The sequence below is a fragment of the Brevundimonas mediterranea genome (assembly GCF_011064825.1).
Lineage (GTDB): Bacteria > Pseudomonadota > Alphaproteobacteria > Caulobacterales > Caulobacteraceae > Brevundimonas > Brevundimonas mediterranea_A.
Genome location: NZ_CP048751.1, coordinates 2,122,929 through 2,177,896 on the forward strand (window position 1 = coordinate 2,122,929; position 54,968 = coordinate 2,177,896).

55 protein-coding genes, 1 tRNA gene and 1 pseudogene (2 of these 57 cut by a window edge) are annotated in these 54,968 nt (G+C 67.4%); 33 read left to right on the forward strand and 24 right to left on the reverse strand.

Annotated elements, in window-relative coordinates; translation table 11 throughout:
• The 6 genes from GYM46_RS10435 to mscL all read left to right on the forward strand — a co-directional run.
• Positions 1–223: the 3' portion of a type II toxin-antitoxin system RelE/ParE family toxin gene (locus GYM46_RS10435; RefSeq protein WP_008258638.1), read on the forward strand. The gene continues 92 nt to the left of window position 1, outside the view; the window shows 223 of its 315 coding nt (coding positions 93–315); the start codon falls outside the window, past its left edge; the stop codon is at positions 221–223.
• Complete coding sequence (locus tag GYM46_RS10440) at positions 216–524, forward strand: addiction module antidote protein (protein ID WP_008262856.1); 309 nt, start codon at positions 216–218, stop codon at positions 522–524. Before GYM46_RS10435 ends, GYM46_RS10440 begins: the two co-directional genes overlap by 8 nt.
• Positions 524–1,168 (forward strand): (d)CMP kinase, encoded by a 645-nt coding sequence (gene cmk / locus GYM46_RS10445; protein WP_008262509.1) that lies wholly within the window; start codon positions 524–526, stop codon positions 1,166–1,168. The genes GYM46_RS10440 and cmk overlap by 1 nt, the downstream gene beginning before the upstream one ends.
• Before the next feature lie 194 nt (positions 1,169–1,362).
• Positions 1,363–3,066, forward strand: coding sequence for a 30S ribosomal protein S1 (gene rpsA, locus GYM46_RS10450; protein WP_008262491.1), 1,704 nt, complete (start codon positions 1,363–1,365; stop codon positions 3,064–3,066).
• Positions 3,067–3,311: 245 nt separating this feature from the next.
• Positions 3,312–3,602 carry an integration host factor subunit beta gene (locus GYM46_RS10455; protein ID WP_035307045.1) on the forward strand — a complete coding sequence of 97 codons (291 nt, stop codon included), beginning with the start codon at positions 3,312–3,314 and terminating at the stop codon, positions 3,600–3,602.
• Between the two features lie 34 nt (positions 3,603–3,636).
• Positions 3,637–4,053 carry a large-conductance mechanosensitive channel protein MscL gene (gene mscL, locus GYM46_RS10460; RefSeq protein WP_008263083.1) on the forward strand — a complete coding sequence of 139 codons (417 nt, stop codon included), beginning with the start codon at positions 3,637–3,639 and terminating at the stop codon, positions 4,051–4,053.
• A 29-nt stretch (positions 4,054–4,082) separates the two neighbouring features.
• Here the strand turns inward: mscL and GYM46_RS10465 are convergent, their stop codons facing one another.
• A complete protein-coding gene (locus tag GYM46_RS10465; protein WP_008262218.1) occupies positions 4,083–5,231 on the reverse strand; it encodes a GNAT family N-acetyltransferase in 1,149 nt (382 codons plus the stop codon).
• Positions 5,232–5,492: 261 nt separating this feature from the next.
• On the opposite strand from GYM46_RS10465, the gene GYM46_RS10470 reads away from it, so the two are divergent.
• Entirely contained in the window at positions 5,493–7,424 is a 1,932-nt protein-coding gene (locus tag GYM46_RS10470; RefSeq protein ID WP_008263862.1) for a peptide MFS transporter, read from the forward strand.
• A 73-nt stretch (positions 7,425–7,497) separates the two neighbouring features.
• Here GYM46_RS10470 and GYM46_RS17030 read toward each other — a convergent pair whose 3' ends face one another.
• A complete protein-coding gene (locus GYM46_RS17030) occupies positions 7,498–8,376 on the reverse strand; it encodes a TonB-dependent receptor (protein ID WP_432207131.1) in 879 nt (292 codons plus the stop codon).
• Positions 8,377–8,379: 3 nt separating this feature from the next.
• Positions 8,380–9,570, reverse strand: a complete 1,191-nt coding sequence (locus GYM46_RS17035) for a TonB-dependent receptor plug domain protein (protein ID WP_008262124.1) — start codon at positions 9,568–9,570, stop codon at positions 8,380–8,382.
• A gap of 163 nt (positions 9,571–9,733) precedes the next feature.
• On the opposite strand from GYM46_RS17035, the gene GYM46_RS10480 reads away from it, so the two are divergent.
• Positions 9,734–10,660, forward strand: a complete 927-nt coding sequence (locus GYM46_RS10480; protein WP_154725806.1) for a TraB/GumN family protein — start codon at positions 9,734–9,736, stop codon at positions 10,658–10,660.
• A 4-nt stretch (positions 10,661–10,664) separates the two neighbouring features.
• Here the strand turns inward: GYM46_RS10480 and GYM46_RS10485 are convergent, their stop codons facing one another.
• From GYM46_RS10485 to ppk2, 3 genes are all read right to left on the reverse strand, one after another.
• A complete protein-coding gene (locus tag GYM46_RS10485) occupies positions 10,665–10,970 on the reverse strand; it encodes a hypothetical protein (protein WP_008260749.1) in 306 nt (101 codons plus the stop codon).
• 60 nt (positions 10,971–11,030) lie between these two features.
• The gene (gene tldD / locus GYM46_RS10490; protein WP_008258704.1) at positions 11,031–12,461 is read right to left on the reverse strand and encodes a metalloprotease TldD; all 1,431 of its coding nucleotides are present in this window, start codon (positions 12,459–12,461) and stop codon (positions 11,031–11,033) included.
• A 350-nt stretch (positions 12,462–12,811) separates the two neighbouring features.
• On the reverse strand, positions 12,812–13,561 hold the full coding sequence (gene ppk2, locus GYM46_RS10495; protein ID WP_008260949.1) for a polyphosphate kinase 2: 750 nt from the start codon (positions 13,559–13,561) through the stop codon (positions 12,812–12,814).
• Between the two features lie 125 nt (positions 13,562–13,686).
• On the opposite strand from ppk2, the gene GYM46_RS10500 reads away from it, so the two are divergent.
• From GYM46_RS10500 to GYM46_RS10515, 4 genes are all read left to right on the forward strand, one after another.
• Entirely contained in the window at positions 13,687–14,817 is a 1,131-nt protein-coding gene (locus GYM46_RS10500) for a serine hydrolase domain-containing protein (protein WP_154725807.1), read from the forward strand.
• 65 nt (positions 14,818–14,882) lie between these two features.
• Positions 14,883–15,467 carry a chemotaxis protein CheD gene (locus tag GYM46_RS10505; protein WP_197019726.1) on the forward strand — a complete coding sequence of 195 codons (585 nt, stop codon included), beginning with the start codon at positions 14,883–14,885 and terminating at the stop codon, positions 15,465–15,467.
• Positions 15,468–15,549: 82 nt separating this feature from the next.
• Positions 15,550–16,311, forward strand: a complete 762-nt coding sequence (locus GYM46_RS10510) for an extensin family protein (RefSeq protein ID WP_008264227.1) — start codon at positions 15,550–15,552, stop codon at positions 16,309–16,311.
• Between the two features lie 197 nt (positions 16,312–16,508).
• Entirely contained in the window at positions 16,509–16,712 is a 204-nt protein-coding gene (locus GYM46_RS10515) for a cold-shock protein (protein ID WP_008264090.1), read from the forward strand.
• A 183-nt stretch (positions 16,713–16,895) separates the two neighbouring features.
• Here GYM46_RS10515 and GYM46_RS10520 read toward each other — a convergent pair whose 3' ends face one another.
• Positions 16,896–17,807 carry a DMT family transporter gene (locus GYM46_RS10520; RefSeq protein WP_008261394.1) on the reverse strand — a complete coding sequence of 304 codons (912 nt, stop codon included), beginning with the start codon at positions 17,805–17,807 and terminating at the stop codon, positions 16,896–16,898.
• Positions 17,808–17,847: 40 nt separating this feature from the next.
• On the reverse strand, positions 17,848–20,019 hold the full coding sequence (locus tag GYM46_RS10525; RefSeq protein WP_008258816.1) for a histidine kinase dimerization/phosphoacceptor domain -containing protein: 2,172 nt from the start codon (positions 20,017–20,019) through the stop codon (positions 17,848–17,850).
• Positions 20,020–20,264: 245 nt separating this feature from the next.
• Between GYM46_RS10525 and GYM46_RS10530 the strand changes: the two genes are divergently transcribed.
• Entirely contained in the window at positions 20,265–21,041 is a 777-nt protein-coding gene (locus GYM46_RS10530; protein ID WP_040349780.1) for a transglutaminase-like domain-containing protein, read from the forward strand.
• Between the two features lie 30 nt (positions 21,042–21,071).
• Here the strand turns inward: GYM46_RS10530 and GYM46_RS10535 are convergent, their stop codons facing one another.
• Positions 21,072–22,799: a M1 family metallopeptidase gene (locus GYM46_RS10535; protein ID WP_008262135.1), complete on the reverse strand. Its 1,728-nt coding sequence runs from the start codon at positions 22,797–22,799 to the stop codon at positions 21,072–21,074.
• A 111-nt stretch (positions 22,800–22,910) separates the two neighbouring features.
• A complete protein-coding gene (gene rpmB, locus GYM46_RS10540; RefSeq protein ID WP_035306987.1) occupies positions 22,911–23,210 on the reverse strand; it encodes a 50S ribosomal protein L28 in 300 nt (99 codons plus the stop codon).
• A 216-nt stretch (positions 23,211–23,426) separates the two neighbouring features.
• Here rpmB and GYM46_RS10545 point away from each other — a divergent pair, with 216 nt between their 5' ends.
• Positions 23,427–23,951, forward strand: coding sequence for a DUF3617 domain-containing protein (locus tag GYM46_RS10545; protein ID WP_230307586.1), 525 nt, complete (start codon positions 23,427–23,429; stop codon positions 23,949–23,951).
• 3 nt (positions 23,952–23,954) lie between these two features.
• Here GYM46_RS10545 and GYM46_RS10550 read toward each other — a convergent pair whose 3' ends face one another.
• The 3 genes from GYM46_RS10550 to fdxA all read right to left on the reverse strand — a co-directional run bounded on the left by GYM46_RS10550 (position 23,955) and on the right by fdxA (position 25,672).
• Entirely contained in the window at positions 23,955–24,344 is a 390-nt protein-coding gene (locus GYM46_RS10550) for a hypothetical protein (protein WP_040350188.1), read from the reverse strand.
• A gap of 130 nt (positions 24,345–24,474) precedes the next feature.
• Complete coding sequence (locus GYM46_RS10555; RefSeq protein ID WP_008260268.1) at positions 24,475–25,005, reverse strand: CarD family transcriptional regulator; 531 nt, start codon at positions 25,003–25,005, stop codon at positions 24,475–24,477.
• Positions 25,006–25,330: 325 nt separating this feature from the next.
• Positions 25,331–25,672 carry a ferredoxin FdxA gene (fdxA, locus tag GYM46_RS10560; protein ID WP_008262350.1) on the reverse strand — a complete coding sequence of 114 codons (342 nt, stop codon included), beginning with the start codon at positions 25,670–25,672 and terminating at the stop codon, positions 25,331–25,333.
• Positions 25,673–25,860: 188 nt separating this feature from the next.
• Here fdxA and GYM46_RS10565 point away from each other — a divergent pair, with 188 nt between their 5' ends.
• Positions 25,861–26,487: a YceI family protein gene (locus GYM46_RS10565; protein ID WP_008259782.1), complete on the forward strand. Its 627-nt coding sequence runs from the start codon at positions 25,861–25,863 to the stop codon at positions 26,485–26,487.
• 27 nt (positions 26,488–26,514) lie between these two features.
• Here the strand turns inward: GYM46_RS10565 and GYM46_RS10570 are convergent, their stop codons facing one another.
• Complete coding sequence (locus tag GYM46_RS10570; RefSeq protein ID WP_008260578.1) at positions 26,515–26,802, reverse strand: RNA-binding S4 domain-containing protein; 288 nt, start codon at positions 26,800–26,802, stop codon at positions 26,515–26,517.
• Between the two features lie 210 nt (positions 26,803–27,012).
• Here GYM46_RS10570 and GYM46_RS10575 point away from each other — a divergent pair, with 210 nt between their 5' ends.
• Both GYM46_RS10575 and GYM46_RS10580 read left to right on the forward strand, forming a co-directional pair.
• A complete protein-coding gene (locus GYM46_RS10575) occupies positions 27,013–27,315 on the forward strand; it encodes a PadR family transcriptional regulator (RefSeq protein WP_154725811.1) in 303 nt (100 codons plus the stop codon).
• Positions 27,312–27,923, forward strand: coding sequence for a hypothetical protein (locus tag GYM46_RS10580; protein WP_040349778.1), 612 nt, complete (start codon positions 27,312–27,314; stop codon positions 27,921–27,923). Before GYM46_RS10575 ends, GYM46_RS10580 begins: the two co-directional genes overlap by 4 nt.
• A gap of 42 nt (positions 27,924–27,965) precedes the next feature.
• On the opposite strand, the gene GYM46_RS10585 is transcribed toward GYM46_RS10580, so the two are convergent.
• The 3 genes from GYM46_RS10585 to GYM46_RS10595 are packed head-to-tail and all read right to left on the reverse strand — an operon-like array spanning position 27,966 to position 32,471.
• A complete protein-coding gene (locus tag GYM46_RS10585) occupies positions 27,966–30,482 on the reverse strand; it encodes a helicase-related protein (RefSeq protein WP_008260677.1) in 2,517 nt (838 codons plus the stop codon).
• A gap of 46 nt (positions 30,483–30,528) precedes the next feature.
• Positions 30,529–31,140: a response regulator FixJ gene (gene fixJ / locus GYM46_RS10590; protein ID WP_040349777.1), complete on the reverse strand. Its 612-nt coding sequence runs from the start codon at positions 31,138–31,140 to the stop codon at positions 30,529–30,531.
• Complete coding sequence (locus tag GYM46_RS10595; protein ID WP_008259907.1) at positions 31,137–32,471, reverse strand: two-component system sensor histidine kinase NtrB; 1,335 nt, start codon at positions 32,469–32,471, stop codon at positions 31,137–31,139. Before GYM46_RS10595 ends, fixJ begins: the two co-directional genes overlap by 4 nt.
• A 580-nt stretch (positions 32,472–33,051) precedes the next feature.
• Here GYM46_RS10595 and GYM46_RS10600 point away from each other — a divergent pair.
• The 13 genes from GYM46_RS10600 (at position 33,052) to GYM46_RS10660 (ending at position 43,034) form a co-directional block, all read left to right on the forward strand.
• The gene (locus tag GYM46_RS10600; protein ID WP_008259224.1) at positions 33,052–34,992 is read left to right on the forward strand and encodes a methyl-accepting chemotaxis protein; all 1,941 of its coding nucleotides are present in this window, start codon (positions 33,052–33,054) and stop codon (positions 34,990–34,992) included.
• 73 nt (positions 34,993–35,065) lie between these two features.
• On the forward strand, positions 35,066–35,368 hold the full coding sequence (locus tag GYM46_RS10605; protein ID WP_008261250.1) for an STAS domain-containing protein: 303 nt from the start codon (positions 35,066–35,068) through the stop codon (positions 35,366–35,368).
• Complete coding sequence (locus GYM46_RS10610) at positions 35,365–35,730, forward strand: response regulator (protein ID WP_008263015.1); 366 nt, start codon at positions 35,365–35,367, stop codon at positions 35,728–35,730. Before GYM46_RS10605 ends, GYM46_RS10610 begins: the two co-directional genes overlap by 4 nt.
• Before the next feature lie 27 nt (positions 35,731–35,757).
• Complete coding sequence (locus GYM46_RS10615) at positions 35,758–38,028, forward strand: chemotaxis protein CheA (protein WP_008264086.1); 2,271 nt, start codon at positions 35,758–35,760, stop codon at positions 38,026–38,028.
• Between the two features lie 3 nt (positions 38,029–38,031).
• Complete coding sequence (locus GYM46_RS10620; RefSeq protein ID WP_008262141.1) at positions 38,032–38,487, forward strand: chemotaxis protein CheW; 456 nt, start codon at positions 38,032–38,034, stop codon at positions 38,485–38,487.
• Positions 38,484–39,344 (forward strand): CheR family methyltransferase, encoded by an 861-nt coding sequence (locus tag GYM46_RS10625; protein WP_008261553.1) that lies wholly within the window; start codon positions 38,484–38,486, stop codon positions 39,342–39,344. Before GYM46_RS10620 ends, GYM46_RS10625 begins: the two co-directional genes overlap by 4 nt.
• The gene (locus GYM46_RS10630; RefSeq protein ID WP_035310620.1) at positions 39,344–40,384 is read left to right on the forward strand and encodes a protein-glutamate methylesterase/protein-glutamine glutaminase; all 1,041 of its coding nucleotides are present in this window, start codon (positions 39,344–39,346) and stop codon (positions 40,382–40,384) included. The genes GYM46_RS10625 and GYM46_RS10630 overlap by 1 nt, the downstream gene beginning before the upstream one ends.
• Positions 40,385–40,401: 17 nt before the next feature.
• Positions 40,402–40,791: a response regulator gene (locus tag GYM46_RS10635; protein WP_008262387.1), complete on the forward strand. Its 390-nt coding sequence runs from the start codon at positions 40,402–40,404 to the stop codon at positions 40,789–40,791.
• The gene (locus GYM46_RS10640; RefSeq protein ID WP_008263088.1) at positions 40,788–41,333 is read left to right on the forward strand and encodes a chemotaxis protein CheD; all 546 of its coding nucleotides are present in this window, start codon (positions 40,788–40,790) and stop codon (positions 41,331–41,333) included. The genes GYM46_RS10635 and GYM46_RS10640 overlap by 4 nt, the downstream gene beginning before the upstream one ends.
• Positions 41,333–41,674, forward strand: coding sequence for a hypothetical protein (locus GYM46_RS10645; protein WP_008258631.1), 342 nt, complete (start codon positions 41,333–41,335; stop codon positions 41,672–41,674). Before GYM46_RS10640 ends, GYM46_RS10645 begins: the two co-directional genes overlap by 1 nt.
• Positions 41,675–41,678: 4 nt before the next feature.
• Positions 41,679–42,272 (forward strand): response regulator, encoded by a 594-nt coding sequence (locus GYM46_RS10650; RefSeq protein ID WP_008260486.1) that lies wholly within the window; start codon positions 41,679–41,681, stop codon positions 42,270–42,272.
• Positions 42,269–42,739, forward strand: a complete 471-nt coding sequence (locus GYM46_RS10655) for a hypothetical protein (RefSeq protein WP_008262327.1) — start codon at positions 42,269–42,271, stop codon at positions 42,737–42,739. Before GYM46_RS10650 ends, GYM46_RS10655 begins: the two co-directional genes overlap by 4 nt.
• Positions 42,740–42,957: 218 nt before the next feature.
• Positions 42,958–43,034 (forward strand) — tRNA-Arg (locus GYM46_RS10660).
• Positions 43,035–43,276: 242 nt separating this feature from the next.
• On the opposite strand, the gene GYM46_RS10665 is transcribed toward GYM46_RS10660, so the two are convergent.
• Both GYM46_RS10665 and GYM46_RS10670 read right to left on the reverse strand, forming a co-directional pair.
• On the reverse strand, positions 43,277–44,707 hold the full coding sequence (locus tag GYM46_RS10665; RefSeq protein WP_008260823.1) for an exonuclease domain-containing protein: 1,431 nt from the start codon (positions 44,705–44,707) through the stop codon (positions 43,277–43,279).
• A gap of 9 nt (positions 44,708–44,716) precedes the next feature.
• A complete protein-coding gene (locus GYM46_RS10670; protein WP_244304277.1) occupies positions 44,717–45,082 on the reverse strand; it encodes an ImmA/IrrE family metallo-endopeptidase in 366 nt (121 codons plus the stop codon).
• Here GYM46_RS10670 and GYM46_RS16840 point away from each other — a divergent pair.
• Positions 44,975–45,364: a hypothetical protein gene (locus GYM46_RS16840; RefSeq protein ID WP_244304282.1), complete on the forward strand. Its 390-nt coding sequence runs from the start codon at positions 44,975–44,977 to the stop codon at positions 45,362–45,364. The two genes, GYM46_RS10670 and GYM46_RS16840, sit on opposite strands and share 108 nt — an antisense overlap.
• A 105-nt stretch (positions 45,365–45,469) precedes the next feature.
• Here the strand turns inward: GYM46_RS16840 and istB are convergent.
• The 3 genes and pseudogenes from istB to GYM46_RS10685 form a co-directional block, all read right to left on the reverse strand.
• A pseudogene (gene istB, locus GYM46_RS10675) lies at positions 45,470–46,197 on the reverse strand (IS21-like element helper ATPase IstB).
• Positions 46,184–47,695, reverse strand: a complete 1,512-nt coding sequence (gene istA / locus GYM46_RS10680) for an IS21 family transposase (RefSeq protein WP_164952576.1) — start codon at positions 47,693–47,695, stop codon at positions 46,184–46,186. The pseudogene istB and the gene istA overlap by 14 nt, the downstream one beginning before the upstream one ends.
• Before the next feature lie 241 nt (positions 47,696–47,936).
• Positions 47,937–48,212: a metal-sensitive transcriptional regulator gene (locus GYM46_RS10685; RefSeq protein WP_008260442.1), complete on the reverse strand. Its 276-nt coding sequence runs from the start codon at positions 48,210–48,212 to the stop codon at positions 47,937–47,939.
• Between the two features lie 98 nt (positions 48,213–48,310).
• Here GYM46_RS10685 and GYM46_RS10690 point away from each other — a divergent pair, with 98 nt between their 5' ends.
• Positions 48,311–50,665, forward strand: a complete 2,355-nt coding sequence (locus GYM46_RS10690) for a heavy metal translocating P-type ATPase (protein WP_040349770.1) — start codon at positions 48,311–48,313, stop codon at positions 50,663–50,665.
• A 183-nt stretch (positions 50,666–50,848) separates the two neighbouring features.
• Positions 50,849–53,161 (forward strand): PAS domain-containing sensor histidine kinase, encoded by a 2,313-nt coding sequence (locus GYM46_RS10695; RefSeq protein WP_244304244.1) that lies wholly within the window; start codon positions 50,849–50,851, stop codon positions 53,159–53,161.
• Between the two features lie 36 nt (positions 53,162–53,197).
• Here GYM46_RS10695 and GYM46_RS10700 read toward each other — a convergent pair whose 3' ends face one another.
• Positions 53,198–53,887, reverse strand: coding sequence for a response regulator (locus GYM46_RS10700; protein WP_008261655.1), 690 nt, complete (start codon positions 53,885–53,887; stop codon positions 53,198–53,200).
• Positions 53,887–54,968, reverse strand: the 3' portion of a protein-coding gene (locus tag GYM46_RS10705) for a sensor histidine kinase (RefSeq protein WP_008261210.1). The gene runs 1,618 nt beyond the window's last position; 1,082 of the gene's 2,700 nt are visible here — the last part of the coding sequence; its start codon lies off the right edge, out of view; it ends in the stop codon at positions 53,887–53,889. The genes GYM46_RS10700 and GYM46_RS10705 overlap by 1 nt, the downstream gene beginning before the upstream one ends.

Below are 54,968 nucleotides of genomic sequence, written 5' to 3' on the forward strand. Positions count from 1 at the left end.
CACGACCCGGCTCGAACGACTGTCCGGCGGTCACTGGGGCGATGTGAAGCCGGTGGGCGAGGGCGTCAGCGAACTGAGGATCGCCTACGGACCCGGTTATCGTCTGTATGCGACGAAGAAGAACGACGCCTGGGTCATTCTGCTGGCTGGAGGCGACAAGTCGAGCCAGGACCGCGACATTGTCGAGGCGAAACGGCTGGCTGAGGAGTATCGAAATGACTGAGCCCCTGATCGAATTCGATCCCGCCCGTTACCTGAACACGCCCGAGGCGGTGGAAGAGTATCTGGTCTCCTCGTTCGAAGACGCTGCCGAGCTCGGCGATCCGCGCATCATCACCAACGCCCTCGGCGTCGTCGCCCGGGCCAAGGGCATGACCCAGATGGCGCGGGACGCGGACCTGTCGCGCACGGCCCTCTATCGGGCGCTCAGCGAAGAGGGGCGGCCCGAGCTTTCGACCATTTTCAAGGTGATGCAGGCCCTGGGCCTTCGCCTCGCCCCCGTTCGCGTGGACTCCGCCGCCTGATGTCGCTGATCATCGCCGTCGACGGCCCCGCCGCCTCGGGCAAGGGCACCATCGCCGCGCGGCTGGCGCGGACCTATGGCCTGCCGCATCTGGACACCGGCCTGCTGTACCGCGCCGTGGGCGTCAAACTGCTGGAGGCCGGCGGTTCGCTGGACGACGAGGCGGCGGCGACCGAGGCGGCGCGTGGCCTCGACGCGGCTCAGGTGTCCGACGACCCCCGCCTGACCACCGGCGAGGCGGGCGAGGCGGCCAGCCGTGTCGCCGGCCATCCCGGCGTGCGCGCCGCCCTGCTGGACCTGCAACAGGCCTTCGCGGCCCAGGCCGGCGGCGCCGTGCTGGACGGGCGCGACATCGGCACGGTGATCGCGCCTGACGCACCCGCCAAACTGTTCGTCACCGCCGCGCCTGAGACCCGGGCCGACCGCCGCTGGAAACAGTTGACGGCGCGGGGTTTCGACATCGGCTTCGACGACATGCTGGCCGACATTCAGCGCCGGGACGAGCGCGACGCCGGTCGCGGCGCGGCGCCGATGGTCCAGGCCGAAGACGCGGTCTTGCTGGATACCACCGACATGGGTATAGAGGCGGCCTTCGATGCGGCCCGCCGTATCGTCGAGGCGGCGCGCGTGAAACACGGTCTCTGACCGGTTTCGCAAATCCAACGCGTCCATCCTCGGCTTCCGCGGGCGTTTTGATCGTTCTGAACGGCCTCGCATCCTGACGACCTGCCTATCTTTTCCTCTCGCCTCGGCGCAGCGCTTTGCTGTGTGAGGGGCGTCCACCTCGCGCGGGGCCGTTCGGTCGCGCGCCACAGCCCTACCGGAAACACCAGAGCTTCATGTCTGATACTCTCAATCCCACGCGCGACGACTTCTCGGCGCTGCTCGACGAACAGCTTCAGGGTCGCGACTTCGGCGAAGGCCAGGTCGTTCACGGCCGCGTCGTCGGCATCGAAAAAGACATCGTCATCATCGACGTCGGCCTGAAGACCGAAGGCCGCATCTCGATGCGCGAATTCGGCCAGGGCGAAGACGCCAAGCTGCCGAAGGTCGGCGACAACGTCGAGGTTTACCTGGAGCGCGTCGAGAACGCCCTGGGCGAAGCCGTCATCAGCCGTGACAAGGCCCGCCGCGAGGAAGCCTGGACCCGTCTGGAAGTCGTGTTCGCCGAAGGCCAGCCGGTCAACGGCGCTATCGTCGGTCGCGTCAAGGGCGGCTTCACCGTCGACCTGGGCGGCGCCTCGGCCTTCCTGCCCGGCTCGCAGGTGGACATCCGTCCGGTGCGCGACGTCGGCCCGCTGATGGGCAAGGAACAACCGTTCCAGATCCTGAAGATGGACCGTCCGCGCGGCAACATCGTCGTCTCGCGTCGCGCCATCCTGGAAGAAGCCCGCGCCGAACAGCGCACCGAGCTGGTCGGCCAGCTGCAAGAGGGCGAAGTCCGCGAAGGCGTGGTCAAGAACATCACCGACTACGGCGCGTTCGTGGACCTGGGCGGCATCGACGGCCTGCTGCACGTCACCGACATGTCGTGGAAGCGCGTCTCGCACCCGTCGCAGGTTCTCGCCGTCGGCGACACCGTCAAGGTCCAGATCGTCAAGATCAACCCGGACACCCAACGTATCTCGCTGGGCATGAAGCAACTGCAGTCGGACCCCTGGGACGGCGTGGAAGCCAAGTATCCGGTCGGCGCCAAGTACACGGGCCGCATCACCAACATCACCGACTACGGCGCCTTCGTGGAGCTGGAAGCCGGGGTCGAGGGCCTGGTGCACGTCTCGGAAATGTCCTGGACCAAGAAGAACGTCCATCCGGGCAAGATCGTCTCCACCTCTCAGGAAGTGGACGTGGTCGTCCTGGACGTCGACGCCTCCAAGCGCCGCATCTCGCTGGGCCTGAAACAGGCTCAGGACAATCCGTGGGACGCCTTCGTCGCCAACAACCCGATCGGCTCGACCGTCGAGGGCGAAGTCAAGAACGCCACCGAGTTCGGCCTGTTCATCGGCCTGGACAACGACATCGACGGCATGGTCCACCTGTCCGACCTCGACTGGTCGGTCTCGGGTGAAGAAGCCATCCAGCGCTACCGCAAGGGCGAGATGGTCAAGGCCAAGGTCCTGGACGTCGACGTCGAGAAGGAACGCGTCTCGCTGGGCATCAAGCAGCTGGGCGGCGATCCGATCGGCGAGGGCGACACCTATCGCCGCGGCCAGCAGATCACCGTCACCGTCTCGTCGATCGAGTCGGGCGGCATCGAGGTCAAGTTCGGTGAAGACGACGCGCCGGTCACGGCCTTCGTCCGCAAGTCGGACCTGTCGCGCGACCGTAACGAGCAACGTCCGGAACGCTTCGCCGTCGGCGACCGCGTCGACGCCATGATCACCGCCGTGGACAAGGCCTCGCGCCGCGTCTCGGTGTCGATCAAGGCGCTGGAAATGAAGGACGAACAGGAAGCCATCGAACAGTTCGGCTCGTCCGACTCGGGCGCTTCTCTGGGCGACATCCTGGGCGCCGCGCTGAAGAACGCCGGCACCAAGGAGTAGGCGCTCAAGCTGCGGAGCGCCGCGCGCTCCGCGGTAGCGTAAAAAAGATGAGGGCGGCGGGAGCGATCCCGCCGCCCTTTTCTCTTTTTGGCGCACCGGCATGAGCGGAACCGGACATAAATCATGCGAATGCCGCCCCTCCTTGGCGGATAAGGGCTTTTTCACGCGGCGAGCGAGGGTTAGTGTGCGGCTTCTGGATCGTCGGCGAGCGCTGGCCTGTCGATCGCGAGCTGGCAGGGGCCCTGATGATCAAGTCTGAACTGATCGAAAAGCTGGCGGCCGAGAACACCCACCTGACCCATGCGGAGGTGGAGCGGCTGGTGAATGTCATCCTCGGCAAGATGACCGGGGCCTTGTCCGAGGGCGGCCGGGTCGAGTTGCGCGGCTTCGGCGCCTTTTCGGTGCGGTCCCGTCCGGCGCGCTTGGGTCGCAATCCGCGCACCGGCGAGACGGTCGAGGTGCCGGCCAAGGCCGTGCCCTTCTTCAAGAGCGGCAAGGAACTGCGCGAGCGTCTGAACGCGTCCGGCGACGCCTGAATTTCCACGTCCTGACTGCCAAGAGAGTTTGCGAATGAGCCTGCTGTCCGAGTTCCGCGAGTTCGCGGTCAAGGGGAACGTCGTCGATCTGGCGGTCGGGGTGATCATCGGCGCGGCCTTCAACGGCATCGTCAAGAGCCTGGTCGATCAGGTCGTCATGCCCCCCATCGGCCTGTTGACCGGCGGCATCGACTTTTCCGAACTGGAATGGGTGCTGCGGCGCGAGAATCCGGCGACCGAGGCGGTCGAGAAGGTGGCGATTCAGTACGGCGCCTTCGCCAACACCGTGATCCAATTCCTGATCGTCGCCTTCGTGGTCTTCCTGGTGGTCAAGGGCGTCAACAGCATGCGGCGCCAGGAGGCGGCCAAGCCCGATCCGGCGCCCTCGGCCCCCACGCCGATCGAATCCCTGCTGGTCGAGATTCGCGACGCGCTGAAGGCGCGTCCCTGAAGCCGGAATTTCCCGCCGGCCGGTCGGGGTCAGGCCTTCCAGAACCGACCCTGGACCGCTGAGGCGCGGACCGGCGCGCGCCGGGCGCGGGGTTGAGGCACGGGGCGGGCGCAGACGGCGTAGTCGCCGTCGAACGGCGTCGGCGCCCAGGTTTCAGCCAGGACCGGGTCATCGACGCGCGCGTGACAATGCCCCCAGCCGCCTTCGCGCCGCGCCTTGGGCGGCAGGGCGCCCAGATGGTCCAGGATGTCCGGATTGGTCACCGGCAACCGCACCTTGGCCGCGCCCAGCGCCCGCGCATTGTCGATCAGGACGCCCGCCAGGACTTCGATCGCTTCGGGGTCCGTCTGCAGCGCCGTCAGATCGATGATGTCGAGGCACGGCGGTTCGATCGGGCTGGTCTTGGTCATCATCGCCGTCGCCGTCCCCACCAGTCGTCCGTCGCGCATCCGCCCCAGCAGGATGGGGGGCAAGGTCTGGTCCGGGTCGGCCAGGCGCCACGCCATGATCTCGGGCCCCCGGTCCGCCAGCAGCCGCCCCTCGGCCGTCAGCGCACGCCAGAAGTCGGCATAGGGCGAGTTTTCCCTGACATCGCGCAGCACGACGACGTCGTCCGGCAATTGCAGGCGTGGAGGCTGGAACAGGCGTGCGTTCATCAGGGGCTCGCCGAGACGTCGGGCCTGCTCCGCCGAAATCCCGCCCAGCAGACGCCGCAGCAGTCGACCCTTCAGACAGGTCAGCGGATCCACCATCCAGGACAGTTTCAGGGCGTGGGTCTCCGTCGGCCCCGGCTTGAGGCCGAACAGCCGATAAAGCGGCGCCGCGCGGGGATTGGCGTTCAGCGTATAGCAGGCGAACAGGTCGGGCTGAGCCAGGATCGCCTTGATCAGACAGCGGCTGGCGCCGGTGCGTTCCGGCGGCACGATGATGGAAAAGCCCGTCGCCGCGTACAGGCTTTCATCGTCCTTGCAGAATCTCTGGATCAGATTGCCCAGCATGGCGACCGGTTCGTCCCGCCGATCGGCGACGACCCAGCCGAAGGGCGCGTCGATGTCGCGGCGCGCCGGATTGTCCTCCAGCCAGCGCCACCCCGCCTGCGATCGCTCCGGCCACCCGACCTGACGATGCAGCCTGTTCAGGGCCTCGTAGTCGGATCTGCGGATGGGTCGCACGGACATCGGCGCTCCTTCCCATAATGAAACCGGGACTGCTGCTCGAGGGCGCACAGTGCAGAGGCCGGGCCAAAGTGGCCTTTGTCAGACAGTGAAGGGAGGGGGCGCGACAGCCTTAACACTTGTTCGCATTTGCCTGCTGTGCTGGGTATGCCCCTTTCGCGCGCCCAGTTGCGGCGCGGCAGTTGGGAGTGAGCCGTTGACAGCGACGGACTTGGGGACAGCGCGACTTACGCGACGCCTGCATGCACATTGGGGGAGGTCGGTATGAACATCGTCGTCGCCCTTGGACTGATCATCACCTTCGCCACCGGCGTGCCGGTGCTGATGCAGATCCTCAAACACCATCCGCGAGGGCTAATCATCCTGTTCTTCGCCGAGATGTGGGAGCGTTTCTCCTACTACGGCATGCGCGGCATCCTGATCTTCTTCCTGACGCAGCACTTCCTGTTCGACGACTCGATGGCGGGCTCGACCTACGGCTCCTACACGTCTCTGGTGTATCTGCTGCCCCTGCTGGGCGGCATCATGGCCGACCGCTTCATTGGCACGCGCAAGGCCGTAGCTTTCGGCGCTCTGCTGCTGGTCGCTGGTCACGGCATGATGGCCTTCGAGGGACGCCCGGCGACAGAAACCCTGACCTACGCCGGTCAGACCTACCAGATCGACGCCGAAGGCCGTGGTGCGGCCCGTGACGTCGCGATCGTCATCGACGGCCAGAAGTACAAGTTCGAACCTGCCGAAAACGGCATCGCCATTCAGAACCTGCCCGCGACCTCGACTCTGCCGGCCGTCATTCCGACCGCCGAGTACAAGATCGAGGCTACCCGCGACATGGCGGGCGTAAACGTCTTCTACCTGGCGATTTCCCTGATCATCATGGGGGTCGGTTTCCTGAAGCCGAACATTTCGACGATCGTGGGACAGCTTTATCCGCAGGGCGACCCACGCCGGGATTCCGGCTTTACCCTCTACTATTACGGCATCAACCTGGGGGCCTTCTGGGCCGCCGTGCTCTGCGGGCTTCTCGGGCAGACTGTCGGCTGGTGGGCGGGCTTCGGCTTGGCGGGCATCGGCATGGCGCTGGGTTGGGTCGTCTTCATGCTCGGCAAGCCGCTGCTGCAAGGCAAGGGCGAGCCGCCGGCCGACGCTGATCTGAAAAAGCCGTTGCTGGGACCGATCAACCGCGAATGGTCGATCTATCTGCTCAGCACCCTGAGTGTCGGCGTCGTCTGGTTCATGGTCCAGCGAAACGCTCTGGTCGGCTGGGTCCTAGGCGCCGCGACGGTCGCCTCGCTGCTGTTCATCCTCTACGTCATCGTCAAGGTCTGCGAAAGCAAGGCTCAGCGCGAGCGGATGATGCTGGCGATGGTGCTGATCTTCGGATCGGTGGTGTTCTTCACCCTGTTCGAACAGGCCGGCACGTCGCTGAATCTGTTTGCTGATCGTAACGTGGACCTGAGCATCACGCCGCAGGCCTTCCAGTTCCTCGGGGTCACAGTCGGAACGCCCGCCCAATTGGCCGCCGCTGGCATCACGCCGAGCGGTTTCTGGATCGACGCGACGATCACCGCCGCCCAGACTCAGTCTTTCAATGCGGGCTTCATCCTGATCTTCGCCCCCATCATGGCCGCGCTGTGGGCCTTCCTGGCCAAGCGCAAGCTGGACCCCAATCCGACGATGAAGTTCGGCCTGGGCCTGCTTCAGGTCGGTCTGGGCTTCATGATCGTGGTGTGGGGCGCTGGCATGGCCGACTCGGCCTTCCAGATGCCTCTGCTGCTGCTGGGCCTGCTCTATCTGTTCCACACGACGGGCGAACTTTTCCTGTCGCCGGTCGGCCTGTCGGAGATCACCAAACTGTCGATGGCCAAGGTGGTCAGCTTCATGATGGCGGTCTGGTTCCTGGCCAGTTCAATCGCTCAGTATGTCGGCGGTTGGATCGCTGGCCTGGCGGGTACGGAGACCGTCGGCGGACAGGTGCTGGACCCCGGTCTGGCCCTGCGCACCTCGCTGGAGGTGTTCAGCATGCTGGGGCTGTGGGGCATGGGCATCGGCGTCGCCTTCATCGTTGTCAGCTTCTTCATCAAGGGCTGGTCGCATGGAGCTAACGACGGCGACGGTCATCCCGGCCCCACGTTGAGCGATAGAGGCCAGGAAGACGGCAATATCGCTGCGCCGCGAACCTCCACCACCGGCTGATCCTCAAGGCCCGACATGAGAAAGGCGGCGTCCTCACGGACGCCGCCTTTTTTGTTTGGAAATGGCCTTCGCCTCAGAAGGTCTTGCGGACCCGGATCGAGACGAAGGTGCGGGGATCGACCGTGCTGTCCTCGATGAAGGCCACGGCGCGGGTCTCGCGGTCGGCGAAAACCGTCCGGCTGTTCGTGAAGTCGTCCCACAGGTTCAGCTGGGCGCGGATCGCCAGGGTCGGGCTCGGCTTGTACTCGGCGAACATCTCGAAATAGTCCGTGCCGCGCCATCTGGAGACCTGATCCGGCGAATAGTTGGGCTGGCCCAGATAGGGCAGCCAGTTCACGCCCCACTGCAGCTTCCAGCGCGTGATGTCCTGCTCGATGCCGATATTGGCCTGGGTGGCCCGAACACCCGAGATGGGCCGTTCTTCGCCCGTCGTCGGGTCGGTGACGGCGGTCTTGTTCCAGTCGTTCTTGAAGGTGAAGCGGGCGCCCGGCGCGCCCAGCTTGTCCAGCGGCAGGGTCACATTCAGCGACAGCCGGTCCAGCGTGCCCTCGCCGATATTGCCCACCGCCGACAGACCGCCGGCCAGGGGGATCCGGTCGATGGCGTCGATGATCTCGTCGTGGCGATAGCCGATGGAGACGACGCCCTCGCCCCAGAAGCGGCGTTCGTAGGTCAGTTCCGAGATCCAGCGCTGCTCCGGCTCCAGATCGACGTTGCCGCCATAGACGTTCTCCTCTTCCAGGTCGGCCGAGGCGGCGAAGTCGGAGAAGTCCAGCTGGCCCAGCTCGCGCTCGAAGCGGAGGCGCAGCTGGTTGTTCGGCATCGGCGTCCAGGTGGCCATGAAGCGGGGCTTGGCGAAGAAGAAGCTCTTCTCCTGGTCGGCGTCGCCGGACTGGCTGATGGTCGAGGCTTCCAGGCGCAGGCCGGCCTCCAGCGTCAGGTCCGGGTGCAGCCGCTAGGTTCCCTTAGAGAAGGCCTCGCCGCGCGTCTCCTCGACCTTGACCGAGGCGCTGGGCAGGGGAATGGGCGCGCCGCCCTCGGTATAGGCCTGATCGGCCTGGCGCATGTTGTAGGCGATCTCACCGCCGGTCTCGATCGTCAGCTTCGGCGAGCGCTCGTGGCGGACCAGGGCGCGCAGGATGGTCTCTGACCTTTCGCCGGAATAGGCGAAGATCTGTTCGGGGGCGTCCACGCCGTTGTTCAGCACGTTGTAGGTCGAGACCCCGTCCCAGCTGCCGAACTCGTGCATCAGCCGGGTTTCCAGCTTGAAACGGTCGTTCAGGGGACGCTCCCAGGTCACGCCGAACTCGCCGCTGTCGCTGTCCTCGCTGTCCAGGCTTTCGCGGAAGGCGGTGGCGGATCGGCTGGTGTTGTAGCCCTGCCAGTCGTTGATCCCGTAGCGGGCGGTCAGATCGACCTTGCCGCCCGCGAGCGGGCCGGCGTAGGTCCCGCGGATCGAGTTCCCGCCGCCGTAGCCGTCGGTGTCGGTGAGCTCGTCGCGCAGCACATTGCCCGAGGCGTCGCGGCGGATCAGGCGGCCGGGGCCATTGGAATCGCTCATGCTGACGCCGTCGGACAGGGTGACGCCCCAGCTGCGGTCGCCGCTGCGGGCCGTGAACTGGTAGCTGCCGCCGTACAGGTCCTGGCCCGATCCCTCGAACTGGGTGGTGTTCCAGGTCAGGATCGACTGGCGGCTGGTCTCCTTCTTCAGGATGACGTTCACCACCACCGAGAACCCCTGCATGTCGATGCCGGGCGCGCCGCCCCGGATCAGCTCGATCCGCTCGACCTGCCGGGCCGGGGTGCGGCTGAGCACGTTGGAGCCGGTGTCGTTCTTGGAGGCCGGTCGGGCGTTGCCGATCAGGACATTGCCCACCGCCCCCTCAAAGCCGCGCGCGCCCGTGCCGTCGTCGAGGTCGAAGCCGGGCACGCGGTTGACCATGTCGAGCGCGGTGTTGGGCTGTTGAGCGAGAAAGAAGGCGGGCGTGAAGACCAGCACCCCCCGCTGGGCGGCGTCGGCCAGGGGCGCCTGGCTTACCGGTCCGGTCGGCACGGGCGCCTGGGCCACCTGCGGTTCGTCGCCGGCTTGGGCGCTCACGGCGGAAAGCAGCAGGGCGGTGCTTGCCAGCAGCAGTGTCTTTGTCATCGGTCTTTCCCTCGGTCCATTGGCGAGAGGTGTGCCGATCTGTCGCGTTCATCTCCAGTTACAAGGCCGAAAGGTGGATTAAATCGACGACAGCATTACAGAGTGTTCACGTGTCTATACTTTCGATTGTGAGACTATACGGTCGTGCGTACGGGAGATGGACATGAAAGCACTGATTTTGGCTTTGGGGCTGATCGCTGCGCCGACGCCGACGCTGGCCCAGACGGCCGAGGAGCCCGCCACGGTCGATGAGATCGTCGTGGTTGCGCGCCGGATCGAGGGCCCGATGTGGGAGGTCCAACGCGGCGACAGCACGCTGATCCTGGTGGGGTCTATCGACGGCCTGCCGCGAGACATGGAATGGCGCACAGACGCTCTGGTCTCTGCGGTGGAAGGGGCGGATCGCGTGCTGTTCCCGATACAGGGCCAGGCGTCGTTGGCGGATGTCGGACGGCTGCTTTGGCGGATGCGAACTCTGACGCGCCTGCCCAACGACCGCACGAGCGCGGATTATCTCTCGCCCGAGCTTGAGGCGCGGGTGGAACGGATTACAACCGAGGGGCCAAGCCGCAAAAGTATGCTGATGCTGTCGGCCGACCTGATGGAACACGGTGGCTATGCCCGACGCGCGCGGCCCGTGTCGGAGGTAGTGCGCGGGGCGGCGCGCAAATCCCGTAAGCCGGCCGAACCTGTCGGCGTCTTTCGCGGCGACGAGATGGTCGAGAAGATCCTGACCACGCCGCCCGAAGCCTATCTGGACTGTATCGAAAGAGCGGCGACAGCCGCCGAAGCCGGGGAGGTCGAGGGCGAACGACGGGCGGAGGCCTGGCGACGCAGGCAGGTGCCGGCGGTGCTGGCCTCGCCACTGGAGCAGGCGACGAACGCCTGCTCCTACTGGGCGGTAATGGGCGAGGGCGAGAGATTGCGGGGCATCTGGAATGAGGCCGTCGACGAGGCTCTGTCGCAGCCCGGGGTAACGGTGGCCATCGCACCGCTTCGGCTGCTGGCGGAGCCGAACGGCGTCCTGGCCCGGTTGGAAGCCCAGGGCCTGGAGCCGATCGGACCCGAGTGGCGGCCCGCGGCCCCCTGACGCCTTAGCTGGCCGGGGGCTGGCGGTCCGGGACCGCGTCGCGGGCTGCGTCGCCGATGTTCTCGGCCGCGCCGCCGACGCTGTCTGCGGCGCCGGCGATGGCGTTCGACTCGACGGCGTCGTTGCGGTTCATGTTGATCAGGAACCAGCCGATCAGCCCGACCAGGGCCAGGCCGATGATCAGGGCGACGACGCCGCCCAGGCCGCCGCCGCGACGGCTCTCGACGACGACGGGGGCTGCGGCGGGATCGTTCTCGGTGATCCGTTCGACCCGGCCGTCAGGGTGTTCGACAGTGCGTTCGGTGGGCATGGTGTGTCCTCTCCAGTGTGGCGAGGAAACACGCGCTCGGCGATTAGGGTTCCGGCCTGTTCAGACCGCCGTGCCGCCGACGGTCAGGCCGCCCATCTTCAGCGAAGGCTGGCCGATGCCGACGGGCACGCCCTGACCGGCCTTGCCGCAGACGCCGACGCCGGGGTCGAAGGCGAAGTCGTCGCCGATCATCTGGATTTTCGTCAGGGCCGTGGCGCCGTCGCCGATCAGGGTGGCGCCGCGCACCGGCGCGGTGATGACCCCGTCCTCGATCAGATAAGCCTCGTTGCACTGGAAGACGAACTTGCCGTTGGTGATGTCCACCTGGCCGCCCGAGAAGTTGGCGGCGTAGAGGCCGCGCTTGGTATTGGCGATCATGTCGGCCTTGGAGTCCTTGCCGCCCTCCATGAAGGTATTGGTCATGCGCGGCATGGGCATGTGGGCGAAGGACTGGCGCCGGCCGTTGCCGGTGGCGGCCACGCCCAGCTGACGCGCCGACAGTCGGTCGTGCATCAGGCCGACCATGATCCCGTCCTCGATCAGGACGGTGCGCGAGGTGGGGGTGCCCTCGTCATCGACCGACAGGGAGCCGCGGCGGCCGGCGATGGAGCCGTCGTCCACCACAGTGACGCCGGGGGCGGCGACCCGCTGGCCCATCATGCCGTTGAAGACGGACGAGCCCTTCCTGTGGAAGTCGCCCTCGAAGCCGTGGCCGATGGCCTCGTGCAGCAGGACGCCGGGCCAGCCGGCCCCCAGGACCACGTCCATCTCGCCCGCCGGGCAGTCGATGGCGTCGAGGTTGACCAGGGCCTGGCGCAGGGCCTCGTCCACCTGGGCCTGCCAGCGTTCGGGCGCGACCCAGGCCTCGAAGCCGGCTCGGCCGCCGGCGCCGGCGCCGGCGCTCTCGCGCTTGCCGTTCTGCTCGACGGTGACGGAGACGTTCAGCCGGACCAGGGGACGGACGTCGCGCACCACCCGTTCGTCGGCGCGCAGGATCTCGATGGCCCGGCGCTCGCCGACCAGGGAGGCCGAGACCTGGACCACCCGGGGATCGCGGGCGCGGGCCCAGGCGTCGATCTCGGCCAGCAGGGCGATCTTGTCGGAGAAGGCGGGCGAGGCCAGGGGATCAACCGCGTCATAGAGCTGCTGATTGGTGGCGCGCGGCCCTTCGGCGACCCGGGCGGCGTGGCCCTGCTTGGCCAGAGCCGCGCTGTCGGCGGCGCGGCGCAGGGCGGCGGCGGAAATTTCGTTGGCGTGGGCGTAGCCGGCGGTCTCGCCCGCCACCACCCGCAGGCCGAAGCCCTCGGTGGCGTCATAGGCGGCGGACTTCAGCCGGCCGTCGTCGAACACCAGGCTCTCGCTCTCGGACCGTTCCAGGAACAGCTCGCCGTCGTCGGCGCCGGCCAGGGCCGTCTTCAGGATCGACAGGGCTTCGTCGGTCTCGACGCCGGCGGCGTCGAGGATGGGGGGCGGGGCGGCGTGAACGGTCATGGGCTGTAGGTAGGGGCTGGAGGGCGGTTCGTCACCTGCCGGGGCGGATTCAGACGCCGGGACGAAAAAAGAGAGTCTGAATCGTCTGAATAGTCTGAAATCGGCGACGGCGGCGTTCAGGAAAAAACACAGTCTAATTTGTCTGAATCGTCTGAAATCTCCGGCGACGGCGGCAAGGGCGACAGACTACCACGCGCGGGAGGGGCGTCAGGTCGATGAGTCCTCCGGTTCGGCAAGGCGTTGAAATCCTTGCTGAAGGACCAGCGTCATTATGAGGGCAAAGATCCCTTTCGTCATTCCGGGTCTCCGCTGCGCTGCGCCCGGAATGACGAAAGAGAAGGGGGAGCGGCTCAGCGCGCCAGCCTGCCCTTGGCCTTGTCGGAGTCGAGAACGATGTCGGGGTCCGGCGCCGCGATCTCCTCGCCGCAGTGGTCGAGCACCTTCAGGATGTGGCGGATCAGGTTCAGCCGGGCGGTCTTCTTGTCGTCGGTGGCGATGATGGTCCAGGGGGCGAAGGCGCGGTCGGTCTCGTCCAGCATCCGGTCGCGGGCGTCGGAATAGGCGTCGAACCGCGCCTCGGCCTCGGCGTCCAGCGACGACAGCTTGAACCGTTTCAGCGGATCGACGCGGCGTTCCTTCAGCCGTTTCGCCTGTTCCTTGCGCGAGATGTCGAGCCAGAGCTTGATCAGGATGATTCCGTCGTCGGTCAGCATCCGCTCGAAGCGCGGCGCATCGGTCAGGAACTGGGCGTACTGCTCGGGCGTGCAATAGCCCATCACCGGCTCGACCCCGGCGCGGTTGTACCAGGAGCGGTTGAAGATGACGGTCTCGCCCGCCGCCGGCAGATGCGGGACGTAGCGCTGGAAATACCACTGGCTGGTTTCCCGGTCGCTGGGCTTGGGCAGGGCGACGACGCGGGTCTGGCGCGGGGACATGTATTCCGTCAGCCGCTTGATGGCCCCGTCCTTGCCGGCGGTGTCGCGCCCCTCCAGCACGATGACCACCCGCAGCCCATGCTCGATGGTCCAGGCCTGGGTCTTCACGACAGCGAGCTGAAGCTGTTCTAGTTCGGCGTCGTAGGCGTCTGTTTTCTTTCCCATTCGATCAGAGTGGGACGGGACGGGGGCGAGGGCAAGCGGGGCGTTGACGGGCGATGCAAGATGACGCGCTTCTCACGTGCCGCCAGCGGCGACCGGGGCTAGGATATTCCAAAGTGAAGGCTTCGATGACGCTGAATCGCCGCAGGCTTTTGGCCGCCGGACTGGTCGCTGCGGCGACCGGAGGCGTGTCGTCCGCTTCGGCGGGCGACGCCGCAGACTATGAGGCGGGGCTGGACGCCGCGTTTGCGGAGACCGGGCCGGTCGCCCTGGCCGGGGGCGTGGTCACGCGCGAAGGCCTGGTCTGGTCCGGGGTGCGGGGCGTGCGAAGGATCGGCGGGACCGATCCCGCGACCCTGAACGACCGCTGGCACCTGGGGTCGAACACCAAGGCGATGACGGCGGCCCTTTACGGGCGGCTGGTCGACCAGGGACGGGCGGACTGGGACGCGCCGCTGGGGAATCTGTTCCCCGGCGTCCGGATCGACCCGGCCTGGGACGGGACGACGATCCGCGACTTCATGCATCACCGGGCGGGGGTGAAGGACGCCGACGCCCTGGGCATGGTCTTTTTCCTGACCGCGAGGGGCGACCCGCGGTCCCTGCCGCAACAGCGGCTGGCCGTGGTCGAGCGGATGTTGGGCGTCGCGCCGACCGGGACGAAGGGGGCGTTCGAATACGCCAACGCCAACTATATGCTGGTCGGGGCGGCCATCGAACGGATCACGGGCCAGTCGTGGGAACAGGTCGTTCAGGCCGAATTGTTCGCGCCCCTGGGCCTGACGTCGGGCGGTTTTGGCGCGCCGAAGACCGATACGGCGGGCGGCCCCAATGTCTGGGGGCATCGCGGCGAAGGGGCGGCGCGGGTCGCTGTGGATCCCGCCGATCCGGGCGCGGACAATCCCCCGGCCCTGGGGCCGGCGGGGACGGCGCACATGAGCCTGGACGACTATGCGAAATGGCTGAGGCTGTTCCTGACGGACGGCGGCGGCTGGCTGAAGCCGGAGACGGCGGCGCAACTGGCCACGCCGGGCGCGGGCGAGGGCATGCCCTACGCCCTGGGGTGGATCGCGCCGCCGCAGATTCCCTGGGCGGGCGGGCCGGTGCTGACGCACGACGGGTCGAACACCCTGTGGTACGCGACGGCCGTGGTCGCCCCGGCGCGGGGCGTGGCCTTCATCGCCCTGAGCAATCAGGGCGCGGGTCAGGCGGCGACGACCGCCCTGATGCGAAAACTGGTTGGACGGCTGAACGCCTGAGCAGATGCCAGACCCGTTCTAAATGCTCTGTACACCACTTGCGGTTATTCCGGAGCGGTGAGTGAGTGAAGGCGTACGCAGTGCTGAGTTACAATGTCTTACGAGGCGGCTGGGAGCGCGACGGGCGTCAGGTCGACCACGTCTCGCTCGGCCAGGGCGAATTCTGCGTCAGCGACGATCCCGACACCGTGATCACCACGGTCCTGGGATCCTGCGTTGCGGCCTGTGTGCGCGATCCCAAGGCCGGAATCGGCGGGATGAATCACTTCGTCCTGCCTCGGCTTCCCTCCGGCTCGCGGAGCGACCCCTCCCGCTACGGCTCCCGGCTGATGCCGCTGCTGATCGACCGCCTGCTTGAACGGGGCGCCAGCCTGAAGCGCCTGGAGGCCCAGGTGTTCGGCGGCGCAAGTCCCGGCCCGTTCCAGAATCCCATCGGCCAGAACAACGTCGATTTCGCCATGGCCTATCTGGCCGAGCGCGGCATAGCGACCGCCGCTCCCGTTCGCAGCGGGGCGGCGGGCTGCAGGCTCGAGTTCTGGCCGGAGTCAGGCCGGCTGATCCACACGCCGCTGACCGGGGTGAAGAAGGTCGCCGGCGCCAGGATCATGCTGCGCCCGGTCAAACCTCTGGTGCTGTCGTCCGCCGCCTAGGGGCGCGGGCGGCTGTATTTGAACGCTTCGCCCCCTCGCGGCGTTTGCCAGCGGGGCCGTGGGCGGTCCATGCTGGGGCTGCATGAAGCGCGACTTCGCCGATTTCTGGAATCTGCTGTGGGAGGTCGGGCTGCTGGCCTGCGCCGCCTTCGCGCTGTTGAACGCCTATGCGCCGCCGCAGGACCTGCCGTGGAAGCCGCTGGACCTGAGCCAGCCGCTGGGCCGGGCGACGGCGGCCAAGGTGGCCGACTTCGACATCGCCCCGACGGCGGCCCCGGAAGAGGTCCAGGGGGCGACCGAGGCCTGTATGCAGGTGCTGCGCGAGGCGGGGATCGAGGTCGAGCGGGCGGCGGATCGCGACGACGGCGGCTTCTGCGTCGTGCGCGGGGCGGTGCGGATCACCGGCGGGGCGGTGACGCCCCTGGCCCCGGCCGATGTGGTGATGCAGTGCCCGCTGGCCGTCCGCTATGTCATCTGGGACCGGCAGGTGTTGCAGCCGGCGGCGCGCAGCATCCTGGGCTCGGCCCCGGCGCGGGTCGAGAACTACGGGACCTATTCGTGCCGGCGCATCTATGGCTCGCAGGACGAACAGGAGCGGCCCAGCGAACATGCGCGGGCCAACGCCCTGGACGTGGCGGCGGTGCGGCTGGAGGACGGGCGGACCGTCAGCGTGCTGAACGACTGGCGCGGCCAGGGTCCGGCGGGCGAGCCGGGCGGGCGGTTCCTGCACGCGGTGCGCGACGGGGCGTGCCGACTGTTCTCGACCGTGCTGACGCCCGACTACAACGCCGCCCACGAGAACCATCTGCATGTCGATGGGGCCGAGCGGGGCCTGTGCCGTTAAGGTTGAATCGCCCCTGACGCGAATCGCTTTGCTGTTGACCGACCGGAAAAGCCGGGTGACAACAACAGCACAGTCCGGATTTTGCGTGGGGTCCACACCCGCGTCTCGCTCCTTCGCCTGAACGAGCTGTCCAGATGGACTGTCGGGTCACCCTGAGGGGGATCCGCCTGGAAAAGCGCGTTTACGGAGACGCAGACATGGCGACCGGTACGGTCAAGTGGTTCAACCCCACCAAGGGCTATGGATTCATCCAGCCCGACAGCGGCGGCTCTGACGTGTTCGTTCACGTCACCGCCGTTCAGAAGGCCGGCCTTCAGGGCCTCGATGAGAACGCCAAGGTCGAATACGAGCTGGAAAACCAGCGCGGCAAGACTTCGGCGATCGACCTCAAGCTCCTCTGAGTCGAGCGGCCGATTAAGGCATGAGAACAGGCGCGGGGGCCAAGGCTTCCGCGCCTGTTTTTGTTTGGGCTACCGCGCTTCGCGCGGTTTGAGCCGCATGATGTGGGGCTACCGCGCTTCGCGCTACTTGAGCCGCATGATGTGGGGCTACCGCGCTTCGCGCTACTTGAGCCCGAGGTTGGCCTACGCGGCTTCGCGCGGCTTGAGCCCTTCGGTCGGCTTCGTTCGCTGGGATCTCTGCGCCATCACGATGGCGCCCAGGACCAGGGCGCCGCCCAGGGCCTGTATGGGCGTCAGGGTCTCGCCGAAGATCCACCAGCCCAAGAGGCCGGCGACGACCGGCTGGATCAGGATGGTGACGGCGGTGATTGAGGCCGGCAGCTTGCCCAGGGCCCAGGCGACGCCGCCCTGGCCGAAGACGTGCATGACGCCCATGGTCAGACAGGCGGCCCAGCCGGACAGGCTGGCGGGGATGATGTCCTCGCCCAGGACCAGGGCCACGATCAGCAGCAGGGGCGCGCCCAGCAGGGTGGCCCAGAAGGTGACGCGCATGGCGCCGGCCGTGGCGCGCGCCGCCTTCACCGCCAGGAAATAGCCCGAGTACCAGACCGCCACCGACAGCGAGAAGAGGTCGCCCAGCGGCGGATTGGTCCCCTGTCCGCCGTCGGCGCCCGCCGCCATGGCGAAGGCCCCGCCCATGGCCAGGGCCAGGGCCAGCAGGAACAGCCGGTGCGGCGTCTCCTTCAGCACGATCCAGCCGAACAGGGTGACGACGACCGGCGTCAGGTTGCACAGGACCGTGGCGTTGGCGACCGAGGTCATGACGATGCCGTAGTGCCAGAAGCTGAGGTCCAGGGCGAAGAACAGGCCGGCCAGCAGCGCCCATTTCGACGGGGCGGCGATCCCGCCCGGCTCGCGCGACGCCAGCAGGGTCAGCAGGGGCAGGGCGAAGACGAACCGCCAGAAGCCCGCCGCCGCCGGACCGGTCTCGGTCAGGCGCACCAGGATCGGCGCCAGGCCCAGGACGCAGGCGGCGATCAGCAGGACGATCAGGGCGAAGGCGCGGGGGGAGACGCGGGCGGCGAGAGCGGACATGGCGGGCCTCTTACGCCGCCCCGCGACCTTCCGCCACAGGTCAGGCCAGATCGGAGGCGGGATCGATCCGGGCGCGCAGCGCGACTTCCAGACCGGGGGCCAGGTCGCGATAGTCGATACGGCCGTCCAACTGGGTGACCAGGCTGCCGATCATCAGGGAGCCGAAGCCCTTGCCCGCCTTGTGGCCGCCCTTGCCGTCGTCGGCCACGACCAGGCGGAACCGGTCGTCGCTCTCGCTCAGGGTGATGCGCAGCGGGCCGGGCCGGCCGTCATAGGCGTATTTCTGGGCGTTGATGATCAGTTCGGTCAGGATCAGGCCCAGGGTCACGGCGCGGCCGGCGTCGATACAGATCGGGGCCAGGTCGGTCTCGATGGCGGCGGCCCAGTCGGCGCCCATGCTGGCGCCCAGGTCGTCGACCAGTTCGCTGATGTAGCGGGACAGGTCGATCGTCGTGTCGTGGTCGCCGCGATAGAGGCGGCTGTGGACGGTCGAGACGGCGCGGACGCGGCGACGCGCCTCCTGCAGGGCCGAGCCGGCGGGACTGTCGCCCAGGTCGCGGGCCTGGAGGCCCAGGAAGCTGGAGACCAGGGTCAGGCTGTTCTGGACCCGGTGATTGACCTCGCGCATCAGGAACTGCTGCTGCTCCAGTCGTAGCTCGCGCTCGGTCAGCCGGGCCTGGAGCGACTGGTTCTGGCTGCGCAACTGATTGACGGCGGCGAAGTCGAACAGGGCGTCGCGCAGGCGGGCGGCGGATTCCACGGCCGCCGCGCTCCAGCGCCGGGCGCGGCCGGTGACGGTCTGGGACCAACCCTCGAACGAGGCGCGGGGCGTCAGGGGGCCGCCGTCGGCCGCCGACTTGACGGCGGTGGACGGATCCCCGGCCCAGCGGACCGTCTCCAGGATCTCGGACCGGAACCACAGCAGCGACAGGGGCTGGTCGCCCGCCAGGCGCACGGCCAGCAGGCCGCTGGCGTGGACGCGCCAGGCCTGGGCCTCGGGCAGAAGGGCGGACAGGGCGTTGGAGGCGACGGGGCGCAGGCCCGGCTGCTGGCCCAGCCAGTCCGACAGGCGTCGCACGGCCTCCTGCGGCGGGGTGTGGCCGAAACAGGCGATGCGGTCGCCGCGCACGATGGCCAGGCCGTCGGCCCCGACCAGCTCGGTCAGCTGCCCCGAATGTTCGGCCAGGGCGGCGTCCAGATCGCGTTCGGTGGACAGGCGCAGGATCAGTTCGTCCTCCAGCCGGCGCAGGCGGACCCGGTCGCGATACAGTTCGGCGTCGGCCTTGGTCTTCAACTGACGGGCCAGGGTGCGGGCCAGGGTGGTGCAGGCGACCCGCAGTTCATAGGGCAGCAGCAGCGGCGTGGCGCTGTGGCAGGCGACCAGGCCCCACAGGACGTCGTCGACGATGATCGACACCGAGGCCGAGGCCCGCACGCCCATGTTCTTCAGATACTGGATATGGACCGGCGAGACCGAGCGCAGGCCGCTGTCGCTCATGTCCAGCGGCGGCTCGCCCGGCGCGACCGGCCGCAGGGGCTGGGGCGTATAGCGGCAGTCGGGGATGACCCGCACCGGATTGCGCAGATACAGGGCGCGGGCCTGGCGGGGGATGTCGGTCGCCGGGAAATGGTGGTTCAGGAAGGACGACGCGCCGGCCGCGCGCGATTCCGCGATCACCTGGCCCGCCTCGTCGTCGAGGAAACGGTAGATCATGACCCGTTCGAAGCCGGTCAGGCTGCGGAAGGCGTCGGCGGCGCGTTCGCACACGGTCTGGACCGAGGCGGCCCGTTCCAGGGCGGCGCCGGCGGCGTCGAGCCGGGAGATCAGTTCGACCCCGAGACGGGCCTGCTGCGAGCTCTGCTCGACCTCGACCACCATCCGCTCCAGCGGGGCCCGGCCCGGCGCATAATGGACGACGATGTCGTATTCCAGCCGATTGGTCGCGCGCCAGCGGCCGGCGAAGCCCGTCTCATGGCCGCGGGCCATGTCGCGCAGACGACGACCGACGACCTCGCCCAGAAGGTCGGTCGCCGACTGATCCATCCAGGTCGTGCGGCCGGTCAGTTCCTCGACAGCGCCGGCGACCTGTTCGACGGTCTGGGCCTCGAGGTTGAGCACCAGCAGGAAGCCGTGCGGCTGGATGGCCTGGGGGACATGGATCGGCTCGCGATCGCAGTCGGTCAGGTCGATGAGGGCGGCGGGCGCGCTCATGCGGCGGACGTCCGGTCGCCCGCGCCGGAGAAGCGTGGCGGTTCCGGGACGTTTCGCCGGGTTTCGCTTGTGGGGAGGTTCATGCGGCCGACAAGGTAACACACGGGCGACGCTTGTCTATTTCGCGTTATAAGTGTCCGGTGGCGGACAGTGTCGCGCCGCTGGCCGACGCGGGCCATGGACACGGAACGGCCGCAGTCCCATGGCGTTGGGATACGGTTCCCCTTTCCAGTTGGCAGCCCTTCATGAAACTGCGCGTCCGCGCCGAGCTCGTCTATCGTTTCGATCCGCCGACGGACGCCATCTACAAGATCCAGGTCGCCCACTGGCCCGGCCAGGACATCTTGGAAGAGGCCCTGACCTTCGATCCGCCGGTGGAGTTCCACGAGGACGAGGACGTCGATTTCGGGGCCCGGACCCTGCGCTGCCACGTCGAGGGCGAAGTGACCCTGACCTATGAGGCGGTGGTCGAGAACGGGGTGCTGAAGGGCCTGCCGCCCAGCGTGTCCCAGCATGACTGGGGCGAACTGCCGGCCGAGGTCCTGCCCTATCTGCAGCCCAGCCGGTACTGCCCGTCGGACCAGTTCGGCCGGTTCGTCACGCGGGAGTTCGGCGACACCTCGGGCGGGGCGCGGGTGCTGGCGATCCTGAACTGGATCACCGAGAACCTGGATTATGAGCACGGCGTGTCGGACACCGAGACGACGGCGGCGCGCACCTTCATCGACCGGGCCGGGGTGTGCCGCGACTTCACCCACCTGGGCATGACCCTGTGCCGGGCGTCGGGGATTCCGGCGCGGGCGGTCAGCGCCTTTGCGCACCAGCTGAATCCGCCCGACTTCCACGCCATCTTCGAGGTCTGGCTGGATAACGGCTGGTGGCTGGTCGATGCGACGCGGCTGGCGCCGGTCGAGGGTCTGGTGCGGATCGCCTGCGGACGCGACGCGGCGGACATCGCCTTCCTGACGACTCAGGAGCGGTGCCAGATGGTGCGCCAGTCGGTGACGGTGGCGCCGGCCTGAGTGTTTCACCCTCTCCCATTGGGAGAAGGATCAGCGTTTTTGCTCCGCCTTATAGGCCTGCAGCGCGTCGATCACGTCCATCTGGCGTAGCACCTTGTTCTGAGGATCGATCAGGACGTGCGCCCCGGCGGGAACGGCGATCTCACCCCGGCCGCCGGTCATGGCGACGGTCTGGACGCGGCCGTCGATCTCGACGTCCAGCGGCATGGGGAAGGTCTCGCCGTTGCCGGTCGCCCATTCCAGCCGCAGCACGTCGCCGTCTTGCGTCTGGGTCAACACCGGCAGGGCGGCGTTGTAGAGATAGCCGCGGAAGAACCAGCCGTAATCCTGGCCCGTCACCTGGTTGACGATCTGGAGGAAATCCCGCGTCGAGCGGTACAGGGGCCTGAAGGCGCCGGGCCGGGGATCATCGGTTCCATAGACCAGGCGGGTCAGGGCCTGGTGGAAGGCGACGTCCCCGATCAGCATCCGCAGCGAATGGCTGATCAGCGAGCCCTTCGAATAGATGTCGTTCCCCGGGCCGACGTCGCCCTTGTAGACCTCGTCCTCGGTCTTGGGCGTGCCCGAGACGACGGGGAACTTGTTGATCAATCCCTCGCGCTGGTTCGCCAGTTCGCGCTGCATATAGCGGTCGCCCAGCAGCCAGCGGGCGTAGAGGGGCTGCATATAGCTGCCCAGACCTTCGTGCAGCCACATGTCGTCGGCGTTCTGATTGGTCAGTTGGTTGCCGAACCATTCATGGGCGAACTCGTGCTGAAGCAGCCAGTCATAGCCGCGCCCGTCGATCTTGTAGCCGTTGCCATAGGCGTTGATGGTCTGGTGCTCCATGCCCAGGTGCGGGGTCTCGACCACGCCCATCTTCTCGTCGCCGAAGGGGAAGGGGCCGACATTGGCCTCGAAGAAGTCCAGCATCTTTGGAAACTGGGCGAACAGGGCCTGGACCTTGTCGGGCGCGTCCGACTTCAGATGCCAGTAGTTCATCGGGATCGTATTGCCGAACCGGCTTTCGTACTGGCCGCTGACCTCCTCGTAGGGGCCGACATTCAGGGCGATGGCGTAGGTGTTGGGGCTCTTCGCCGACCAGTTCCAGGTGGTCCAGCCGTCGCCGTGATCGACCGTGCCCAGGAACCGGCCGTTGGACGGCGCCGACAGGGTCGAGGGGATGGTGATGTGCAGGTCGACCCGGCCCGGCTCGCCGTGCGGGCTGTCGATACAGGGCCAGAAGATGTCGCAGCCCTCGCCCTGGACGGCGGTGGCGATCCAGGGCTCGCCCGACGGGGCCGTGGACCAGACGAAGCCGCCGTCCCAGGGGGCGCGGGGCGCGACGCGGGGCCGGCCGGCGTAGGCGACGCGCAGGGCGACGCTCTGACCGGCGGCCAGGGGGCGGGGCAACTGGACCGTCAGACGGCCTTCGGGATTGGACCAGCGGTCGGCGGCGACCTCGACCCCGTCGATCTGGACGGAGGAGATGGCCAGCAGGGTGTCCAGTTCGACCTCCAGCCGGTGCAGCGGGGCCGTGGCGGTGAAGTCCAGAACCGCGACGGCGTCGATGGCCCGGTCCTCGGGCAGGACCCGGATCGACAGGTCGGCCTGGTCGAACCGCATCGCCTGCTGTTCAGGCGTCAGGGGCTGGTCGGTGGCGAGGGTGAAGGCGGTCGACTCGCGCGGAGCCGAGGACGGCGGCGGCGGCGGGGTCGTGGCGCAGGCGGCCAGAGCGAGGCCGGCGGCCGTACAGGCCAGGGTGTGCGCGATCGTCATGGAATCCCCTCCGAATACGGCCGAAGCCTAGCCGTCGGCCGGGGCGGGAGGCAAAGAAAAAGGCCGGCGTCGCCGCCGGCCTTTTCCAGAAACAGATGCAGCGGTCGCCGATCAGGCGGCGGCGGCTTGCTCGGCCAGCTTGGCGCGGACCTGACGCTTGATGCGCTGGGCGGCGATCGACAGCTGCTCGTCGCGGGCCTTGACGATGAAGGCGTCCAGGCCGCCCTTGTAGTCGAGGGTGCGCAGCGCGGCGTTCGAGATACGCAGCGAGAAGGTCTGACCCAGGGAATCCGAGGTGACCTTGACCGTCTTCAGCGACGGCAGGAAGCGGCGCTTGGTCTTGATGTTCGAGTGGCTCACGCTATGGCCGACCATCGGGCCGATACCGGTGAGTTCGCAACGACGCGACATCGTCAGATCCTTAAGGTGCGGCGTCCAGCCCGAAACAAGGGAGAAGACGCATGAAACAAGTACGCGCGGGAAGCAGCCCGCGCGAGAGGGGGCCGTATAAGGGAAGAGGAGGTTCGGCGTCAAGCCGAGTCTTGGGCTTTCGAGGCTCGTCGCGCGTCGGCCGGGACACGACTTCGTTCAGGCGTCATTCAAATGACGCGCGCTATGGGTCATATCATGAAGATCCACGCTGAACAGAAGGCCGCCATGTCTCGCCCGTCCCTGATTGATCGCCTGTCCAAACGCGCCCTGTCCCTGAAGGTCTGGGCCGTGCTGGCTCCGGTCATGGCCGGCGGCGTCCTGCTGGCCGCCCCCGCCCTGGCCCCGGCCCAGACGGCCGCCCAGAGCGAAGTCCTGCCCGGCTACTGGGAATATACGACCAGCGCGCTCGGCCAACGCGACACCGAACAGAAATGCGTGCGGCCCAGCGAGATCAACCGCTTCTTCGGCGGTCTGTCGACCAACCGCTGGCGCTGCACCTATCCGACCCGCGTGGTCGGGGACGGCCGGGCGCGGTTCGAGGGGACGTGTCAGGACAAGAAGGGCCGCCGGGTCAATGTGCGGCTGACCGGCGCCTATGAGGACACCAGCTTCAGCTTCCGCGGCGGGGCCCAGCTGCTGCGCGGCACCCCCTATATTCCCGCCACCATCACGGCGCGCCGCATCAGCGCCCAGTGCCCGGCCGATGCGGAGTATTTCTGAGCCTCAGACGGGTTCGGAGCGGGCGACCACATAGGTGTGCATCTGGTCGTCCGTCGAGAGACTGACGTATTCGCCGGTCTCCAGGCGTTCGTCGGCCAGACGGAAACCGTGGACGTCGTCCGCGTCGCCGGGTTCGAAATCCAGGAACCAGCGGTCGGGGGCGGCGTGACGCAGCCGACCGAAGGCCAGGGTGGCGCCGTGCGAAAAGCGGCGGACCCGGCATTTTTCCGGCGCTTCTCGCCAGACGGCGGCGTCCAGGCGGCGCTCGGCCGTCAGCGGCGCGAGAATATCATAGCCCGCCTCGGGATCGCCCGCCGGGGCCTGCGGCTCGCGCGCCAGTTCCAGACGGATGTGATGAAAGCCCAGCGGGGCGGCGGGGTCGGCGTCGGTCATGGTCGGCTCCTGATCAAGGGCCATGTGGACGTCGAAGCCGCAGGCGCGCCTTGATGTCGGTCAAACCAAAAAGGCCCCGGATCGTTCCGGGGCCTTTCCGTTGGTTCGAGGCGGAAGCCCCAACCTGTATTCAGGCGGCTTCGGCGGTCGGGATCGGCTTCTTGGCGCTGAGCGACTTGGCCAGCAGTTCGACGGCGGCGTCCTTGTCGATCTTGTTGGCGGCGGCGACTTCGCGCGCCATCCGGTCCAGGGCCGATTCATAGAGCTGGCGCTCCGAATAGGACTGTTCCGGCTGGGTGTCGGCGCGGTGCAGGTCGCGGACCACTTCGGCGATGGAGATCAGGTCGCCCGAGTTGATCTTGGCCTCGTATTCCTGGGCGCGACGCGACCACATGGTGCGCTTGATGCGGGCGCGCCCCTTCAGGGTGGTCAGGGCCTTGGTCACGACGTCGTCGGCGGCCAGCGAACGCAGGCCGGCCGTCGCAGCCTTCTTGGTCGGGACGCGCAGGGTCATCTTCTCGTGGTCGAAGGTCACGACATAGACTTCCAGCGACATGCCCGCGACTTCCTGAGTCTCGACCGCCGCGACTTTGCCGACGCCGTGCGCCGGATAGACGACCGCGTCGCCAACCTTGAACTCCAGACCAGTCTTGCTCGTCATATTCGTCCTTTCCCGGTCAGGGCCGGGCGACGCGAAGGCGCAGGAAACGCAAACAGGATCTCGGCCGCCGGATCTCTCCGTCGGTCGGGATGATGCTGGGCGTCAAATGCGGAAACGGATCACCAAACCTCTGGCCGATCCCGTCTGTGGGCGGGATTCTGTCGCAAACACGGGCGGCGCGAAGATTTCGCGGACCGCCCGATCCAATGAAACAGAACCTATCACAAATTTGCGGAATTTCAAAACGTCCACAGGGCGGACGTGGATTTGCGACAGTTCAACCTTGGCCGTTCGGCGGGGCGAGGCGCCGAAAGTCGTCGAGAAATCAGGCGCCCTTGCCGGGCTTGGGGCTGAAGTATTTCTCGTACTTGCCCGTCTCGCGCTCATATTGTTCGCGGTCGGCGGGGGGCGTCCCCTTGACGGTGATATTGGGCCAGACCTTGGCGTATTCGGCGTTGACCTGCAGCCACTTGCCGTCCGGCTCGTCCTCGGTGTCGGGCACGATGGCGTCGACGGGGCATTCCGGCTCGCACACGCCGCAGTCGATGCACTCGTCCGGGGCGATGACCAGGAAGTTCTCGCCCTCGTAGAAACAGTCGACGGGGCACACCTCGACGCAGTCCATGAACTTACATTTCACGCAGGCGTCGGTGACGATGTAGGTCATGGGGCGGCGAACGGGGGCGAAACTGTGGGTGGGAGGCCTGCGACATGGCGGCCACGCAACCAACTGTCAACAGCGCGGCTTAAGGTGGGAGACGTTCGCAGGCGGTCTGACACGACTTGACAACAGTCAGGCTTAATCGCAACTGTGTTGATTGCATATAACGATCCTCTTCAACCGGAACATTCCCCATGCGCACCCCCTTCATGAAACACGCCCTCGCCGGCGCCCTGGCCGTCAGCCTCGCCGCCGGCGGCGCGGTGGTGGCCCAGGCCGCCCTGACCAAGACCCCGTCGGAAGTGACCGCCGGCGCCTATGACCTCGATTCCGGCCACGGCAAGATCACCTGGTCGGTGAACCACCTCGGCTTCTCGACCTACACGGGCCAGTTCGTGAACGTGAAGGCCGAGCTGAAGCTGGACGTCGCCAATCCCTCGGCCTCCACCCTGACCGCCACCATTCCGCTGACCGACGTGGCCCCGAACGACGACAAGCTGAAGGCCCACCTGCAGACCGCCGACTTCTTCGACACCGCCAATCATCCGACGGCGACCTTCGTCTCGCGTTCCGTGACGGTCGACGCCGATGACGCCAACGAGGCGACCGTGGTCGGCGATCTGACCCTGCGCGGCGTGACCAAGCCCGTGACCATCGAGGTCGAGTTCAACCAGGCCGGAACCGCCATGGGCGCCTACAAGGCCGGCTTCGACGGGGAAGCTGTCATCAAGCGCTCGGACTTCGGCATCAACTACGCCCTGCCGGCCGTGTCCGACGAGGTGAAGCTGCACATCGAGGGCGAGTTCGTCCTGAAGCAGTAAGCGATTTTCGCGCCGGGCCCCTGGCCCTCAGGGCGCGATGATCAGGGAATAGAGGGCGCGGGCTTCTTCAGGCGGCCCGCGCCTTTCGCCCATCGCCTCCACCCGCAGGGTCGTGACCCGGCCGTTCTGGGCGAAGGTCAGCAGATCGCCGGGGCGGACGCAGCGGCTGGGCTTGTCCAGCCGGATCTCCCGCCCCTGATGCGTCAAACGCATCGCGCCGCGTTCGACGAGGGCGGCGGCCAGGCTTCGCGTCTTCAAGAAACGCGCCCGCCACAGCCAGATGTCGATGCGGCAGGACGAATCCGTCTCGCTCATTCCACGGTTGTTCCTCGCATTGTTCCGCTCATTTCGATCGCGGACCTGAAACTTCCAAATCGGCAAAGGCGACGGCGCGCCAGAACTTTTAATCGCAGCCGAAACGAATTCGGCTGCGTGAGCGGCGCCTGCAAGTCTGCCCTCTGAGCCTGAAGCCTTCAGCATGCAAGAAGTCTTGCCATCAAGTTCTATATATGTAGACTTATTGACATGACCCGATCTCGTCGCCCTTCCGCTCAGACCATAGCCGTGCTCGAGGTATTGGCGCGTCAAGCCGACGCCTGGTTCTATGGGCTTGAGGTCGCGGATGCGACCGGACTGAAATCCGGCAGTCTTTACCCCATCCTTATTCGATTGGCCGAGCGCAACTGGTTGGAGAGCCAGTGGCTGGAGCCAGAAAAGCCGGGGCGGCCCGCGCGTCACGCCTATCGGATCACTGCAGCCGGCCGGGCCGCCTTGCGGGCGGCCATGGCGCCTTCGCCGTCGTCGATCCTGGGGAGATCACTGTCATGAACCTGATGTTGTTCTTATCGCGCGGCATGATGCAGCTTGCCGGGAAGCTCGCCCCGCCTTCCCGGACTGGCTGGAAGGCGGCGATGCAGGGCGAGTTCGCGGCGATCCAGGAGGAGGGGCGGGCCCTGTCATGGTCGGCCGGATGTCTAGGGGCGGCGCTGGGATGGCGGATCGCGCGGGAAACACCGTTCATGGCGGCGGTGATCCTCGCATCGGCTGTCGCCTATCTCGCCTACATGGCGCTGTTCTGGATGACAGATTATGCGGTCGGCGACTCGCTGAGTCTGATGATGTGGCGGCAACAGGCCTGTATCGCTGCAGTCTGTTTGATCTGTAGCCTGGCCTGGCCCCGACGGGTGGCGTTCATCGCCTTGGCCATTCCGCTGAGCTTTGGCGGCGGGGCGTTCCTGCAGTTTGTGTGGAACGACGTTCTGACGCCCAGGGACGCCTATCCCGGCTATCATGCTTGGTCCGCTTGGTATTCGGCGTTTTCCGCCGTCGTCGGGGAGGTTTGGCCCGGTGCGGCGGGCGCTTTGGCCGGTGTCTTTATTGCAAAGGCTTGGCGACGAGCGGCGATGTCGCGCCGGTCAGGCGCGGGTTTGCCATAAGGCCGCCATCACGGTTTCGAACCGCGCCACGAAGTCCATACGTCAGACCGCCGCCGTCTTCTTGCGAGGGCGACGACGTTTGGCGCGCGCCGGGGGCGCCGGGGGCGTCGGGGGCGCTGTCAGGACGGCCAGGGCGGCGAAGGGCGAATCCTTGGGCGGCTTCGGCGCGACGCCGGGCTTGTCGGGCTGGCGGGCGCGTTCGGTCTTCAGGGCGGCGATGACCTGTTTGGCCTGATCGGCGGTCCAGCCCAGGTCGATCAGGGCGGCGTCGGACAGGCGGCCGCGGTCTGCGGTATTGGCGGCGCGCAGATCGGCCATCTTCTCCAGGGTCTCGACGGGCGCCAGCCAGCGGCCGGCCGCGCGCAGGCCGTGGGCCGAGAGCAGGCGGGGCGAGGGCGGTTCGGGCGGCGCGGGGATCAGATCGGGCGTCGCGGGGATCAGGGGGGCGTCCAGGAAGGCCTGGGCGAAATGGCGGGCGCGGGGCTTCTGCAGGCCGGGCAGCCAGACGGAATGGGCGCCGACGCGGATGGCGAAGCTTTTCAGCGTGCGCCGCTCGACCTGGCTGAGGGCGGCCAGGTCGCGTTCGACGTCGCGACGGTCGATCAGGCCCCCGGCCTCGATCAGGCGGAAGGCGATCCCGCGGGGCAGACCCTTGAGCGCGCCGGACTCGACCGCCTGACGCAGGCGGCGCAGGTCGCGCAGGGCGCGGCCGGCCTCGAACGCCAGCCAGGCCTCGATCCGACGCTTGGCGCGCTCGCGGGCGGGCGTCGGACCCAGTTCGCCCAGCAGGCGGACGGAGGGCGAGAAGGGATCGGCGCCGGTCGGCGTGGACTGGATCTGGGCGGTCAGGACGCCGCGCCACAGGACGGCCCCGTCCGGCGTGACGGCGAAGGCCTCGTCGGTCTCGGCGGCCAGACGACCCAGGCGGCGGTTGATCTCGGGCGTGACGGCGCGGACCGCCGCCTGGCGCAGGGTGCGGTCCTCCAGGGCGGAGGCGCCCTTCTCCATCTGGAATCGAACGCCTTCAAGCTGGCCCACCACCTGGCCCTCGACCGTCACCTCGCCGTCGTCGGCGACGCCCGCGAACGTATCCTCGCGGACGTTCAGGGCCCGCATCAGGGCGGTTGTGCGGCGATCGACGAACCGGGCGGTCAGCCGCTCGTGCAGGACGTCGGACAGGCGGTCCTCCAGCGCCCGTGTCTTGTCGCGCCAGCCCTGGGCGTCGTGAACCCAGTCGGGGCGGTTGGCGATGTAGGACAGGGTGCGGACGGCCGAGAGCCGGGCCGACAGCTGGTCGATCTGGCCGTCGTCGCGATCCACGAAGGCGAAGCGCGGCGCCATCCAGTCGTCGGTCAGCCGGCCCCGCTTGCCGGTCAGGGCGTGGAAGACGTCCCTGGCCAGGCGGGCGTGCTCGTCCAGCGTCGTCTTCTGGAAGTCGGGCAGCTGGCAGGCTTCCCACAGCCGCATGACGGCGCCGCGCGAACGGCCGATGCGGGCCACTTCCTCGTCCTTGATCAGGCGGCGCAGCAGGGTCTCGTCCAGGGCTTCGGCCGTCAGGCTGAGGCCGCTGCGCTGGGGCGTGACCGTCAGGGAGCGCAGCAGGTCGGGCAGGGTGTCGAAGTCCAGTCTGGCGTTACGCCATTCCGCCGCCTCGACCGGATCGAACCGGTGCTCGACCACCTGTTCCACCAGATCGGCGTCCAGATCCTCGGCCTCGGCCGTGACGCCGAACGTCCCGTCGCGCAGATGGCGGCCGGCGCGGCCGGCGATCTGGCCGATCTCGTGGGCGTGCAGCCAGCGGGTCCGCCGTCCGTCGAACTTGCGCAAGCCAGCGAAGGCGACATGGTCCACATCCATGTTCAGCCCCATGCCGATGGCGTCGGTGGCGACCAGGAAGTCCACCTCGCCCGACTGGTAAAGGGCGACCTGGGCGTTGCGGGTGCGGGGCGAGAGGCTGCCCATGACCACGGCCGCCCCGCCCCTCTGGCGCCGGATCAGTTCGGCGATGGCGTAGACCCGCTCGGTCGAGAAGGCGACGATGGCGCTGCGGCGGGGCAGGCGGGTCAGCTTCTTGGAGCCGGCGTAGGACAGGGTGGACAGCCGGTCGCGGGTCACGATCTCGACGTCCGGGACCAGACGGCGGATCAGGGGCTCCATGGTCCCGGCGCCCAGGAACATGGTCTCGAACCGGCCGCGCGCGTGCAGCAGCCGCTGGGTGAAGACGTGGCCGCGCTCGGGGTCGGCGACCAGCTGGATCTCGTCGATAGCCAGGAATTCCACCGACCGCTCCAGCGGCATGGCCTCGACGGTGCAGACGAAATAGTGCGGGCGCGGCGGGACGATCTTTTCCTCGCCCGTGATCAGGGCGACGGCGGCGGCGCCGCGCTGCCTGACGATCCGCTCGTAGATTTCGCGGGCCAGCAGCCGCAGCGGCAGGCCGATCATGCCCGAGGCGTGACCCAGCATCCGCTCGACCGCCAGATGGGTCTTGCCGGTGTTGGTGGGCCCCAGCACCGCCGTGACGCGGGAAGGGGCGAGGCCTGCGGACCGGTCGCTCATGACCCCTGCAAGGTGGCGATGATCGCCGTGCGGCTCAAGGGCCTTTTCAGACTTCGGCGCAGCGCAGCCCCATCCGCACCAGCATGGACAGGCTGGTGGCCTGCATCTTCTGCATCACCTTGGCGCGGAAGATCTCGACCGTTCGGGGGCTGATGCTGAGGCTGATGGCGATTTCCTTGTTCGACTTGCCGTCGATCAGGGCCTCGAACACCTGACGTTCGCGCGGCGTCAGACTGGCCAGGCGGGACGTCGCCTCCTCGCGCGCCTCGCTCTCGACCTCCTGGCGCTCCAAGGCGGACAGACAGCCGCGCACGGCCTCGAGAATACGGTTCGGGTCGAAGGGTTTTTCGATGAAGTCGACGACGTCCGCCTTCATCAGCTGAACCGCCAGAGGCACCTCGGCGTGACCGGTGATGACGATCACGGGCCAGGTCTCGCCGCGCAATCGAGACAGATGACGGATCAACTCGGCGCCTTCCATCTGCGGCATGCGCAGATCGGTGATGACGCAGGCCGTCTTTTCTTCGGGCAGGGCGTCCAGGAAGGCGGTGGCGCTGGGGAAGCCGCGGGCGCGAATGCCCTCGCCCCTCAGGAGCATCAATAGCGAATCCCGCAAGGCCTGATCGTCGTCGATCACGAAGACGGAGTGTTGAGTCATGCGGCTTCGAGCTCCAAGACGGGAGAAAGACAGAAGGAGAAGGCCGCGCCGCCCAGCGGACTGCGGCCGACGGTCAGGACGGAGTCATGGCTCTCGATGATTGAGCGGGTGACGGACAGGCCCAGGCCCATTCCGCTCGCCTTGGTCGTGGTCATCGGCTGGAAGATCCGGTCCATCTGGTCCTCCGGAATTCCAGGACCATCGTCTTCGACGATGATCTCGTAACCTTGGTTTCCAAGACTGCGGCCGGTGATGCGCACCAGGCCGAGTTCGCGCCCCGCGACGGCGTCGACGGCGTTGCGGACCAGATTGTTGATCGCTTGCTGGAACTGGATGCGATCCGCCAGCACATGATCGCCGACGTCGCGCACATCGACGCGAATCACCACCCCTGTGTCCATGCGGATCAGGTCGAAGAGGGGGCGCAGGTCTTCGATCATCGAGGAGACGCGCTGGTCCGTGAGTTCGCGGGCGCCGGTCGAGACGAATTCGCGCATGCGGCGAATGATGTCGCCGGCCCGAATGAGCTGGGTCTTGGCCAGATCCAGGGCGCGGCCGGCGCTATCGCCCAGTGGCCCCGCCCGGGCGATGTCGGTCTGGCCTGCATGCAGATAGACCGTGGCGGCCGTCAGGGGCTGGTTCAGTTCGTGCGCCAGAGTCGCCGCCATTTCGCCCATGGAGTTCAGCCGCCAGCTCTTGCTGAGCTGGTTCATCAGGTCGCGCATGCGCTCATTGGCGGCCGTGGTTTGCCGCTGGTCGCCGAGGGACAGCACCATCCGCTCGGGATCCACGCTCGGGGAAAGAAGGCTGGCGTGGATCGTCATGGGGACGATCTCTCCGTCCGGCCGCCGCGCCAACCAGGATCCGGTCGCCGGAAGGGACAGCGGGGCGCCCTCGATCACGGCGGCGAGCGCGGTCGTGTCAAAATCGGTGGCGAAGGTGCTGAAGGGGCGAGATAGGGCCTCTTCAGGCGTGACGCCGAGCAGATCGGCGGCGGCCGGGGTGATTCGCAGAATGCGGCCCTCGCCGTTCAAGGTCACGACCGGAACGGAGGCCAGTATGCTGTCCAACAGGGCGCTGCGGCTGGCCAGACGGTGACAGACCTCCGCCATCACAAGGGCTACGGCGACGAACAGGGCGGCGTGGACGACGGCGTTCGCAATCCCCTGTCGAGGCAGGATCAGCATGTCGGCGATGACGGACAGGACGATCGCCGTGAAGGTCGCCGGGCGCTGGGCCACCAGGGCGGTCGCCATCACCGCCGCCAGCATGGGCAGATAGTGGACGTGGCCGACAGTCTGGATAGTCAGGCGGAAAGCCGATCCAACCAATACGCACCCGGCGGCAAGCAAAAAGCCGCCCCAATACGTCCGGGCAAATCGAACCATAAGCCGGGGCAGAGCAGGTCTAGTAGAAGCCGCCGGTCGTGCTTGCATCATGCGATATTTCGCATCTGCGAAACCATTGTCGTCACGTCCCTGCCGCTTTTTTGACCCAATCTCTATATCATTCCTGAAGTTAGGGAAAAGCACGCATAATTAATTTTTGCGATCATGTTCGCCTGATGGGCGAAAATTCCCGTCGGCGCGGAGTGGGCCGCCACGCTTACGCATTCCTACCTAGGGTGCGGTTCAGAAATCATATTAATCATCATCTCATGGTTCCCGGGCAGAATGCAGATGCTCCGAGGTTGTTGATGTTCCCCGAAATCCTTCTCCAAAGCCCGTCGACGTCCAGGCGTTTGACCGACCCGCGCCAAGCGCAGGCCGGCGGATGTCCGGCGGTCGCGGCGGCTGCAGGCGGATCGGGATGCGACCTCGGGAGACTCCACTCGGACGGGTTCGCCGTCTCTGCGGATTCGATCTGATTTTTGCGATACCGAGGAGAGTACGCGTGAAGTTGACTGAAAACATGCCGGTTGGGCGCAAGCTGTTCAGCGCGTTTGCGCTGGTGCTGGTCGCCATCGCCGTCATGGGCGCCGTCGTTGTGGCGAATCTATTGGCCCTCCAGAGCGCGGGCGAGGATCGCAGCATTGAGAACGCCATGACCCGCGCCACGGCCCGGGCGGAATTCTATCTGGCCAAGCAGGAGAACGCCTATCGAGGCTACCTGCTCTCGGGCGATCCCTACTACACCGAGCGACTTGACGCCCACCGCGCCAAATTCATCGCCGCCCTGGAAGAAGAGCGCGCCGGCCTGCCTGCGGATCGCACGGCGCCGATAGACCGGGCGATCAAGGCGAACGCCGAATGGTACAAGAACGTCGTCCAGGTCGGACAGGTCCTGGTGCGCGAAGGCCGCGTGGAGGAAGCCGAGAACATGGTCGGGCGCGAAGGCGTCGCGGACACCTATATCGCGCCGGCGGAAGAGGCGGTCGATGAGCTGAAGGCCGCCAACGAAGCGGCGCTGGTGGTTACGCGCGACGCGCAGGCGACGGCGACCAAGAACGCCATGCTGGCGGTGATGATCGGTCTGGTCTCCGTTCTGCTGCTGTCCCTGGCCGTCGGTTTCGGCGTGACCCGCGCCATCGTGCGGCCGACGATGAGCATGATCGGCTATATGCAGAAGCTGATGGCGGGCGACACCTCGATCCAGATCGTCGGCGCCGACCGCAAGGACGAGTTCGGCAAGATGGGCCAGGCGATCGTCGCCTTCCGCGACGCCGCCGTCGAAAAGACCCGCATCGAGGCCGAGGCCGCCTCGACCCGCTCGATGAGCGAGACCGAGCGTCTGGCCAATGAAGCCGAGAAGGCGCGCATCGCCGAAGAGGATCATGTCGCCCTGACGGCCCTGGCCGACGGCCTGGCCGCCATGTCGAACGGCGATCTGACCCACCGGTTCACAGCAGAGGTCGCCCCGCGCGCCGAGAAGCTGAAGACCGACTTCAACACCGCCATCGCCCAGCTGCAGCAGGCCATGAGCGTGGTGCTCAGCAATGTGGCGGGCATTCGCTCGGGCGCCGGCGAGATTTCGCAGGCCGCCGACGACCTGTCGCGCCGCACCGAACAGCAGGCGGCTTCGCTGGAGGAAACGGCGGCCGCCCTGGACGAGATCACCGCCACGGTGAACAAGACCGCCTCCGGCGCCCGCCAGGCCTCGGACGTGGTCCAGGCCGCCAAGGGCGACGCGGAAACCTCGGGCGTCATCGTCCGCGACGCCGTCTCGGCCATGCAGGCGATCGAGGGTTCGTCATCCCAGATCAACCAGATCATCGGCGTGATCGACGAAATCGCCTTCCAGACCAATCTGCTGGCCCTGAACGCCGGCGTGGAAGCGGCGCGGGCTGGCGAGGCGGGTCGCGGCTTTGCGGTGGTGGCCTCCGAAGTGCGGGCCCTGGCCCAGCGTTCGGCCGAGGCGGCGAAGGAGATCAAGACGCTGATTTCCGCCTCGACCACCCAAGTGGGCTCGGGCGTGAAACTGGTCGGTCAGACCGGCGAAGCCCTGCAGCGGATTGTGGATCGGGTCGCCGAGATCGACGGCCTGGTCACGGAGATCGCGGCCTCGGCCCAGGAACAGGCCGTCGGCCTGGCCCAGGTCAATACGGCCGTGAACCAGATGGACCAAGTCACTCAGCAAAATGCTGCGATGGTCGAGCAGTCGACCGCCGCCAGCCATTCGCTGGCCCAGGAGGCGGAAGCCCTGCAGACGTCCGTGGCCCAGTTCAAGGTCGGCCAGGGTTCAGAGGGTCATGCCGCCGCCGCCCGTCGCAGCCCGACGCCCGCTCGCCCCGCCCCTGCGCCTCAGGCCGCGCCCAAGCCCGTCAATCGCATGATCCAGGCCCTGAAGACCGTCGGCCGCGGCGGCGCCGCGCCCAAGGTCGAGGCCGATCCGGAAGGTTGGGAGGAGTTCTGATGATTCCGTCTTCAAAGGCTATTTACCAAAGCTGTGCCATGCATGGTCTTGGGGCAGACGAAGGGAACTTCTCATGACGGACGCCATCGTGCTGGCGACGGTGCTGGATATGAATGCGGCCGAGCCTTTGAAGGCGGAGCTGCTGGCGCGACGGGGTCAGCCGGTCACGCTGGACGCCTCGAACGTCGAGCGTCTGGGCGGTCTCTGCCTGCAGGTGTTGTTGTCGGCCCGCAAGACCTGGGCCGCCGACGGCGTCGATCTGACGATCACGCCTCAATCCCAAGGTTTTTCCGAACAGTGGACCGCCTTCGGCGCGTCCGAAACCAATGTCCCCGACCCCCTTGCCCAAGATCCCCTTGAAGGAGCTCTCGCGTGAAAAAGACAGTCCTGACCGTCGATGATTCCCGCACCATGCGCGACATGCTGCTGATGGCCCTGGAGGACGCGGGTTACACCGTGATCCAGGCCGTCGACGGCATTGATGGTCTGGAGACCCTGGCCGCGCAAGGCGCGGACGTGGTCATCACCGACATCAACATGCCCCGCATGGACGGCTTCGGCTTCATCGAAGGCATGCGCGCCGATCCGAACCACCGGACCACCCCATGCCTGGTGCTGACGACCGAGAGCGACGCCGAGAAGAAGGCCCGCGCCCGCGCCGCCGGCGCCACCGGCTGGATCGTCAAGCCGTTCGATCCCGTCAAGCTTGTCGACGCCGTCCGCCGCGTCGCGGCCTAACCCTCACAGATCGATCGGCCGCAAGCCATGGACGCCTTCGAAGCCATCAAAGCCACCTTCTTCCAGGAATGCGACGAACTGCTCGCGGAACTGGAATCGAAGCTGATGCTGCTGGAACAGGGTCAGACCGACCTTGAAACCATCAACGCCGTCTTCCGCGCCGTTCACTCGGTGAAGGGTGGGGCGGGGGCGTTTGGTCTGGAGGCTCTGGTCCGTTTCGCCCACGTCTTCGAAACGCTGATGGACGAGCTGCGCGCCGGTCGCAAGCCGTGCGACACGGTGACGATCAAGACCCTGCTGCGCGCCTCCGACGTGCTGGCCGATCATATCCAGGCCGCGCAAGGCCTGGCCCCACCGGTCGACGAGGAGCGTTCGGCCGGTCTGGTTCACGAACTGGAACTGCTGACCCACGGCGGCGAGGCGCCGCCGGTGGTCGAGGAGGACGAAGACGACTTCGGCTTCGTGCCGATGGCCTTCGACGTCCCGCTGGACGAACCCCTGCCGTCCCTCGGCGAGCCTGAAGCCGTCGCAGCCGAGGCCCAGACGGGCTGGCGCATACTATTCAAGCCCCATGGCCGCATGTACGGCAGCGCCAACGAAGCCGGCCTGTTGCTGCGCGAACTGGGCCGGCTGGGACCGATCACGGTGTCGGTGGAAGACAGCGCGCTGCCGACGCTGGACGTGCTGGTCGCCGAGGACGGCTATCTGACCTGGACCATCGATCTGACCGCGGCGATCGAAGAGAAGGTCGTGCGCGAGGTGTTCGACTTCGTCGAGGCCGACTGCGACCTGACGATCTCGCCCCTGGGCGGCGGATCGGAACCGGTCCTCGTCTTCGAGGAAGAGCCGCCGGCGGTGCTGCCCGCCAGCGACGAACTGGATATCGCGGCCCTGCTGGCCAAGGCCGCAGGCGACGCGCCCGCCGTCGAACAACCGACCCCCGACGCTGTCGCACCCGCCCCAGCCCTCGAAGCCGTCGCCCCGGCCCCGGTTCCCGCTCCGGCCGCTCCGGCCCCCGCTCCCGCTCCGGTCGCCGCCGCCCCGGCGCCGGCCGCGCCGATTCCGCCCGCCCAGGTCGCGGCGCCCGTCGCGCCCGCCCCTGTCACCATCCGCGTCGATCTGGACCGGGTCGATCGCCTGATCAATGTGGTCGGCGAACTGGTCATCCAGCAGGCCATGCTGTCGCAACGCGTGCTGGAAAGCGGCCTGGCCCGCTCGTCCGGCATCGCCCTGGGCCTGGAAGACCTCGAGCTTCTGACGCGCGAGATCCAGGACAGCGTCATGGCCATTCGCGCCCAGCCGGTGAAGTCGGTGTTCCAGCGCATGCCGCGCCTGGTCCGCGAAGTCGCCGACATGGTCTCCAAACAGGTTCGTCTGGTCACCGCCGGCGAGGACACCGAGGTCGACAAGACCGTGGTCGAACGCCTGGCCGAGCCCATCACCCACATGCTGCGCAACGCCATCGACCACGGCCTGGAGACGCCCGACGAGCGGATCGCCGCCGGCAAGACGGCCGAGGGCACGGTTCGCCTGGCCGCCCTGCACCGGTCCGGCCGCATCGTCATCGAAATCTCCGACGACGGGCGCGGCATCAATCGCGAACGGGTCAAGAAGATCGCCATCGACAAGGGGCTGGTCGCGCCTGACGCCGCCCTGACCGACGAGCAGATCGACAATCTGATCTTCCTGCCCGGTTTCTCGACCGCCGCCGTGGTGTCCGACATCTCGGGCCGCGGCGTGGGCATGGACGTGGTCAAGCGCTCGATCCAGGCCCTGGGCGGCCGCATCTCGATCAGTTCGGTTCCGGGCAAGGGGTCGACCTTCACCCTCAGCCTGCCGCTGACCCTGGCGGTGCTGGACGGCATGGTGGTGTCCGCCGCCGACCAGATCCTGATCGCCCCGCTGCCGGCCATCGTCGAAAGCCTGACGCCGCAAGAAGGCGACCTGCATTATGTCGGCGGGGTCGATCCGGTGATCCGCTTCCGCGACCGCTTCCTGCCCCTGATCGATGTGGCGATGACCATGGGCTTCCGCGACACCCCGGTGGTTCCGTCCGAAGGCGTCGCCGTGGTCGTCGAGACCGAGGGCGGCCAACAGGCGGCCCTGCTGTTCGACGCCATCCAGGGCCAGCGCCAGGTCGTGATCAAGAGCCTCGAGACCAACTACCAGCAGGTGGAGGGCATCGCCGCCGCCACCATCCTGGGCGACGGTCGCGTGGCCCTGATCCTCGACGTGGACGTCCTGGTCACAGACATGCGCCGCCGATCTTCCCGCCCCGATTTCAAGCTTGCGAGCTGAGCCATGACCGAAGCCAACGACTCCCAACGCGAACTCATCGCCTTCCGCATCGGCCGCCAGGAATTCTGCGTCGACATCATGTCGGTGCGTGAAATCCGCGGCTGGACCCCGGCGACGCCGCTGCCGCGCTCGCCCGGCTATATGAAGGGCGTCATCAACCTGCGCGGCACCGTCCTGCCGATCATCGACCTGGGCGCGCGCTTCGGTCTGGAGACGTCCGAGCCGACGGCCCGTCACGTCATCATGGTCGCCCATATCGGCGGCCGGATGGTGGGGCTGCTGGTGGACGCCGTGTCGGACATCCTGGAGATGAACGAGGCCTCGGTCCAGCCGACGCCCGACGTCGCCAGCGACCAGGTCAAGACCTTCGTCAAGGGGATATTCTCGATCGACGGGCGCATGATCAGCCTGATCGAACTGGACCACATCCTGCCCCATATCGAGGCTGAAGCCGCATGAATCCCGCCCCAGGACGGGGATCCATCGTCGAGGGCGAATTCGTCTTCACCGCCGAGGATTTCCGTCAGATCGCCGAAATGCTTCATGCCCACGCGGGCATCGCCCTGAACGAGGGCAAGGCGGCTCTGGTCTATTCGCGCCTGGCCAAACGGCTGCGGACCCTGGGTTTGTCGAGTTTCCGCGACTACTGCGCCCTGGTCGAGGGCGTGGACGGGGTCGACGAGCGGCAGAAGATGACGGCCGCCCTGACGACCAACGTCACCCGCTTCTATCGCGAGCCCCACCATTTCGACGACCTGCGCGACCGGGTCCTGCCGAAACTGGTCGAGCGCGCTCGCGCCGGCGGCCGGGTGCGGCTGTGGTCGGCGGCCTGTTCGAACGGGCAGGAGCCCTATTCGATGGCCCTGACGGTGCTGTCGGTCCTGCCCGAGGCGGCGGACCTGGACGTGCGCATCCTGGCCACCGACATCGACCCCAACATGGTCGCTCAGGGCCACGACGGGACCTATTCCGAAGAGGCGCTGGAACCGGCGCCGGTCACCCTTTGGCGCAAGTATTTCAACCGCGCCGATCGTGGCGCCTGGACCGCCGGGCCGCAGCTGAAACGCCTGGTGTCGTTCAAGGAACTGAACCTGATCGGCGACTGGCCGATGAAGGGCAAGTTCGACGTCATCTTCTGTCGCAACGTGGTGATCTATTTCGACGATCCCACCCAGGAGCGGGTGTGGAGCCGCTTCGTCCCCCTGATGAACCCCGGCGCCACCCTCTATATCGGCCATTCCGAACGCGTGGCTGGGCCGGCCGCCAGCCTGCTGCAGACCGCGGGCCTGACCACCTACCGCCTGGGAGCCGCATGATGAGCGCCAAGATCAAAGTCCTCGTGGTGGACGACAGCCTGACGATGCGCGGCCTGATCTCGGCCGCCCTGAAGTCGGATCCCGAAATCGAGGTCGTCGGCACGGCCGCCGATCCGATCGAGGCCCGCGCCGCCATCAAGGAGCTCAATCCCGACGTCCTGACCCTGGATGTCGAGATGCCCAACATGAACGGGCTGGAGTTCCTCGAGAAGATCATGCGGCTGCGGCCCATGCCGGTGGTCATGGTCTCGACCCTGACCGCGGCGGGCACGGACGTGACCCTGGCGGCGCTGGAAATCGGCGCGGTGGACGCGGTGGCCAAACCGGCCGTGGCCAGCGTCGACGCCTTCCACGACCTGATCGAGAAGGTGAAGACGGCGGCGCGTTCGCGCGTCCGCGCCCGCGCCGACATGCCGGCCTCGGCGGCGGCGCCCAGCGCCTATCGCCCGGCCGCCAGCCATATCCTGGCCATCGGCTCGTCGACCGGCGGGGTCGAAGCCCTTCTGACCGTTCTGAGCGGCTTCCCGGCCAACTGCCCGGCGACCATCATCACCCAGCACATGCCGGCGACCTTCACCGCCAGCTTCGCCGCCCGTCTGGACCGCGTCTGCGCTCCGACCGTGACCGAAGCCTATGAAGGCGCGCAACTTAAGGCCGGCCACATCTATCTGGCGCCGGGCGGCGCGGCGCATCTGGAGCTGACGCCCGGCATGACCCCCCGCTGCCATCTGGTGCAGAGCGACCCGGTCAATGGCCACCGTCCGTCGGTCGACGTCATGTTCGAGTCGCTTGTCCGCCTGAAGCGGCCGATGACCGGCGTGATCCTGACGGGCATGGGCAAGGACGGCGCCAAGGGCCTGAAGGCCATTCGCGACGCCGGCGGCCGCACCCTGGGCCAGGACGAATCGACCTCGGTCGTCTACGGCATGCCGAAAGCCGCCTTCGAACTGGGCGCCGTGGAACGGCAGCTGCCGCTCCACCGCCTGTCCCCCGCTATTCTAGAACTGTGCGCCGACTCGGGCGCACGGTCGATCGCCTGACCCCCGGGAGCGCCATCATGCCCGCCGCCGCCTCTCTCCACTGCCTGGTCGTCGATGATCAGATGACGATGCGCTCGCTGGTTCGCACCAGCCTGCAACAACTGGGCGTGCGCGAGATCCGCGAAGCCGCCGACGGTGAAATCGCCCTGCGCGACATCATTTCCAAGCCCGCGCACCTGATCATCTCCGACTACAACATGCCGAACCTGGACGGACTGGGCCTGCTGCGCGCCGTGCGCGCCCACCCGCCGACGTCCAAGACCGCCTTCATCATGCTGACCGGCCGCGCCGACCGCGAACTGGTGCAGCGGGCGGTGCAGTTCGGCGTCAACAACTATCTGGTCAAACCCTTCACGGTGGCCCAACTGAAGGGCAAGCTGGAAGCCGTCTTCGGTCCGCTGACATGAGTTTCTCGGCCCTCAAGGACAACAAGGAAAAACGACTGCACGTCGGCCAGGGCGAGCATCATATCACGTCCGACCCGGACGTGGTCCTCAGCACCATTCTGGGCTCCTGCGTGGCCATGTGCCTGCGCGATCCGGTCGCCGGGATCGGCGGGATGAACCACTTCCTGCTGCCCGAGGGATCCGGCGCGGGAACTGACGCGGGGCGTCGCTACGGCGCCTATGCGATGGAGCTTCTGATCAACGACTTGCTGAAGGCCGGCGGACGCCGCGAGCGGCTGGAGGCCAAGCTGTTCGGCGGCGGGCGGATGTTCGACAGTCTGCGCGACGTCGGCCGTTCCAACGCCGACTTCGCCGAGAAATTCCTGCGTGACGAAGGCATTCCCGTGGTGGGCGGCAGCCTGCGCGGGGACGGCGGACGCCGCCTGCACTACTGGCCGGTGACCGGCAAGGCCATGCAGCGCGCCGTCACCGACACCGTCGCGCCCAAGCCCGTCCCCGTCGTTCGGCCCCCCGTCGATACGGGCGCCCTGGAGCTCTTCTGATGCACGCCCCTCCCGAACACGCCCACCTCCTGGTCGCCGTCGCCGACGAGCTGATGCGTGTGCGCGAGGGGATCGATCACGTCGAGGCCCTGGTCAGCCGTCTGGTGCGGCGCGCGCCGGCGGAGGATCGGGCGGAGGCCCTGACCGAGGCCCAGGCCCTGGACGCCCTGACCCAGAGGCTGGAAGCCCTGTCCGGCGTGTTGAGAATGCTGGGCGACGGCGCGACACCGGCGGAATCCGTGAGCCGGATCTCCCTGGCCGACATGGCGGTGCGCCTGCGCCCCGCCGCCGGCGTCAAGACGACCGAGGCTGCCGATTCGGGCGACCTCATGCTGTTCTGACGCCGTGCACAAGACGCCGGACAAGATCAATCTGGCGCATTCGACGGTTCTGCTCGTCGATGATCAGCCGACCTCGCTCGATCTTCTGAGTTCGATCGTTCAGGGGTTCGGAGTTCGCGAACAGCTGAAGTGTCCCTCGGCCAAGGATGCGGTCGAACTGGTGCAGCGCCGGTCCGTCGACCTGATCCTGATCGACTGCGCCATGCCCGAGATGGACGGCTACGATTTCGTCCGCTGGCTCAGGCGAGAGGCGTCCGAGCCGATCCGCTTCACGCCCGTCATCATGATCCTGGGCCACGCCGCCCGCGCCCTGGTCGCCAAGGGGCGCGACTGCGGCGCCAGCTTCATCGTCGCCAAACCCCTGACTCCGGCGGTCCTGCTGAAGCGGATCATCTGGCTGGGCGGCGAAACGCGCCAGTTCGTCGAAGTCGAAAACTACGTCGGACCCGATCGCCGCGTGCGCAACTATGGTCCCCCGCCCGGGGAGGAAGGCCGCCGCCAGACCGACCTGTCGGGTGAACTGGGCGAGGCCGTCGAGGCCAATATGGATCAGGACGATATCGACATGCTGTTGAAGCCGATGAAGGTGGCCCTGTGACCGCAGATGCGACCCCGCCCCGTCTCCGAAACGTCCAGACGTCGCTTCAGCGCCAGATGGCGCGCCCAGGCGGCGTGCCCATCGCGGACGCCGTCGCGCGCGCCGAAGAGGGGCTGGGGGAACAGCGCGGCCGGACCTTGCTGGTGCTTCAGGACAAGGTCGACGCCCTGAACCGCCTGTGCGCCGACCGCCCGGCCGGCGCCGACGGCGAGGTCTACGCCCTGGCGTCGGCCCTGGTCGACATGTCCGGCTTCATGGAGATCCCGCCCTTCTATGCGGCGGCCTACAGCCTGTGCGACGCCGCCCACCGGATGGCCGCCGCCGACGCCTGGTCCTGGCCCGAGGTTCAGGTCCACGCCCGCGCCCTGAGCCTGATCCTGGCGAACGACTGCCAGGGCGGCGAGGCCGTCGATCAGATGCTGGCGGGTCTGCGCGCCGTGGCCGAACAGGCCGTGCACCCCGGTTAACGCCGCCCTTCCCGAATCCGGAACAGGGGCGAAACGAATCAGGACCGAATCGGACACAGGCCTCGATTCGCGATTTGTTCACCGCAAGATATTGTATCTTAAGATATATTAACCACAACCGGATCGTTGCGGCAAGGTCCCGGTCCAGGACCGAAATCGCACATCGACCCCCGCCCCATCTTTCCCCCCGCCCGACGAACCGCTAGGTCATCCCGCGTGGCCCCGTAGCTCAGCCGCATAGAGCAAGGCTTTCCTAAAGCCGAGGTCGGAGGTTGGAGTCCTCCCGGGGTCGCCATGTTTTTGTTGAGACCACTTAGAACTGGCTCAAAACCAGCTAAGAGTGGCGCAACATGGGAATGGCTCGCACGCATCTGGGGTCTGAAATGCGCCGCGAGCAGACTTTCGATCGCCGCCACAAAGCGGACCTTCGCTTTCGCACTCCTTGGACGAAGTTCCCGACCGTGGCGCCCGACACGTCTCTTAGGAAGGCATGGATTAGGTTGTGTTGGACTCTGGAGTCGCCGACGGGACCGTCCGTTACACCTGCGGCCTAGCGCCCAGTCGCGGGCGCAGCGTATCCACGAACGCCTCGACCCTCGCAATACGAGTATCGAGCCAGACGCCGTAGTCTTTGAGAAGGGCTTCGGCATCTGCCACGCCAGACGCGACTAGTTCAGCAGCCAGCGTTCGGGCCGCTGGCATCGTCAGCGGTCCGTTCTTGTCAATCAGAAGGCGTTCAGCAAGATCAGCGTCCGCCGCCCGTCGGTCATTTCCTATAAAAGCAGACCGGTGCTCCATATGGAGAAGCCTGCGGCCAAATGTCCGCAGGCGCACATCGGCGAAGCTATCTACAATCTCACGCTGACGAATCTTCGGCGCTCCGTGGAAGTCCGCCATCAGCCGCAGGTCGTCATCGTCCGGAAACCGGTCGTAGAGCTGCAGTTCTACGTGGGGCGAGAGCGGACTGTTTGCCCAGCGGGCCGCTTGAGCCTCAATGATTCTCGAACTGAGCTCTGGATTAGCCTGGAGCCACTCGGCACGTCTTTCGGCCTCATCGACATCGCCCAGCGCCCAGTCCTCCGGAGCATCCCAGCTCATCGCGATCGCCGGGGCGGCGTTGGTTTTCAGACGCCGCAGGGGCCCCTCGCGCTGAGAGATTAAGGCAGCGAGGTCGTCGGTCTGTAGTTGAACAGCTTCGGCCGGATCTGAGGCCAAGTCCCAACATAGCCGCCCATTAGGATTTCCCGCCTCCGGGCCCAAGCAGGCGACGACTCGGTGCGACGCCTCGAACCCGTAAAATTCAGTCAGAATGAATAGCGGCTCAGACGCCACGAGATCGGCGACGGCCGCCTTATTCGAGGTTCGGATCGCCCGGCTCCAGATTTCGGGGGCCTCAGAAGCTACGCGCCGACACAGCGCAAGCGTCATCTGGGCGTCGGCCATGGCGTCGTGTGCAGCGTCGACATTCAGACCGTTGGCCGCCGCGACCGCCTCTAGGCGAAAGGTCTTCCGACCGTCGGCGGCGAGGGGCAGGGTCAAGCAGGCCGAGGCGTCTGCACAGGCGGTCAAGACGATATGCATGGCGTCCGCCCGACCGCAGCCCGGCGTGGAGGTGAGGTAGGCCGGAAAAAGGTTCTGGAAGAAGGCATGCCGCAGCATCTCCTCGTCGAACCGGATTGAATTGTAGCCGATGAAGATTCCCCGGCCCCATCCCGACAGCCGCCTTCGGATCTCCCGCACCATGTCGTAGTGGGAGGGGAGGCTGAGGTCCGTAAGCCGCTCGATCGACAGGCGATTGGCCAGCATCGCCTTGGGGTGGGGGACTACATGGGGCTGAAGCCGACAGCGCAGCTCGAAGCGATCCAGCTCGTTCAGATCACCGTCCGTATGGATCGCCGCAAACTGGACGATTTGATCGAAGCCTTTACTTAGCCCCGTCGTTTCTGTGTCGTAGAAGACGAAGCCCAAGCGAGACCCTCAGGACCACAGGCGGTAGCGGACCACCGCCGTGCTTACGCGGAACCGGCGCGCGAGCGAGTTGACCTTTTCGTCATCCTCGAGGTCCAGGCCCTCGGCGTCGACCAAGGGTTCGAGCAGAAACTGGGGCATGAGGAACTCCGCCGCAAAGGCGTTGGCTTCAACTTCTCGCCAATCCGTGCCTTCGGAGGCCAGACGGTCACGGTTCAGAACCCGAAATCCCCGATCCAAGTGAACCGTCTCTCGAAGGATATCGTCGTGAAGCCGGTGGTGGGCGAACTCGTGAGCGAGCGTGAACCGTTGCCGATTGGGGTGGTGAAGCGCGTTGACCCCGATGATCCCCACGCCATCCTTGATAAACGCCATGCCCGAGAGATCATCGGCCAAGGGGGCGTGCTGGAGAACGATGCCCGCCGCCCTGATTATCCTCTCGACGGGCACCGGGGCGGAGCGAACCTTGGCCGCAGCGAGGAGACGTCCCGCGTTCTGACGCGCCTCGGCGACATCCGGCCGCTTCATGACCGAGGCCGGGAGATGGCCATCGCCGCGGCGATCATGCTTGAGATTTGCGCCTTGGCCGTTGCGCTGACTGTCAATCGGCGTCTAAAAGGGACCCCCTATCGGCGTGCAATAGGGACCCCCTTTTGAGGTTCGGGATGGACGTCACGAGCGCACCGCTTGCGAGGGTTGGGGCGTAGGGAGGGCGTAGCCCGACCGGAGGCTCAACCCTCGCCTGGCGTTCTTCGTGGAGGGTTAGCTGCGGTGTTTGAAGCGCCAGCTGTCGTTGCCGGTCTCGACGATGTCGCAGTGGTGGGTGATGCGGTCGAGCAGGGCCGTGGTCATCTTGGGATCGCCGAACACGGTCGGCCATTCGCCGAAGGCGAGGTTGGTCGTGACGATCACCGAGGTCCGCTCGTAGAGCTTGCTGATCAGGTGGAACAGCAGCTGGCCGCCCGAGCGGGCGAACGGCAGGTAGCCAAGCTCGTCGAGGACCACGACGTCGAGGCGGCAGAGGTGAGCAGCCAGCGCACCGGCCTTGCCCAGGCGGGTCTCCTCCTCGAGGCGGTTCACCAGGTCGACGGTGTTGAAGTACCGGCCACGCGCCCCGGCCCGCACGACGTTGGCGATGATGGCGGTGGCCAGGTGGGTCTTGCCCGTGCCGGTCCCGCCGACCAGCACGATGTTGCGCCGGTTCGCCAGGAAGGCGCCGCTGTGAAGCGAGCGCACCAGCCCTCGTTGATCGGCGTGTCGTCGAACACGAAGGCGTCGAGGTCCTTCACGGCGGGCAGCCTGGCCGCCGCCATCCGGTAACGGATGGAAGCCGCATGCCGGTGGGTCGTCTCGGCGCGCAGCAGGTCGGCGAGGATCTCCATGGTCGTGCGCTTGCGCTGCAGGCCCGTGGTGACCGCCTCGTCGAAGGCTCCGGCCATGCCCTTGAGGCCCAGGCCGGTCAGGGCCGCCATCATCTCATGCCGCTGCATGCATGCCTCGCAAGCTGTCGTAGCGGTCGCAGTCCGCCAGAGGCGGATGCCGCAGCGCCAGGTCATCGGGCGTGACGATGCTCAGCGGCCGGGGCGGTTCGCGCCGGCGCGCCAGGATGTTGAGGATGACGTCGTCGCTGACGGTCCCGGCGGCGAGCGCCTCGCGCGCCGCGGCCTCGACCGGCTCCAGGCCGTCTTCCAGCACCGCCGCCAGAACCCGCACGAACCGGCGATCGGCTTCGTCGCCCGCACCCAGCTTGCGCCTCAGGCGGGCCAGCCCCGGCGGCAACTCCCAGTCCTGGAACGGCGCGCCATTGCGCAGGGCTCCGGGCTTGGTCGCCAGCACCGGGAGGTAGTGCCAGGGATCGTAGAGGGTCCGGTCACGACCGAAGAACCGGCGATGGTCGGCGACGACCTCACCCTCGCAGCGCACGACGATCCGGTCGGCATAGGCGCGGACCTGCACCGTACGGCGCCCGGCCTTCGCCATCACCGAGTAGCGGTTACGGTCGAAGCTGATCAGGCAGGTCCCCGTCACCGCGTGCTCGCTCTCGTGGAAGCCGTCGAACGGGCCCAGCATCGGCTGCAGCGCCGGCCGCTCGGCGGCCAGGGCCTGAGCAACCGTCAGCTCTTTCTGCTCGGGGTGCTGACGCAGCTCGCCCCAGCGCCGGCACTCCGCCTCCAGCCAGCCGTTCAGCTCCTCCAGGCTGGTGAAGCGCAGGCGCGGCTGGAAGAACCGTCCCCGGGCCGTCTGGACCTGGTGTTCGACCTGGCCCTTCTCCCAGCCCGCCGCCGGGGAGCAGGCCGTCGGCTCCACCATGTAGTGGCTCGCCATGACCAGGAAGCGCCGGTTGAACACCCGGTCCTTGCCCGTGAACACCGTCGTCACCGCCGTCTTCATGTTGTCGTAGATCCCGCGCGTCGGCACGCCGCCGAAGAAGGCGAACGCCCGCGCATGCGCGTCGAACAGCATCTCCTGGGTCTCGCGCGGATAGGCCCGAACATAGATCGCCCGCGAGGCGCACAGCCGCATGTGCGCCACCTTCACCCGCATCGGCTTGCCCGCGATCTCCACGTCCTCGTGGCTCCAGTCGAACTGGTAGGCCTCGCCCGGCCGGAACATCAGCGGGATGAACGATGGCGCGTCCGCCACGCCCCGGCGTCGCTTCAGCCGCCACCCCGCCGCGTAGCGCCGGACCGCGTCGTACGACCCGTCGAACCCCTCGCGCACCAGCAGGTCATGAACCCGCGTCATCCGCAGCTTCTCGCGCCGCGGCCGCGCCTCGTCCTCTTCCAGCAGCTCATCGAGCCTGGCCTGGAACGGCGCCAGCCTCGGCAACGGCTGCACCGCCCGCCGATAGGCGAACTCCGCATCCGGCTCCCGGATCGCCTTGCGCACCACCTTGCGCGACAATCGAAGGTCACGCGCGATCGCCTTGATCGCCTTCCCGGACGCAAACTCGCGCCGAATCCTCAACACCGTCTCCAACACCAACATCCCGAACTCGCCGCCTGACATCCGCCAAGCCGCCACCGTTAGACCTCAGGAATGAGGGGTCCTTATTCGACGCCGATCACACCGCTAACGGGGTCCCTTTTCCACGCCGATCCACAGTCCCCCCTTCCAAGGACCGGACTCTAGCGCCGCGTGGAGGAAATTCTCACGGGCACGTCAACGTCGCCGTAGGGGCTCCGCCCGGATCATGGCGTCGGGCCAGAAGATCCGCACTCCGTCCGACCTATCGACCGGCGCGAGCCAAGAGTTCGATTAGCTCGCCGGCCTTGGCCTTTCGATCCTCAGGATCGTCACCTGTCATGGCTCCCATGACGCAGTGGTCGAGGTGGTCCCTCAACACTTCCGTCTCCACGCGAAGGAGCGCTGCGCGGACGGCCCGCAACTGGGTGAGCAGGTCGATGCAGTAGCGGTCCTCGTCGACCATGCGGGCGATGCCCCGCACCTGGCCTTCGATCCGGCTCAGCCGGTTAAGGATTTTGGGCTTCGTATCGATTTGCATGCGGCTTCGCTCCAGAGTGTCTGTATACCCCATGCGGGTATCTTGCTCCATACCCCCTACAGGTATATTCGAGGCGCTTGGATCAGCCGGAGAGCGTCATGTCCACTCATCCTCACGGTCGCGCCGCAGGTCGCTCCTGCTGCTCGGCGGAACCCTCCGCGGGATCGGTCGCGCTAAAGGATCCGGTCTGCGGGATGTCGGTTGATGCAAAGACGACCGCTCACCGGGCCAGCCATGACGAGCAGGACTATTTCTTCTGCTCGGCAGGGTGCCGAACCCGATTCGTGGCGGATCCACAGCGCTATCTGAAGCCTGCTTCGGAGCCCGCCCCCGCCATTCCGGGCGTGATCTACACCTGCCCCATGCATCCGGAAATCCGGCAGGAGGGTCCGGGGTCCTGCCCGATCTGCGGCATGGCGCTCGAGCCTGAAACCGTCGCCGCCGAAGCGCCGCCCAATCACGAACTGATCGACTTCACCCGCCGCTTCTGGATCGGTCTGATTCTGACCCTGCCGGTCTTCGCGCTGGAGATGGGCGCCCATCTGACGAACCTGCACATGCTCATCCCCGGCCGGCTGTCGAACGGGATCCAATTCGTTCTGGCCACGCCGGTCGTCCTGTGGTGCGGCCTGCCCTTCTTCCAGCGCGGCTGGACCTCGCTGCGCACGCGCCGGCTGAACATGTTCACCCTGATCTCGATGGGGGTCGGGGTCGCATGGCTTTACAGCATCGTGGCCGTCGTAGCGCCATGGCTGTTCCCGCCCGCCTTCCTCAAGGCCGACGGGAGCGCGCCGGTGTATTTCGAGGCGGCGGCGGTCATCACGGTGCTGGTCCTCGTCGGACAGATCCTGGAACTTCGCGCCCGCGAGCAGACGTCGGGGGCGATCCGGGCCTTGCTGGATCTCACGCCCAAGACCGCGCGAAGGGTCCGGGCGGACGGCGTTGACGAGGATGTCTCGCTCGACCTGATCACTGTCGGCGACTCCCTGCGGGTCCGCCCCGGTGAGAAAGTCCCGGTGGACGGCGAAATCCTGGATGGCCGTATCGCCGTCGACGAGTCGATGGTGACCGGCGAGTCCATGCCGGTGACCAAGGAGGTCGGCGACCGGGTCGTCGCCGGCGCCCTGAACAAGACCGGATCCTTCATCATGCGCGCCGACAAGGTCGGGGCCGACACCCTGCTGGCGCAAATCGTCCAGATGGTCGCTCAGGCCCAACGCAGCCGCGCGCCGATCCAGCGGCTGGCCGACACGGTATCTGGATGGTTCGTTCCGACGGTGATCACAATCGCCCTGCTGGCCGCCGCCGTCTGGGGGCTGGTCGGGCCGGAGCCCCGGCTGTCCTATGCCCTGGTCGCCGCTGTCTCGGTCCTGATCATCGCCTGTCCCTGTGCGCTCGGTCTCGCGACCCCCATCTCGATTATGGTAGGGGTCGGACGAGGCGCGCGCGCCGGGGTCCTGATCAAGAACGCTGAAGCGCTGGAGCGCTTCGAAAGGGTCGACACCCTGATCCTCGACAAGACCGGCACCCTGACCGAGGGACGCCCGTCCGTGACAGCGATGGTGATCGCCAAAGGCTTCGACGAAACAGACGTGCTGCGTCTTTCGGCCAGTCTGGAGCGCGGAAGCGAGCACCCCTTGGCGGATGCGATCGTCCAGGCCGCCAAGGACCGCCATCTGCCCCTGTCGGAAGCCGTGGACTTCGACAGTCCGGTGGGACGCGGCGTGCGCGGTGTTGTCGAGGGACGCCAGGTGGCCCTGGGCAACACCCGGTATCTCGGTGAGCTTTCGATCGACGTCTCCACGCTGGAGCCGAAGGCGGACGCACTCCGGAACGACGGCGCCACGGCCATTTTCGTGGCCATCGACGGCAAGGCCGCCGGGGTCCTCGGCATCGCCGACCCGGTCAAGGCCACCACGTCGGCCGCGATCCTCGCGCTGAAGGCGGCCGGTCTGAGACTGGTCATGATGACCGGGGACAACCGAACCACGGCCGAAGCCGTGGCGCGACGCCTCGGGATCGACGAGGTCCATGCCGAGGTCCTGCCGCAGGACAAGGCGTCGGTGGTTCAGCAGCTTCGCTCACAGGGCCGCATCGTCGCCATGGCCGGAGATGGGGTCAACGACGCCCCGGCTCTCGCAGCCGCCGATGTCGGCGTCGCCATGGGCGCGGGCTCGGATGTGGCGATCGAGAGCGCGGGCGTAACCCTGTTGAGCGGCGATCTGCAAGGCATAGTCCGGGCGCGGCGTCTGTCGCGAGCGGTCATGGGGAACATCCGGCAAAACCTGATCTTCGCCTTCGGTTACAATGCGCTCGGCATCCCGGTCGCGGCCGGCCTGCTGTATCCCGTCTTCGGCTGGCTGCTCTCGCCCGCTCTTGCAGCGCTCGCCATGGCGCTCTCTTCGGTCAGCGTCATCGGCAATGCGCTGAGGCTGCGCGCGGTGAAGCTCTAGGCGGCCTGAGAATTCAGAAAGCATTAACCAAGCCTCGACAGGAATCCGCGACGCAGCCTAGATTCCCCCTGTAGCTGATTTGGTCGGGAGAGCGCCTTGCGGGGCATGGAGCGGCGGCAAGACAAGCGAGGCCGACGCGCCACCGACAGGGCCCCCAGCGCCCCGGCCTGGATGCGCATCGGCGTGCTGGTCCTCGCCCTCGGCTCCACCGGATACGTGCTGTTGATGTCGCGAGACGCGACACGCCCTGCCCGCGAAGCCCATCGCCTCCAGAACGAGAACCTGTCGTTGAGCGCCCAGCTCGCCGCCAGCCGGACCGCCGCCCTGATGCAGGCCGCCCAGACCGGGATCGACGTCGGGACAGCCGCACTGCTGGACGACGCGCTCCCGATGGCCGCCGTCGAGCGGGCGCGCGGCGTCGCGCCGAACGCGGGCTTTTCGGTGATCGGCGCCGACGGCGCGATCCTGGCCAGCCAGGGGCCGGTGCAGTCGCCCGGCGTCCTCGCCCTGACGGGGCCGCAAGCCGGGGGGCGGCGGCTTGAGGCGCGCATTCTCCCGTCCCTGCCCGCCTCTGGCGCGGTCCGGATCGTGTCGAAGACGGGGGTCGTCCTGGCCTCGCCGAACGCCGCCGAGGTCGGCCGGTCCGCAACGCCGCTGATCGGCGTCCAGGCCGGCGACCTGGCGTCCCTGACCACGCCCGTCGCCACCCCGGGGGGCAGGGCGTCGGTCGTGGCGGCGCCGATCACGCCCGACGGTCCCTATGTGGTCGCCTTGCAGAGCGGACCGCCCGCGGGTGCGGCGGGTCTGCTGGGCGAGGCCTGGGTTCTGGCGGCCCCCGTGCTGCTGGGCCTCGGCGTCCTGGCGCTGTTCCTGTTCCAGGGCCTGCGTCGTGCGCGCGCCAGCCGGGAATGGGCCTCGTCGGAAAAACGCTTCCGCATCGCGGTGGAGGCGGCGCGCTGCGGCGTATGGGAATGGGATCTGGACGGCGCCGAAGTGACCCTGTCGGACTATATGGCGACCTTGCTGGGCTTCGAAACCGGCGGCGTCGTGCCGGCTGAAGCCGTGATGGCCCGCATCCACCCGCGCTACCGTGACGAGGTGCAGCATGCATTGCGCCAGGCCACGGCCTATGGCGCCTTCGAGGTCACCTTCCCCGTCCCGGGCGACGGCGGCCGGACCCGCTGGATCGATGCGCGCGGCCAGGCGCGAGGGGCGCGGGGCGAGGCCGGCTTCTCCGCCATCCTGGGCGTCGCCCTGGACATCACCGAGGCCCGCCGGGCCAAGGCCGCCGCCCAGTCCGCCGAAAGCCGTCTGCGCGACGGGGTGGAGAGCATCTCGGACGCCTTCGTCCTGTTTGATCGCCAAGGCCGCCTCATCCTCTGGAACCAGGCGTTCGAGGACGCTTTCGACTTCCAGTCCGGCGTCGTGCGGCGCGGCGCGGCGAAGGAGGAATTGAACCGCATCGCCGCCCTGGCCATCAAGGCCGAACATGCGCCGACGGACGGCCGGGCGGGCCTTCGCGAGGTCGAACTGCACGACGGCCGCTGGCTGCAGTTGTCCGAACGCTTCACCTCGGAGGGCGGCTCGGTGGTCACCGCCGCCGACATCACCGCCATCAAGCGCGAAGAGACCGAACGCCGCCGCGCCGTCGAGGACCTGAGCCGCACCGTGGCCCAGCTCGAAGCCAGCCAGCAGATGCTGTCGCAACTGGCCCGGAAATACGAGATCGCCATGACGCGGGCCGAGGCCGCAAACCAGGCCAAGTCCGAATTCCTGGCCAATATGAGCCACGAACTGCGCACCCCGCTGAACGCCATCAACGGCTTCTCGGAGATCATGGCCGCCGAGCTGTTCGGCCCCATAGGCGAGAAGTACAAGGGCTACGCTGGCGACATCCTGAAGTCGGGCCAGCATCTGCTCAGCCTGATCAACGACATCCTGGACATGGCCAAGATCGAGGCCGGCAAGATGACCCTGCACTACGAGCCCGTCTCGCTGCGGGACGTGTGCGAGGACGCCGCCCGGCTGATGCGCGGCAAGGTTCTGGAGTCCGGCCTGACCCTGGAGATCGAAGCGGGCGACCTGCCGGACATCGAGGCGGACCACCGCGGCGTGAAACAGGTGATGCTGAACCTGATCTCCAACGCCGTTAAGTTCACGCCCGAAGGCGGGACCGTCACCCTGTCTCTGACGCCGTTCAAGGGGGCGGCCGGCGAGGATCGCGTCCGGGTCGCCTGCGCCGACACCGGCATCGGCATCGCGCCTGAACATATGGTCCGTCTGGCGCGGCCCTTCGAACAGGTCGAAGGCCAGCATTCCAAGACCACCCAGGGCACCGGCCTGGGCTTGGCCCTGACCAAGTCGCTGATCGAGATGCATGGCGGCCGGCTGAACATAGAAAGCGAGCCCGGGGTGGGCACGGTGGTCAGTTTCGATCTGCCGACGCGACGTCCCGTCCAGACCGTCCAGCCCATGAAGGCCGCCTTCGCCGCCTGAGCCGCCTGAGCCGCCTGAGCCGCCGACAGCGCGCGATCAGAGTTCGAGCCGGTATCCCACGCTCGGCTCCGTAACGACCAGGGCCGGTTCGGCGGGGTCGGCCTCCAGCTTGTGGCGCAGTTGGCCGATCACGACGCGCAGATACTGGACATCGGCGGCGTGGCCCGCGCCCCAGACGGTCTTCAGCAGGTCGGCGTGGCCCAGCACCTTGCCGGCGTTGCGGGCCAGACAGGCCAGGACTTCGTATTCCTTGGGGCGCAGCTTCACCCGCTCGCCGGCGCGGGTGACGATGCGACGATCCAGGTCGATGACCACCTCTCCGACCGTGACCACGCCGCCCGCCACCGGCGCCAAGCCCCCCTGGCGCAGCCCGGCCCGGATGCGCGCCAGCAGTTCGCCGACCCCGAACGGCTTTTCGACATAGTCGTTGGCGCCCAGGTCCAGGGCCGCGATCTTCTCGGCCTCGCGATCGCGGGCCGACAGGATGATGATCGGCCCCTGGTAGAATTCCCGCGCCCGTCTCAGCACGTCCTTGCCGTCCATGTCGGGCAGGCCCAGGTCCAGCACCACGGCGTCGGGGCTCCACAATGCGATGGCGCGCAGGCCTTCCTGACCACTGTCGGCGCGGCGGGGTTCGTAGCCGGCGGCGTCCAGGGCGGGCGACAGGAAGCGGTGGATCTGGGGCTCGTCGTCGATGACGAGGACCTGGGGGCGGACGGCAGGCATCACAGCAGATCCGGATGGGTGGCGATGGATTTGGGCAGGCTGATCAGGATGCGCGTGCCCCGCTTGCCGCCGTCGGGTCCGTCCTGGATCGGGCTGGCGGCGGCGATGCGGCCGCGCATGGCCTCGACGAAGCCCTTGGCGATAGCCAGACCCAGGCCGGCCCCCTGGACTCTGTCGGGGGCGCGGTCGGTCGAATCCTCCATGCGGCGGAACTTGTCGAACACCCGTTCCAGCTCGGCCGTGGGTATGCCGCGCCCCTCGTCCTCGATGGAGATGACGACGGAGCCCCGGTCCTCATAGGCCGCCAGTTCGATGGTCGTCCCGTCGGGACTATAGGCGATGGCGTTTTCAAGAATATTGACCACCGCCTGTTCCAGCAGACCGGGGTCGGCTTCCACCATGCTGAGCTGGGGCGGGAAGTCGCGGGTGATCCGACGTCGCCCCAGGCGGCGCGACACCCGGTCGGCGGCGGCGTTCAGGGCGTCGCGCACATCGGTCCAGTCGGTGCGGACGTTCAGCCCGCCGCCCTCCAGCCGGGTCATGTCCAGCAGGTCGCCGACATAGCGCGACAGGCGTTCAGCCTCCTCGCGGATGCTGAGCAGCAGGTCGTCGCGGACCTCGGGCTTCAGGGTCGCCCCATAGTCGATCAGGGTGGTGGCCGAGCCCAGCACGGTCGACAGGGGCGTGCGCAGATCGTGGCTGACCGAGTTCATCAGGGCGGCGCGGAACCGGTCGGCGCGACGCAGGGTCTCGCTCTCCAGCGCCTGTCCGGCCAGATCGGCCCGCTCCAGCGCCACGGCGCCCTGATCCAGCAGGGCCAGGGCCAGCCGCTCCTCGTCCGAGCCCGCCGCCACGGCCGAGGCGTCGATCCCCGCCACGCCGGCGCGACCGCGCACGCCTTGCAGGGGCTGAAACCGCCAGCGGGTCTGCGGCAGGGTGCCGGTGCCGTGACCCGTGACCTCGCCGTGGGTCCAGGCCCAGCGGGCCGCGGCCATGGCGTCGGCGCCCAGGACCACGCCCTCGGGGCTGGCGGCCGTCAGGACGATGTCGTCGCCGTCCGGCAGCAAGACCACCGCCCCGG

What these genes read in the sequence shown, in the direction of transcription:
- GYM46_RS10440 (WP_008262856.1), top strand. Translation starts at nt 216, where the DNA reads ATGACTGAGCCCCTGATCGAATTCGATCCCGCCCGTTACCTGAACACG.
- cmk (WP_008262509.1), top strand. Translation starts at nt 524, where the DNA reads ATGTCGCTGATCATCGCCGTCGACGGCCCCGCCGCCTCGGGCAAGGGC.
- rpsA (WP_008262491.1), top strand. Translation starts at nt 1,363, where the DNA reads ATGTCTGATACTCTCAATCCCACGCGCGACGACTTCTCGGCGCTGCTC.
- GYM46_RS10455 (WP_035307045.1), top strand. Translation starts at nt 3,312, where the DNA reads ATGATCAAGTCTGAACTGATCGAAAAGCTGGCGGCCGAGAACACCCAC.
- mscL (WP_008263083.1), top strand. Translation starts at nt 3,637, where the DNA reads ATGAGCCTGCTGTCCGAGTTCCGCGAGTTCGCGGTCAAGGGGAACGTC.
- GYM46_RS10465 (WP_008262218.1), bottom strand. Translation starts at nt 5,231, where the DNA reads ATGTCCGTGCGACCCATCCGCAGATCCGACTACGAGGCCCTGAACAGG.
- GYM46_RS10470 (WP_008263862.1), top strand. Translation starts at nt 5,493, where the DNA reads ATGAACATCGTCGTCGCCCTTGGACTGATCATCACCTTCGCCACCGGC.
- GYM46_RS17035 (WP_008262124.1), bottom strand. Translation starts at nt 9,570, where the DNA reads ATGACAAAGACACTGCTGCTGGCAAGCACCGCCCTGCTGCTTTCCGCC.
- GYM46_RS10480 (WP_154725806.1), top strand. Translation starts at nt 9,734, where the DNA reads ATGAAAGCACTGATTTTGGCTTTGGGGCTGATCGCTGCGCCGACGCCG.
- GYM46_RS10485 (WP_008260749.1), bottom strand. Translation starts at nt 10,970, where the DNA reads ATGCCCACCGAACGCACTGTCGAACACCCTGACGGCCGGGTCGAACGG.
- tldD (WP_008258704.1), bottom strand. Translation starts at nt 12,461, where the DNA reads ATGACCGTTCACGCCGCCCCGCCCCCCATCCTCGACGCCGCCGGCGTC.
- ppk2 (WP_008260949.1), bottom strand. Translation starts at nt 13,561, where the DNA reads ATGGGAAAGAAAACAGACGCCTACGACGCCGAACTAGAACAGCTTCAG.
- GYM46_RS10500 (WP_154725807.1), top strand. Translation starts at nt 13,687, where the DNA reads ATGACGCTGAATCGCCGCAGGCTTTTGGCCGCCGGACTGGTCGCTGCG.
- GYM46_RS10510 (WP_008264227.1), top strand. Translation starts at nt 15,550, where the DNA reads ATGAAGCGCGACTTCGCCGATTTCTGGAATCTGCTGTGGGAGGTCGGG.
- GYM46_RS10515 (WP_008264090.1), top strand. Translation starts at nt 16,509, where the DNA reads ATGGCGACCGGTACGGTCAAGTGGTTCAACCCCACCAAGGGCTATGGA.
- GYM46_RS10520 (WP_008261394.1), bottom strand. Translation starts at nt 17,807, where the DNA reads ATGTCCGCTCTCGCCGCCCGCGTCTCCCCCCGCGCCTTCGCCCTGATC.
- GYM46_RS10525 (WP_008258816.1), bottom strand. Translation starts at nt 20,019, where the DNA reads ATGAGCGCGCCCGCCGCCCTCATCGACCTGACCGACTGCGATCGCGAG.
- GYM46_RS10530 (WP_040349780.1), top strand. Translation starts at nt 20,265, where the DNA reads ATGAAACTGCGCGTCCGCGCCGAGCTCGTCTATCGTTTCGATCCGCCG.
- GYM46_RS10535 (WP_008262135.1), bottom strand. Translation starts at nt 22,799, where the DNA reads ATGACGATCGCGCACACCCTGGCCTGTACGGCCGCCGGCCTCGCTCTG.
- rpmB (WP_035306987.1), bottom strand. Translation starts at nt 23,210, where the DNA reads ATGTCGCGTCGTTGCGAACTCACCGGTATCGGCCCGATGGTCGGCCAT.
- GYM46_RS10545 (WP_230307586.1), top strand. Translation starts at nt 23,427, where the DNA reads ATGAAGATCCACGCTGAACAGAAGGCCGCCATGTCTCGCCCGTCCCTG.
- GYM46_RS10550 (WP_040350188.1), bottom strand. Translation starts at nt 24,344, where the DNA reads ATGACCGACGCCGACCCCGCCGCCCCGCTGGGCTTTCATCACATCCGT.
- GYM46_RS10555 (WP_008260268.1), bottom strand. Translation starts at nt 25,005, where the DNA reads ATGACGAGCAAGACTGGTCTGGAGTTCAAGGTTGGCGACGCGGTCGTC.
- fdxA (WP_008262350.1), bottom strand. Translation starts at nt 25,672, where the DNA reads ATGACCTACATCGTCACCGACGCCTGCGTGAAATGTAAGTTCATGGAC.
- GYM46_RS10565 (WP_008259782.1), top strand. Translation starts at nt 25,861, where the DNA reads ATGCGCACCCCCTTCATGAAACACGCCCTCGCCGGCGCCCTGGCCGTC.
- GYM46_RS10570 (WP_008260578.1), bottom strand. Translation starts at nt 26,802, where the DNA reads ATGAGCGAGACGGATTCGTCCTGCCGCATCGACATCTGGCTGTGGCGG.
- GYM46_RS10575 (WP_154725811.1), top strand. Translation starts at nt 27,013, where the DNA reads ATGACCCGATCTCGTCGCCCTTCCGCTCAGACCATAGCCGTGCTCGAG.
- GYM46_RS10580 (WP_040349778.1), top strand. Translation starts at nt 27,312, where the DNA reads ATGAACCTGATGTTGTTCTTATCGCGCGGCATGATGCAGCTTGCCGGG.
- GYM46_RS10585 (WP_008260677.1), bottom strand. Translation starts at nt 30,482, where the DNA reads ATGAGCGACCGGTCCGCAGGCCTCGCCCCTTCCCGCGTCACGGCGGTG.
- fixJ (WP_040349777.1), bottom strand. Translation starts at nt 31,140, where the DNA reads ATGACTCAACACTCCGTCTTCGTGATCGACGACGATCAGGCCTTGCGG.
- GYM46_RS10600 (WP_008259224.1), top strand. Translation starts at nt 33,052, where the DNA reads ATGCCGGTTGGGCGCAAGCTGTTCAGCGCGTTTGCGCTGGTGCTGGTC.
- GYM46_RS10605 (WP_008261250.1), top strand. Translation starts at nt 35,066, where the DNA reads ATGACGGACGCCATCGTGCTGGCGACGGTGCTGGATATGAATGCGGCC.
- GYM46_RS10615 (WP_008264086.1), top strand. Translation starts at nt 35,758, where the DNA reads ATGGACGCCTTCGAAGCCATCAAAGCCACCTTCTTCCAGGAATGCGAC.
- GYM46_RS10620 (WP_008262141.1), top strand. Translation starts at nt 38,032, where the DNA reads ATGACCGAAGCCAACGACTCCCAACGCGAACTCATCGCCTTCCGCATC.
- GYM46_RS10625 (WP_008261553.1), top strand. Translation starts at nt 38,484, where the DNA reads ATGAATCCCGCCCCAGGACGGGGATCCATCGTCGAGGGCGAATTCGTC.
- GYM46_RS10630 (WP_035310620.1), top strand. Translation starts at nt 39,344, where the DNA reads ATGAGCGCCAAGATCAAAGTCCTCGTGGTGGACGACAGCCTGACGATG.
- GYM46_RS10635 (WP_008262387.1), top strand. Translation starts at nt 40,402, where the DNA reads ATGCCCGCCGCCGCCTCTCTCCACTGCCTGGTCGTCGATGATCAGATG.
- GYM46_RS10640 (WP_008263088.1), top strand. Translation starts at nt 40,788, where the DNA reads ATGAGTTTCTCGGCCCTCAAGGACAACAAGGAAAAACGACTGCACGTC.
- GYM46_RS10645 (WP_008258631.1), top strand. Translation starts at nt 41,333, where the DNA reads ATGCACGCCCCTCCCGAACACGCCCACCTCCTGGTCGCCGTCGCCGAC.
- GYM46_RS10670 (WP_244304277.1), bottom strand. Translation starts at nt 45,082, where the DNA reads ATGGCGTTTATCAAGGATGGCGTGGGGATCATCGGGGTCAACGCGCTT.
- istA (WP_164952576.1), bottom strand. Translation starts at nt 47,695, where the DNA reads ATGTTGGTGTTGGAGACGGTGTTGAGGATTCGGCGCGAGTTTGCGTCC.
- GYM46_RS10685 (WP_008260442.1), bottom strand. Translation starts at nt 48,212, where the DNA reads ATGCAAATCGATACGAAGCCCAAAATCCTTAACCGGCTGAGCCGGATC.
- GYM46_RS10690 (WP_040349770.1), top strand. Translation starts at nt 48,311, where the DNA reads ATGTCCACTCATCCTCACGGTCGCGCCGCAGGTCGCTCCTGCTGCTCG.
- GYM46_RS10700 (WP_008261655.1), bottom strand. Translation starts at nt 53,887, where the DNA reads ATGCCTGCCGTCCGCCCCCAGGTCCTCGTCATCGACGACGAGCCCCAG.